We start from the raw sequence: 54284 nt of genomic DNA on the forward strand, positions 1-54284 counted from the left end.
AATGAACTTGCTTGAGTATTCGAAGATTCTGTAAGAGTTCGGACTGCTTCTTCTAAATCTTTTGATTTAGATTCTAAGTCTTTAGCGAAGTTTGCTGAAACTCTTATCATATTACAAATAGAATCTCCTAATGAATTGACTCCTTTTTCTAATCCTTGTGGATTCTCTAATCTTTGTGTGAAGTCATTCTTCTCAAATGCTTGAAAAATGGCTGCTGCTTTTCCAAGATCTGGTCCTACAAGTCCTCTTAGTGTTGTTGACATTTCATTTAATGAAGTTTTTAGTTTCTCAACTTGAGGATTAGGACTTGTTTGTGTAACACTACCACCAAATCGTCCTTGTTTGGCTTCTTCAACAATATAGACAACTTCTTTTACAACATGAGAATCTTGTTCTAAGCCTTTTCGAGTTTTTTCAATATTTTCATTAATTGCCATAGCCATAGCACCAATTTCATCTTGTGCCGTAGGTTTAAGAGGTGGTGGGGGTGTTTGTGTTTCATGATTGAGGTATTTGAAAAAGCCAAAGAGTTCCTGGGAAATATTATTCACTCGAGAAATGACTTTTTGTCGTATATAGAGTGAAATCATGAGTGCTGTAACAATTATAGAAATAAGAACGCCCATTATGATTAAATTGCGTAGTGTAGAAACTGGAGCAAGAATGGATTCCTCTGGAGCAGAAACTACTACTGACCAATATGAACCTAAATTTTTGCCAACTTCAAATACCGATACACCTGCATATCCAAAATTACCTGAATTATTAATATAATCATAAACACCATCTTGATGGTTTTTAATAGCATTTAGAATATCGTTTGTGGTTTTGTTACTATTTGCTTCAGTAATATGTTTTGCTATATATTGATCGTTTGGATGGATTCCTAGTGTACCTTGTTCAGTTACTAAAAATTGATAACTTCCTTTAAAAATACTATTATTTTGAGGAGATAATACAAAAGGCTTCATATATTTCATATCAACAAACATGCCTAAGACACCTTGCACATTTCCTGCTTTATCAAAAATAGGGAAATTCATACCAACACCGACAACTTCTCGTCCAGCAAATTGAGTTTTAACGGGGTCTCCAATACTTGGTTTCTTTGTTGCTAGTACTTTTTTGACGCTGTTCAGATTTAGAATAACAGGATCTGCTTGTAAGACTTCTACTCCTCCATCAACATTTGGATTTTGATCATGAACAAGAATTAAAAATTCACCATTAGGAAGTTTATGTTTGGGATTTGCGATATTGTGTTGTGTATAACTTGGATCTTTAATATATAAATAAGCATAATTTCCCCATTGACTACTATCTACAAGATTCACTAAGGATTTTTCCATAATTGGTTGGTCGTCATTATAACCACTTTGTAATAACTCCTCAAATGTTTGCTTTGATGCTTTCAATCCAATAAAAACTTCGTTGAAAAAACCCTCAAGCAAATTAGTTGAACTTGTAGATGTTGCAAAAAGGAGTTTTTTGGTCTCATTGATTTGCATCTCAGAAGACTTACTAATTACTATCGTTGTCATAATGGTCATACATACCACGATAATTGACGTAATCCATAAGATTAACTTTGTTCCTAAATTCATTTTACCCATTAAAAACCTTTCTCTTGAGTTTGTGCCGAAAAAAGTTCTTATTATCTCATAAGTTTATTAACTATGTCTAGTCAATATGTTTTTGATAAATTCTTGTATAGAGTGATTTTTTGCATATATTAGTTACATATTTATGTATTTTTACATTAAAATATTAATAATAATCATAATATTTTATGCAATATATTTTATAAAAAAATATCTCTTAACTACTCAACAAAATTTTTTATTATGTTACATTTTGTATCAATATATGGCTTAAAATCATATTTAAGGACTTGTATATGATTTTATTCGGAGTTTGCAAATATAGGATAAGTAATGGCTTTTATATTACTAATGTAAGCATTAAAACACATGATTTTCATTGAGTTTCCTATCAAGTAAGCTTCAATATTTTAAAATGATTTTACAGAACTTTTGAGAACCATGAAGATGATTTTAGACTCTATAAACGCACAAAAGTGCAAGAAACATCGCAGTTAAATAGAGAATCTCGCAAACTTAATTTTCAAGATTGCTTTAAGATACAAATTTACAATATTATATGTGGATATATGTATCAATATTATACAAAAATTTATTTTTTAGGTCTTGCTCACATCGGCACTTCGATAAGCAAAATCTTAGAATCTTTGCTTATATTAAAAGCAAGACTTTCCACCTCATAGATTCCCGCTCCATCGCGTCGCTCTAAGCTCAAATCGCCTTTAGAATCACTCACTTTGCCTTCGATAACAAACATATAGACGCCATTTTGCTTACTATGAAGCGTATAATTGAGCTTTGCCTCATGCTCAAATTCACCAAGAAAAAACCAAGTATCTTGCCCCAAAGCCGTTTCCAAATCTGGTGCGATAATCTCGCAAAGCTCATTTGGACGAAGTTTGGAGCGAATATCAAAGCTATTATATCGCGGTGTCCCGCCATTAGTTTTTGGTAGAATCCAAATTTGCAAAAGCCCCACAGGCTCACTCTCACTCGCATTATATTCGCTATGGACGATACCGCTACCCGCACTCATCACTTGAATATCGCCATAAGTGATAGTCTCTGCATTTTGCAGACTATCGCCGTGTCGGAGCTTTCCATATAGCGGAATAGTAACGATTTCCATATTGCGATGAGGGTGCATATCAAAGCCCATTTTTGGTGCGATAATATCATCATTCAGCACACGCAACGCCCCAAAGCCCATTCGCTCTGGATTGTGATAGTTTGCAAAACTAAAAGTACGGTAAGTTTCTAGCCAATCATATCGTGCAAATCCTCTAGAATCTGCCTTGTCAATTATTGTTTTCATTCTAAAACTCCTTAAGACACTCAATTATTTTTGTATTGCTACTTCTTAATTATAGCTTAAGAAAAATATATAATCATAAATCAAGATGTTGATTTTAGTCATCATTGTGGTTTGAAACTACCATATAATCATTTGTATTGTTCGCACTCAAGCATTTCAACTACTCGAAGATTACTTTCAATTCTCTCTTTTTATCATTTATTCTAAAATCTTATTTGAAAACAAAATCGGATTGAAAACCTTTAGTATAGTTTAGATTTCATATTAAGATTCTGTAATATTTTTGTTTTTAAAATGTAATAATCAAATTCATACTCTACATTTAACAAAAACCTTATCATAAAAGTCTGCATTGTTTGATTTTTAGCTATAATTTACACTTCAATTTATTGTTTATTAAGGATTCTTAATTGTTAATTTTGTATGAAATTTTTAGGTTAAGAATTTAGAGGTCATTATGAAAAATATTGCAATTACAGGAGCAAATAGCGGGATTGGGAAGCAATTAGCATTAGATTTTGCTAAGCACTCTTGTGAGAATACCACATTATTTCTTGCAGGACGAAATGTAGAGAGACTAGAAAATGTTGCTAAAGAGGTAGAATCTTATAACGCAGTAGCACAAATAAGTGCATTTGATGTAACCAATCTCGCTTCTTGCAAGGAATGGTGTGAGGAGATTTTTGCCTCACGGCTTGACTTGCTTATCATTAATGCGGGGATTTCCATAGGTAATGATGAAAGTGCCTTGCATCACATTAAAGTAGCACAAACGAATACGATGGGTGTAGCAAATCTCGTATTTTTTGCCCTTGAGATGATGAAAAAACAAGATTTTAAAGGGCGATTCCGTGGGCATATTGTGCTTGTTGCTTCTGTCGCTTCACTCCTTGCTATGCCAAATGCACCAAGTTATAGTGCGTCTAAGAATTTTGTGAGAATCTTAGGTGAGGCACTTAGCCTCTCAAATAGTGATATTTGTATCACGACAATTTGTCCGGGATTTATAGAGACGCCTTTGGTGCAGCATTTGCAAGGAAAAGTGCCAATGATGAATGTAAAAGTCGCAAGTAATAAAATAATCAAGGCTATACAAAAACAAAAAAATCTCTCTATATTTCCATCGTATTTTGGGTGGTTGGTGAGATTTTATAATATTTTACCATTTGTGATAAAGCGATATTTTTTATGGATATTTAAGTATTTTGGGAAATTATGAGACTTGAGTGAAAATTATGATATATGCCCTAGCTTTTCTTTGAACTCACTCATAAACTCCTTCTTTCTCTCCTCTGTAAAAAATCTCATTCCATTTACATTGACTTTTGATTCTATAATTTTATTTTTTAGACTTAGTAAAAAATCTTGTTTCCACTTTTCATATTCTATCAAATGCTTTCCCTTTGCTTCGATGAAAATTTGCTCCACTACCTCTTTATCATTCACAAAGCCAATAAATACAAAATCAGGGGCGAAGCCTTTAGCGTAATTTGGGTTACTTTTAAGCATATTAGATTCTATTATTTGTTCCCTATCATCATAAATCATAAATTCACTAAATTGCTCATTTCGCACGATAAACCATTTATCAAAAAGAGTATCAATTTCATCTTTTATTTTATCAATCTCATCTAAAAAATCCACTTCTAAGTTAGAATCTTTAAAGATTTTATCATATACAAGCCATTCATACTTTTCACAATTTTTTATATCTTTGACACTCACAATCTCTCTATCATGGAGGTAAAATTCTTTGAGTTTAAAATTTTCCACTTTGTATAAACTCTCTTCTTTTAGCTTGACCTTATCTTTGTAATGTTTCAAAACAAATAGAGCAATTTCAAGCTGTGCATATCTATCAAAGCTTTGGTTTTTAGAAAACTCACAGGAGAGTTGATAGAGAAAAGATTCTATAAATTTATCTCTTGAATCTACATAATGGATTTGTGCGATTTTCTTAAAGCTTATATCAAGCTTATTCATTGCTTTTAAGAAAACTTCTTTGCTTGTATGAAGTTTATGAGATTGTGTTGTTTGTATCTCATTATTTTGCATATCAAATGCTTCTTTTTGTATGATTGTATTATTGCCCAAAAGTGGTATTTTTAAATATGAGATATGCTTGATAATATCTTTTTCTATTGCTTGCTGATATTGTTCATTATCAAGCAAGCGACTTAATTTTACGCGTCTGTTGCTTGAAATAGTGATTTTATCTATTTTGGATTCTATAATTTTCTTTTGAGGCTTTAGGATATGCTTCTTAAGTGCTATATTTTCAAAGCCCAAGCCTATATTTTGAAGCGATTTATTGAGAGATTCTATAAACTCTACTTCATTTATCGTATGGTATCCCATAAATTCTAATGCTCTAAGTTCATTATTTTCATTATTATCAAACTTTCTTTTACATTCATTTTCTCTAGAATCTTTTGTGCAAAATGGATAATATCTAGCCCCTCGCCCAATAAGTTGTGCTTCTTTTGTCGTAATCGTAAGGCTACTTTTGCCACTACTTTTGCAACGCACAATATCAAAGAGATTGAGCACATCCCAACCTTCATTGAGTTTATCCACAGCAAAAATTGCCCGAATCTCATTATCTTTGTCCTCTAAGTTATTAAGTAATATTTGGTGGTTTTGTGCTTCCTCATTATCATTGACATTCATTACATTTTGCTTTGTAAAATTTATCTTTATCATCTCCAAAATCTTTGCAAAATTATATTCAAAGTGCTTCAAACTCATGAGTAAAAAATCGTTTTTACTTTTATCTATATTATTGTAAAATTGCTCAATATCACCAACGCAAAGATTCTCTATAAAAGAGAAAAATTCCTCTTCATTCACTTTAGATTCTGCAATTTTCTCGCTTTTAAATAGAATGACAGGTTTTAAAAATATTCCATTCTTGTATGCGAGTGATTCTCTATATATATTCAACAGGATTGCACCTAAAAAGCGATTATGGAGTTCTAAATTTTCGTGTTTAAATAAAAAGATTTTTTTAGAATATTTATCTTCATAAAATTTTTCAAGATGATATTCAAAGACAATCTTATCAGTATATTTTTCTTTGACATTGCTATCATTTGGGATTGTTGCACTAAATTCAAACATAAGATTCTTATCATTTTTCTTAAAAGCCTCGTTTATTATCCCCTCCCAGCTCTCTCTATGTTCTTCTTCACTTTTGCTTACACCCCTTTTTGTTTCACTATTGAGATGATGAGCTTCATCGGCAAGATAGACGATTTGCTGCTCTCTTAAATCATTAAAGGTAAGACTATTTTCTCTCTCATTGGTAAAAAGTGAGTAGATACCCTGAATCGTATTGAAACATATATTTATCGCATTTTCCCTCCTTTCTACAAAGTTTTGGACAATATGTATCTCTACATTTTTCCCATCGATGATAATTCTCTTATTAAAAAGATATTTGCTTGAAGTTTTATCGCTAAAATTGGCAATAGTTTTTTCTAAAATATTTCTGCTATTGACAAAAAATACAAAATTCCTATATCCTCTTTCATAACAATCAAGCATTAAGGCAGCCATTATAAGTGTCTTGCCACTCCCTGTCGCCATATTAAACATCAAATGATTTGTGTTTGGTTTGTTAGCGTGTAAAAGATAATGTTTCAAAGCCCTTTCTTGATATTCACGCAAGTTTCTGCTTAGATTATCTCTTATGTGGCTTGGAATCTCTATATCGCTATATTCTAATGCACTAGCGATTTTATCGCTTAGTTTGAGTGTCTTACTCATCATTTTCCTCCATATCATAAAACGCCTTGTTTAGCTCTATGATTTCACTATCAATCTCATAAGTAGAATCTTCCATATCACTCAAAGGCACATAATCCATATTAGAATCTAATATAGAGTGCAAAATCTTTTTCTTATCCTCCAAGCTAAGACTTGAAAAATCGCTATCTTTTAATACTTCCTTAATATCTGTGCGATAGTCTATAAAGGCTTTTGTCGCTAAATCTTGATAGAGAGATTCTAACTCCACTTCACTTGGAGCATGCAAGATTCTTTCTTTATAGATTCTATTCAACGGCATAAGCTCTGTATAGACAAAGCTACCGCCACCATTCCAACCCACTGCCTTAGAGATACCGCCTTGCTCACCTGCTATGACTTTCTCCAATCTCACTTTTGTGATAGATTCTATATAATCCATTTGCTCTATGCCTACCCAGCGTCTATTCATCTTGTGAGCGACTGCGAGTGTTGTCCCACTCCCTGCGAAAAAGTCCATAACCAAATCACCCTCATTTGTAGAGATTTCAATAATGCGTTTGAGGAGGGCTTCGGGTTTGGGTGTGGCAAAAAGTTCTATGGGTTTTTGTGCTACATTTTTATCATTTTCTAGTGAAATCGAAGAAACCACTTCGTCATTGCGAGACTTCGTAAGAAGTCGTGGCAATCCACTAGAATCTTTTGAGCCACTCTTTGATTTATGTTGAATTGCTTCGTTCGTTTCACTCTCTCGCAATGACGATAAAAATAAGGCTTTGATTTCTTGTTTCGCAATTTGATTATGCCCGACTTCATCATATTTCCAAAATGTCTTTGAAACAACGCCTTGTTGAACTTCACTTAAAAATTGTTTGATTTGAGGTTTAGAATCTTTATTTTTGCCAAACCAGATTCTATTATCTTGTAGCATTTTTTCATAATTGTCCATTGAAGTTTGCCAACAGCTTCCACTAGGTGGATAAACAATTTTACCACTAGGCGTTGTAATAGGATAGTCATATTTTGCAGTATATGATTTTACAGAAAATCCTCCAGCTTTCCAATCTCCTCTAGGGTCATTGTCGGGATTTGTGTATCTTGTATTCATTTCTTTTGTGCGTGGCAATAAATTTGGTCTCCATATTTCTTTGTCTCTAGCATAAATTAAAATAAAATCGTGATTATCACTTAGCCATTTTGAATCATTTGCGGGAGAGTATTTTTTCTCCCAACAAATTGTAGCTACAAAATTCTCCCGCCCAAATACCTCATCACACAGCACTTTGAGATACGCTTGTTCGTTATCATCACATTGGATAAATATCACGCCATCATCACGCAGGAATTCTTTTGCGATAGTAAGGCGGTTTTTCATAAAAGTAAGCCAAGTGGAGTGATTGAATCTATCATTATATTGAAAGCTATCATTGCCTGTGTTGTAAGGTGGGTCGATGTAGATGAGCTTCACTTTGCCATAGATACGAGGGTTATTTTTAAGAGAGTGGAGAGCTAAGAGATTATTCCCTTTGATAAGGAGATTAGGAGAATGATTTATGCTGTTTTGAATCTTACTTCTACTCTCTGACACACTATTGGGGGGGGGGGGGGAGTGAAACTAGATTCTATGAATTGAAAATTACACAAAACTTTTGCTTCAAAAAGTCTATCAATGTCATCGTGTGCGATAACTTCATTAAAAAATATTTCTTTACCTTTTTGCTTATCGCTACTTTGTGTCCCTTTGAATACACAATCTTTATAGGGAAAATGAAGCACGACTTTAGAATTTTGCAAGAGATACGAGCCTACCTCATCGCTAAGCCCGATTTTATTTGCATATCTCGTATATGAGCTATCAAGTAAGCGGGAGTTGAGGAGACTAAGGAACTTCTCTTTTTCAAAAATTAAGCTTCCCTCAATCTGTGTGAAATACTCTTCTTTTGCGTGGCGGAGTAAAAAGGCTATGATTTGCTCTGGATTCTGTAAGCAAGTCATTCTTGCTTCATTAATACTCCCAAATTGTGCTTTTATTGTGTCAAAGAGTTTGTGTGGCATTGTGCTTCCCATTATTTATAGATATGAAATGATAAAAAATACCTAATATTATAATAGATAAATTCTTAGATTCCATAAATATTCTGGGTATAATTTCACTTTTAGTTTCATATCAAGGAATATAGCAATGATAAGCAAAAAGATTTTAGTTACCGGTGGGGCGGGATTCTTAGGCTCTCATCTCTGCGAGAGGCTTTTAAATCGTGGTGATGAAGTGCTGTGCGTGGATAATCTCTTCACCGGCACGAAGCAAAATATCCTCCACCTCCTCTCCAATCCACGATTTGAGTTTATGCGACACGATGTAACCTTCCCGCTGTATGTGGAAGTCGATGAGATTTATAACCTCGCTTGTCCCGCAAGTCCTGTGCATTATCAGTTCGACCCGGTGCAAACGACAAAAACTTCAGTGATGGGAGCGATAAATATGCTAGGACTTGCCAAACGTGTGAAAGCGAAGATTCTCCAAGCTTCCACGAGCGAAGTCTATGGCGACCCGGAGATTCACCCACAGATAGAATCTTATAAAGGCAGTGTCAATCCTATCGGCATTCGTGCGTGTTATGATGAGGGCAAGCGGTGTGCAGAGACACTCTTTTTTGACTATGAGCGTCAGCACAAAGTGCAGATAAAAGTGATGCGGATTTTTAACACTTATGGACCGCGAATGCACCCAAATGACGGGCGTGTGGTGAGTAACTTCATCTTACAAGCATTACGCGGGGAAGATATTACGATTTATGGTGAGGGGCGACAGACGCGGAGCTTTTGCTATGTCGATGACTTGATAAGCGGAATGATTGCCTTAATGGATAGTCGCGAGGGCTTCAGCGGACCTGTCAATATCGGGAATCCAAATGAATTTAGTATGCTTGAACTTGCCCAAAATATCATCGAGCTTACAGAATCTCGCTCAAAGCTTATCTTTATGCCATTGCCACAAGATGACCCCAAGCAGCGTCAGCCCGATATTAGCCTTGCAAAAAAGGAGCTAGGCTGGAGTCCGACTATCGAGCTAAGAGAGGGCTTAGAGAAAACAATAGCGTATTTTAGGGAACTTGTATAAACATGATAATTTTTGAAAGAGAGAATTCGAAATCAAGCAGATTAGATATTTACAGGATCAATATCAATATCAATACACTGCACGATTTCTATGGGTGTTTGTTCAAGTGCTTTGGTAATAATTTTTTGTAATAAAAAATTTTGTCTTGAACGCAATAAAATATGATAATAGAATCTATTTTTTAATTTTGGTATTGAACTTTCTGATAAACCAACAATTTCAAATTCTTGACATGAGTTATCGTTATTGGATTGAGTTTGTGTTATATGTTTGAGGGGTATTTTTTGTTGTATTGCATGTAAAATTGTTGCAAAATATTGTGTAAATCGCTGTGCTTTATATTGATTCTTGTGTGAAAAACTTATTAAGGCAAGTCTACAAAATGGCGGATAAAGTCCATCTCGCGAGAGAATCTCATATTCCAAAACTTTTCTATAATCACCCCATAGTGCATAGATTTCATCTGGTTTTCTTGTTTGTAAAATTGTCTTACCATTCTTTTTTCTACCGCTTCTTCCTGCCACTTGATAAAGCAAAGACAATGTATTTTCATGTGTAGAATAATCTGGAATGTGAAGCATATAATCAATTCCAATTACTATACTTAGAGAAACTTCGTGATAATCATGCCCTTTAGCAATCATTTGTGTGCCAATAAGAATATCAATCTTTTTTGCATTAAATGCATTAAGAGTCTCATTGAGTTTCTTTGTTGTTGTTATATAATCCTTGTCAAATATTGCAATATTTGGTTTATAACCCTGCATTATAAGCATCCCTTCAAGCTGTTTTTTAACCTCTTCTGTGCCAAATCTCATACCACTTAAATCATTACTACCGCATTTATCACAACACGCTGGAATTACCATTGTGTAATTACAATAATGACAAATCATCGAGTTTTTCTTCTGATGCAAACTCAATGAAATCGCACAAAATGGGCAGATAAATTTCTCAAGACAATTTCTGCAAAATAAAATCTTAAAATTCGCACGTGTTGGCACAAAAATAATAACTTGTTTTTTTGTATCTAATATTTTTCTGATTTCTGAAAGGATAAGAGTGCTGATACCACCATTCGCATTAGAATCAAACAATATTTCCTCTTTTGTGTTATAAAATTTTTGTGGTAAATAAGCTAGATATTGATTTTTTGTCGCTAAATAATAACTCTTCACGCTCGGTGTTGCACTACCTAAAATCACCTGAATCCCCTTTGTGCTAAGCAACATAGCCAAGTCTCTTGCATGGTATTTTGGTTGGCTATTTGATTTATAAGAACTATCATGTTCTTCATCAACAATTACTAAACCCAAATTGTGATATGGTAGAAATAATGCACTTCTTGCTCCTGCAATGATTTTTGTTTCCCCATTTTGTAGTTTTGTGAGAATCTTATCCTTTTGAACTTTTGTCCTCTTGCTATGCCAAATATCTGAAAGATTTGGAAACGCGTTTTGAAGACGTCTTTCTATTTGTGGAGTAAGTGAAATTTCTGGCATGAGCAAAAGGACTTGTTTGCCACATTTTAAATGTTCATAAATAATATGAAAATAAATTTCTGTCTTACCACTGCCTGTTGCACCAAAAATAAGACTTGTTGGTTGTTGCATACAACAATTGAAAATTTCTTGTTGATTTATTGAAAGAGAATGCAAAGAAACTTGTTGTAACAATGACTGATAAGAATCATCAGAAGTTGGTGATGGTAAAATAGAATCATGATTTTTTAAATGTCGTAACTCTTGATGGTTAGGTAGCCGATAATCTTTATGTGCGAGAGTGAAAATTTGTGCTGTTATGCCAATCTGTTTTATATAGTATTTACTTATAAAATGTAATAATTCTTTTTGCAATGAGGTAAAATAATAAGGTGAAATTTTTGCCTCAAGTAGCTTAAAATCATATTCTTGTATGGGTAAAATTGCCACAATAATACCCTGCGTTTTGCGTCCTGATACTTCTACTTCAACAACATCATCAATCTGGATAAAATCATGTATAAAATAAGTTAAGGGAAAGAGACGCGTGCCAATAATTTCCACAAGGATATGTTGAATCATTGAGACTGCAATTCCACGAGTAAATCCAATAGTTGCATTTCCGCAAGAGTTTGATCGCGTAAATTTGTTACAAACATAATGAGAATTTCTTCAAGTGTATAGTTGCTTTTTTGATCAAACACTTGAAAAATTTTATTACGACATTGAATATTTAAATGCGTAAGATTAAGACTAAAAAGTCTTCCCTCAACATGAATTTTAAGATGTGCAAGCACATTATTTTGCACTTGAGTATGTTGCGTTAGTTTATCTTCTAATACATTTTGTGATATATTAGAATCTTGGTATTCATTAATATGTTGTTGAGAATCTATTTTTGAGAATACAGATACACTCGAATCTTTAACTGGCATATTTTGGCTTTGTTGAATATCTTTTGTTCCATTTTCTAACATATAATTTTTATTAATTCTCTAATTTTTCTAAAAGTTGTGTTAATAATTGTTTGCCAGCGTTGATTTCTTCATGCAATTTAAAAAGTTCTATATCCTTTTCTTCATTTTGAGCTTTAATTGTGCTTATCTCTAGTTCTAATTCAGCTATGGTTTCTTCTTTTTCAAGAAGTTTAAATTCTAATTCTTCAATTTTTTTATTATGTCGAGAATCGAGAGTGTATCGCACATTATTTATGAGTGATAATAAGCCAACACCATTTGAATTTGCTTGCTTATTTGTGGAATTGTTCTCTATATTGCTTGTATTTGCATGTGTGTGGATAGAAGTATTTTCTGTGTTATAATGATTTTCTGTCATAGTTTCTCCTTAGATTCTATAAGTTTGAGTATAATTGTAGCTAAAAAAAGGTTCAATCGTGAAAAAAATCTTTAATTTATCCGCAAATTATTTTCCAGCAGGAGACCAACCAAAAGCCATAGAATCGCTTTGCAAACAAATCAAAGATAATCAAAAATACAATACACTCATCGGTGTTACAGGAAGCGGAAAAACTTTTACAATGGCAAATGTCATACAAAACCTTAATATGCCAACGCTTATTATGAGTCACAACAAAACACTTTGTGCACAACTTTATAGTGAATTTAAAAGCTTTTTTCCTCATAATCATGTCGAATATTTCATTAGTCATTTTGATTATTATCAACCAGAAGCTTATATTCCTCGTCGCGATTTGTTTATTGAAAAAGATAGTTCAATCAATGAAGAATTAGAGAGATTGCGTTTAAGTGCGACCACATCATTATTGGCATATAACGATGTGATTGTGATAGCAAGTGTTTCAGCAAACTATGGTTTGGGAAATCCAGAAGAATATCTTACGATGATTGAAAAACTTGAAATTGGAAAAACCTATAATCAAAAGAAATTATTAACAAAACTTGTGGATATGGGTTATACGCGTAATGAAACTTCTTTTGAACGCAGTAACTTTCGTGTAAAAGGAGAAATTGTTGATATATTTCCTGCATATAACGAAGTAGAATTTATACGCATTGAGTTTTTTGGAGATGAAATTGAATCCATTTGTATATTTGAAAGCCTTGATAACAAACGGGTAAAAAATTTAGAATCTTATGTTCTGTATGCGGCAAATCAATTTATTGTTGGACACAATCGATTAAAAACTGCCATAAAGAACATACAAGATGAGCTAGAATCTCGCTTGAGATTCTATGAAGCAGAAAATAGATTGGTTGAATATGAGAGATTAAAATCACGTACAGAATTTGATTTAGAAATGATAAAAGAAAATGGAATTTGTAAAGGAATTGAAAATTATGCTCGTCATCTTACAGGAAAAAATCCAGGCGAAACACCTTTTTCACTCATAGATTATTTTGAGTGTAAAAAGATACCATATCTTTTAATTGTTGATGAAAGTCATGTGAGTCTACCACAATTTGGAGGTATGTATGCAGGTGATAGAAGTCGCAAGGAAGTCCTCGTGGAATATGGTTTTAGATTGCCTAGTGCCCTTGATAATCGTCCTTTACAGTTTGAAGAATTTATCAATAAAAAAGCAAATTTTTTATTTGTATCAGCAACTCCAGCAAAACTAGAATTGGATTTAAGCAAAGATAATGTATGTGAGCAAATTGTCCGCCCTACGGGACTTTTAGATCCAATTATTGAAATCAGAGATTCTAAGACACAAGTCAAAAACCTCCTAGAAGATATTAAAATTTGTGTTGAGAGAAAAGAACGTGTGTTAATTACAACATTAACAAAGAAAATGAGTGAAGAACTTACAAAATATTATGCTAAAGAAGGAATCAAAATTGAATACCTTCATAGCGAAATCGACGCGATTGAACGCAACCATATTATACGAAATCTTCGTTTGGGACTCTTTGATGTGCTTGTTGGTATTAATCTCTTACGTGAAGGGCTTGATTTGCCAGAAGTGAGCCTTGTGGCGATTATGGATGCTGATAAGGAGGGATTTTTACGAAGTGAAACAAGTCTTATACAAACAATGGGAAGGGCTGCTAGAAATATTAATGGAAAAGTTATTCTCTACGCAGAAAAAACTACAAAGTCCATGAAAGTAGCTATTGATACAACAGAATATAGGCGTAAAAAACAACAAGAGTTTAACAAAATACACAATATTACACCAAAAAGCGTAAATCGTATTGTAGAATCTGAGCTAGGGTTAGAAGAAAGTGCGAATACATATAATAGATTAGGAAAAACAAAAGGTGCAAAGATACCAGCAAAAGAGCGAGAAGGAATCTTAAAAGATCTCAAAGCAAAAATGCTTGAGGCAAGTAAAAGGCTAGATTTTGAGGAGGCAATTAAATTGAGGGATGAAATAACAAGGATTAAAAGTCTATAACATTTTTTTATATTTTTAAAGACTAATTTTCATATTATTTGTATTTTGCAGAATCGCTATTTTCTAAAAACTTATCTTAATTTTATCAAGAAAAATTATAACCAAAAACTAATATTTTTTAATTGCAGAACATATAAAAGTATATCTTAATACTTTTATTACATAACAAAATCTACAAAAATCTCAGTAATTAAAATTTTGGTTATGGTGCAAAAATTTAATTTTCCTCTTTAATATAGAAAATATAATACTTTCTCGTAAAAAACTATAAGATTCTCTTTAATTTCCATAAGTTATTTTTGAAGTATCGCGAAGCTTTTTGAGTTTCTCTTGCACAATTCCTTCCATTTTTTGTTGTTTTAGGAGGTCGATAAGCTGCGTTTTCACTTGTTCAAAAGTCTGCGTTACAGGTGCATCTAATTTTTTCAAATAAATAATGTAATAACCATATCTTGTTTTCACAGGTGCTTTTGTATAAGTTCCTGCAGTCATTTTTTTCACTTCTTGTGCAAATTCTGGTGGTATTGCTGGATTATTGATTGGTAACTGCACTAACCCACCTTGATCTTTTGAGGCTGTATCCATAGAGAATTTTTTAGCAAGCTCTGTTATTTTTTCTTCCGTTTTTGTTTTTGGGACCTTTCCTATTTCTACAATAAGATTCTTGGCTTGATCTTCTTTTTGGACTAAGATATGTCGAACTTCTGCATTTTGTGTAATAAACATAGATTTATTATTATTATAAAATGTTTGTGCTTCAGCTTGCGTAACACTCACTGTTTTTGAGAGACTATCAACTTGTTTTTTTAACCATAATTGAGAAAGTAACTGCAAACTTGCCATTTTGAACTCTTCTGTTTTATCTAACCCCTCTTTTTTTGCTGCATTTGCCATAATTACACCACCAATTATTTCGTCTAATAATTGTGTTTTTTGTGCATCAGGCAAAGTATCATAATTAAAATTAGGATTTTGTTGTTTCAATGGAGCAAAAATAGAATCAGAAATATCTACTCCATCTACATTTACAAGAGTCTTTGCATTTACAAAAGGTGAGAGAGACAAACTTGCTATAACTGCAATTTGCACCATTTTCTTAAAAGTAAAATTTGTCATTATTACTCCTTAATAGTTTTTCATAAAATTTAAACATAGTGATTATTATATCTTTTAATGGTTAATTATTTCTGAATCATTCTAAAAACTTTTTTAGGAAAATGATCATATTTCTTCAAAAATTATTAACATCAAATAATATAAAGCAGTATCTTGTAATAATTTTTATAGAAAATTTAACGATATTTTTATATTTTCCATAGTTGATGTCTCAAACTTGTATATGAAACATAGTAAATGTAACAAGCTTATTTGCATTGATGAATTACTCAAGTTTATTGCGAACAAAAAACTAAATATCTTAAAACTTAAATATTACTTCATTTAGTGCATTTAAATGACTTATGTTAATAAAGTATCTTGCTAAACTTATAAATCACACTGTAATATTTTTCTCTCGGCTCAAGATGTATCAGAATTGGAGGTAAGCCTACAAACTATGATGTTGGATTGAAGTTAAAATAAGGCTTGTAGAATAAGAAGGAAATAGAGTTTAGAAAAAATACAAATCTTACATCTGCTTCATTAATGTTTAACAATGTATTGATATTTATCTATTCATTAAGTGTTTTTTTGGAATCTATATGATTTGAAAATTCAATTGTTTTCGAGGAATCTATTTGTTGATTTGTCTATTATTGTATTTCTTTACTAGTGTATGAACACAATAAGCAAATTTTAAAAAATAATTCATATGTTTTATTGTAAGTGGCAATATCAACTCAAATAACTTTTTCTTACCTCATTTTAAGGTTTATTTTATTTTTGTCTTACCTTTATAGGTCGCAACAACCTTGCTTGTGCCATCATTCATTAGCATCATCACATCATAAGTATCATCTGGAAAGCCCTGCTCCATACCCGGACTACCCTGTGGCATACCTGCAACTGCAATACCAATCACATCCTTTGGTTTTTCACTCAAAAGTTTTTTCACCTCATTATAAGGCACATGCCCTTCGATAGCATATCCATTAATCACAGCTGTGTGGCAACTTCTATATGGTTCTTTAATATTATATTGAGTTTTAATTTTCATAAAGTCATTTGTCTTGATTTCCTCAATTTTGAATCCATTTTCACTCATATATTTCGCCCAATGTCCACAGCACCCACAAGTAGGGCTTTCATAGATTTTTAGCACCTGTATAGCAGGATTTGATTTCGCATAGTTGTTCAGATTCTCATCGGCGATAACAAAACCTGATACAGAGAATATCAAAAATGTAGCGATGATGATTGTTTTATTCATTTTTAATCCTTTTGAGAAATTATTTTACTATTATAACAACAATCTTATTAATCTTTCAAATGTCTTTATAAATTTCTTATTAAAAAAGTGTGCGTTCATTAGTTTTTAAATGCCATTCACCTGTCTTATCGTCCTCATAATACGCAATATCTTGCAATATCTCTTTTATCATTTTGTTATTGGCTTGGACTCCATTTTTAGAGAGAGGTATGATAGATAAAACTAATTCATCAAAACTCACTCCCTTTTTAGCTTCTTTAGCTCTGCCTAGTGCGGCTTTGACAAGGTATTCTATGCGTTTTTCAAGCGGAATCGCATAGTTTGTAAAGCTCGCATTCACTCGCAAATGATATTTTTGATGTATATCAAGTTCAAATCTTTCATTAATTGCTGGGATAAAGGTTTCAAATTTCCCCGCTATCAAGTCAAGGTAATTGTGATTCATTGATTTAATCACAAGACTATTCCATATTTCTTCCAAACTTGCCCCATTGTTTTCAACAATAATTTCTTCTATATCTTGAAACATACGTTCCATAATATCCATACCTACTGCAAGTTTAGCGCGAACTTTTGCATTATCGACTTTTTTGAAATAAATAATAATCTGTCCTTTTAAAACGCGTGTAGGATTCTGCACTTTTTTAAAACTCGCTTGTCCATTATCCTGCTGGACACTTCCTACATATTCAAACCCCACATTTTCAGCACTATCTACCAAAGTCTGCCATAATTTTGGGTCTTGATGTTGGAATACAAAGGCAAGCCATCGGTTAAATTTCAGCACACGGTGCATTTCTTGTAAAGATTTTTTCATCAAGTCATAATAATCATAGCGAGACTTTTCAAGACTTCCTTTCTCGATACATTCTTTTTCTCTAAGGCTAGAATCCACAGGTAAATCAAGCCACACATTCCACATCGTGCTTAAGTCTAAATATGGAATCTTCGCTCCATAAGGTGGGTCAGTGTAGATAAAATCAATACTTTCAGATTCTATCTCTGCCAAATGTGTTGCATCAGCTTGGAATATCTTATCGCCATTAGTTTTATTCTCTCTTGCATCAAGCTTCTTTAAATCCCCTCTTTGAGCTATCATCGCACCCTTAAAGTCTTTAATAACATTTTGTGTCGGGTGAAAATAAGCTGAATAAAAATAATCGCCTACGCAGTCTCTTAGCTCCTTTTTGCCCTTAATAATGCGTTTTATTTTGCCTTGAAAAATTTCTGCTATTTTGTGTTTGGCTGGGTCTGGGGCTATTCTATAACGATAATAGGCATAAATTCCGCTTACCCCACCCCCTCGTGGTGTCTCATGGAATGTCAAATTACACATTGTTAAGGTATTATAAAATGCTAAAAGGAGGGAATATCGAAGGTTTTTATTGCGGATTCTATGTTCTTTGCTCCCGCTTGGTGTCGTGTATTTGAAAATGAGCGTTCGTAAAATCGCAAGTTCAGCAAGTTGTCTTTTACTAAAAAGCCCTAGCACACTCTCTACATCACTTCCTTTTGGCAAAATCTCATCTTTGGGAAGCCATAATATTTTTTCTTGCTCACTTGCATTTGCGATTTCCCCAAATTCCTTATCTATGGCATTGGGATAGTAGGCTGCATTTTTTAGAATCTGCCTTGCTTCTTTCTCATTGTGAGGTTTTAGATTCTCAAATTCTGCGATAATTTTTTCACCCAAACTATCTAACTCACCTAAATCACATTCTGCACATAATGCCTTTGTCATAAAAATGCTTAGCGGATTTAAATCTGTGTGGATTCCAATGCGATTATTCATCATCGCCTCAATAGCAGTAACGCCACTCCCACCAAACGAATCAAGGACAATATCGCCCTCATCGGTGAAGTTAAGAATATTTTTGGTAACGATGTCCCAACTCTGTCTCGTAAAATATGCAGTGCAACCAAAATATCGTGCTTTGGCTTGTTTTTGTGGATTAGAAATCGCTTGAGGCAGGGGGCGATTGAGATACCATTCTTCGCTTTTTTTAGGCTTTGTGTGCTTCGTGCCAAGTATTTGTTTGAGAGATTCTAGCGGTGTTGTGAGATATTGTCTAAGGAGGGCAAGTGTAGAATCTTGTATATTTACATCTTTAGAATCTTCCTTGTTAGAATCTCGTTTTTTAGAATCTAGCTCATAAGGCAAATCAAGCTCACACAAAGGATTTTGCTCATCGGTTTTAAAAAGTATAAATTTCAAGCCATTACACAGGGCATAATAGGGAGTTTTTATCTGCACAGCGTAGCTTAAGGCTTGTTTTTCACTATCAGAATCTTTGTCTATATTGATATTTGGAGCTTTTGCATCAAGCACACAATGGGGCTTAGAATCCACATAGAGCGTATAATCAGGTATAAGATTTGCCTCAATTTTTTTGTTGCTTCCTATGATGATTTTTGCTTTTGTTGTTTTGGAAAGCTCCATTTCTAGCTTGTGTGCGTGAGATTGTGTATCGGTGTATTTTGTATTCGATGTGTTTGCTTTAAAATCCTCTTTAGAATGTTGAGTTTTTATATCTTGAGATTCTGTATTCTTTTGAATTATAGAATCTTCTATATTTGTTTCTTTGGATTTCTCTATCGCTGCACCTTTACTTTGAAACCCCATATTTTGAAGCAAGGGTGCAATGATAAATTCCCGCACAGAATCTTCTTTGAAGTTCTCATTTTTGAGGGCATTAAAATCGAAATCTAGATTCATACCAATCCTTAACTATGTTATGCAAATATCTCAAGACTTTTATTTCACTCGTGAGGAATATAAAATAAAATTGCATTATAGCTTAAGCTATTTTGTTCTAAGTAAATATTCCTCATATTAAATCTAGTCATTAATTAAAAAAAATATTGTATAATCTTAATTACACTTGATTCAAAAAATTACAAAGCACTTTCTAAAATTCTAAAGGAATCTAAAATGCCAACATCTAATAAGAATACACATGCCCAACATGACCAAAATTGTGTGGCAATTACACCAAAACGCACAGATATTAAAACCATTTTATTGATTGGCTCAGGACCTATTGTCATTGGACAGGCATGTGAATTTGATTATAGTGGCACACAGGCGGCAAAGACGCTTAAAAGCTTAGGTTACAAAGTCGTGCTTATCAATTCAAATCCCGCTACGATAATGACAGACCCAGATTTTGCCCACCGCACTTACATCGAACCTATCACAGAGGAAATCATAGCTGATATTATCAAAAAAGAAAATGTCGATGCGATTTTGCCCACAATGGGCGGACAGACAGCATTGAATGTCGCTATGAGTATGTATGAACGAGGTATGTTAGAGGGTATTGAGTTTTTAGGGGCGAAGCCAGAAGCGATAAAAAAAGGCGAGGATAGACAAGCATTCAAAGAAGCAATGCTCAAAATCGGTATGGATTTGCCTAAGTCGCGTTATGCCTACACGGAGGAGGAGGCACTCGAGGCGGCAAAGGAGATAGGCTTCCCGCTCATTATCCGTGCAAGTTACACGCTTGCAGGTGGTGGCAGTGGCGTGGCTTATAATATTGATGAGTTTAAAGTAGTCGCTAGGACGGGCTTAGAGACAAGTCCTATCAATGAGATTCTTATTGAAGAATCTTTGCTTGGGTGGAAAGAGTTTGAAATGGAGGTTATTCGCGACAAAAACGATAATTGTATCATCGTGTGCAGTATTGAGAATCTCGACCCTATGGGCGTGCATACGGGAGATTCTATCACCATCGCTCCAGCTCTCACACTTACAGATAAAGAATATCAGCGAATGCGTGATGCGAGTTTTAAAATCCTGCGAGAAATCGGCGTAGATACCGGCGGGAGCAATGTGCAATTTGCCATTAATCCGCAAAATGGGCGAATGACCGTGATTGAGATGAATCCACGCGTTTCGCGTTCTTCCGCACTTGCCTCAAAAGCAACAGGCTATCCTATCGCAAAAGTCGCCACAATGCTTGCAGTGGGGTATAGCCTCGATGAAATCACCAACGACATTACAGGCACACCGGCGAGTTTTGAGCCAAGTATTGATTATATTGTTACAAAGATTCCGCGATTTACTTTTGAGAAATTCCCACAAGCTGATTCTACACTGACCACTTCGATGAAGTCTATCGGCGAGGTTATGGCGATTGGCGGGACATTCAAAGAGTCGTTGCAAAAGGCGTTATGTAGCCTAGAGACAGGGCTTTTTGGCTTTAATAGAATCTCTACGGATTTAGAGCTTATCAAAAAAGAAATTCGTCGTCCAAACGCAAATCGCCTCCTTTATATCGCAGAGGGCTTCGGGCAGGGAATGAGTATTGATGAGGTGCATCAGCTTTGTAATATTGATAAGTGGTTTTTGAATGAGATACGCGAGATTATTGAGGCAGAAAATCTCATCACAAGCGAGATTTTGCACCACGCAAAACTAATGAGAAAAATAAAAAGCTATGGATTTAGCGATAAAATGATAGCGTATTGGCTCAAAGAAAATGAGAATCTTGAGATTTCAGAATCTGAAGTCTATCAAGCTAGACTTACATTAGGGATAAAGGCACGATACAATGAAGTCGATACTTGTGCGGCGGAATTCCCTAGTCTCACAAGCTATCTTTACTCAAGCATTGGGGATTTTGAGGAGGTAGATTCTCAATCTTGTGAGAATGCGATAAAGCAAACAAGCGATAACCTCTCTCATTCATCACAGGAAAGCAATAAATCCAAAGTGCTTATTATCGGCGGAGGACCAAATCGCATAGGGCAGGGCATTGAGTTTGATTATTGTTGCGTGCATGCGAGTTTTGCCTTGCGTGATTTGGGGGTGCAAAGCATTATGTATAATTGCAATCCCGAGACTGTGAGCACAGATTATGACACGAGCGATACGCTTTATTTTGAGCCTATTGATTTTGAGCATGTGCAATCTGTGATTGAACGCGAGAATCCACAAGGCATTATCGTGCATTTTGGCGGACAAACTCCGCTTAAACTTGCAAACTCTCTTACGAAAACTAACGCACAGATTATCGGCACGAGTGCGAGAGTTATTGATATTGCAGAGGATAGGGAGAAATTTGCGAAGTTTGTAGGTGATTTGGAGTTGCGACAACCCGAAAATGGCATTGCTTTTGAAAAAGAAAGTGCGTATAGTATCGCAAACAAAATTGGCTTCCCGGTGCTTGTGCGTCCGAGCTATGTGCTTGGCGGACGCGCGATGAGAATCGTCTATGATAATGAGGAGCTAAAGCTCTATATGGACGAGGTTTTAGCCGTGAGCGAAAGCTCTCCGGTGCTGATTGATAAATTCCTTGATAGTGCGATAGAGCTTGATGTGGATTGTGTATGCGATGGGGAGCGGGTGTATATCGGTGGGATTATGGAGCATATCGAGGAAGCGGGGATACATAGTGGCGATAGTGCGAGTAGTCTGCCGACCTATAATATTGCTGAAAGTATGCTTGATGAAATTGCGCAAACAACGGCAAAAATCGCATTGAAGCTTGGTGTAATAGGGCTTATGAATGTGCAGTATGCGATATATAAGGGGAGCTTGTATCTTATTGAAGTTAATCCTCGTGCGAGTCGCACCGTGCCATTTGTGAGTAAGGCGACAGGAGTTCCACTTGCAAAAGTCGCTACGAGAGTGATGTGGAATCACAAGACAAGGGCAATGAGTGATGTGGCTTTGAGCGAGAATAGAGAATCTATCCTTGAAGAAGCTTTGAGATTCTATGATGTTTTCAAGAAAGTGGATTTTGCTCAAACAATATGGCAACCTAAGCGATTACACTATGTGAGCGTGAAGGAATCTGCTTTTCCATTTAATAAACTACCCGGCGCGGATTTGCTACTAGGACCAGAGATGAAAAGCACGGGCGAGGTAATGGGTATAGGGGAGAGTTTTGCCCTTGCTTTTGCCAAAAGCCAACTTGCGTGCAAGAATCCACTTCCACTCAAAGGAAAAATCTTTATTTCACTTCGTAATAGCGATAAAACTTCAGCGATTACTTTAGCAAAAGACTTTGTCGAGCTAGGTTTTGAGATTGTCGCTACGCTTGGCACACATAAAGTGATGAGTGATGCGGGGATAGAGGTTAAGTCTGTGCTGAAGGTAAGTGAGGGACGCCCGAATGTTAATGATATGATTACAAATCGTGAAATTGCAATGGTAATTAATACAACAACCACAAAGGATAAACCAGATGCAAGACTTATTCGTGAGTCGGTTTTAAGGGCAAATATTCCATATTTTACAACAATTTCTGGTGCAAAAAGTGCACTCACAGCATTACAAGAGATTCTCATTAATCGAAATACTGTGCAAGATTCTCAAGATACAAAAAGCCCTAATAACGCACAATCACATGGAGCTATAAGAGGAGAAAAAGGATATTCCCATACCATCGAATGTGCGAAAGCCTTACAAGATTATTTAGATAAATTTTAAGAGTAACAATTTTTATTTTAGGTTCTATTTATAAATCCTTTTTATATGATGAAAAAATAGATTGAGTAGGTGGCGACAATAAAAAGGACTCTTAATATGATAAAATATTTATATCTTTATTTCATAGGCTTTTCATATTTATTTTTTAGTGCATGTTCAATTAATCATGAAATACTTTCGCTGATTGAAAGTAAAAAAGTTGGTTTTATAAGTGATGGGAGCTATGTTTTACAAGATCCACCAAAGGATAAAGCACGCATTTATGTTTTTCGTGATAATAGTCCTGTTGGTTCTTATTTGGGGTATACATTACGCATTCAATATGATCCGGAACTTGATTCCAAAGGTCGTCCAGATTACCATAATTATCAAGATTCGCTAGGCTATATGGCTACTGCAAGAACATTTTATGCTGATATTTGGGTAGGACATAGAGTAGCTATTATGGCACGCACAGAGGCAACTTCTTATCTTGTTTTTACGCCTATGGAAGGACAAATTTATTGTATCAAGGGGAATATGAAAAATGGTTGGAGTATGCCTCGTCCAAATATTGTTTTTGTAGGAAAAAGAGCTTGTGAGGAAGCTTGGATTGATTATTTTAAAAGTGAAAATATTGACTTTCAGAATCAATGGAGAAAAGTATATAATGAACGAGGAGATAGGATTTTAAGCGAATCCCCATTTCCAACACAACAAGAAGATTCTGGCAATTAATATGGCTACAAATGATGATTTATTAATAATTTTTACTCATTAGAAATTATTATATAAGATTTAAAGAATTTATTTTGAATATTTACAAAGAGTGAGTTGGATTAATTATTGTAATGTATAATAATATAGAATCTTTAGACTTACATCATATAAAAATACTATTTGGTTCTTATGTATTTTTAATTCCAATAATTATGCTAAATCAAATATGCTTGAGGTGTTGATGATTAGTTTTTATAAATTCAATATTTTTTATTCTCTTGATAGAATTTTAATGAATACCGCTCAACGCAAAAGCCTTAAAGGTTCTAAACGTTTTTGTATGGAATTTTTATATTTTGGTATAAAGCAAGCTAGAGCATGTTTGTTTGCAGGATTATTTTTCATAGCTATATTTTGTGTGCCTCATGAAGGACTTTTTGGTTTTTATCGCTATGATTTACTTTTAATTATAGCTCTTTTAATACAAGTTTTTATGGTATTTTCAAAACTTGAAAGCACTGATGAACTTAAAGCGATTTGTTTGTTTCATTTTCTGGGTTTTCTCCTTGAAACATTTAAAACTTCTGTGGTGCAATCTTGGGCTTATCCCGACTTTGCCTATAGTAAAATTTTTGGTGTGCCTTTATTTTCTGGTTTTATGTATGCAGCTGTGGGAAGTTATATTATTCAATCATGGAGACTTCTTGATATAAAAGTGCGTCATCATCCACCTTATCAACTTGCTATTTTTGTATCGATGTTAATTTATTTAAACTTTTTTACTCATCATTATATAGGTGATTTTCGATATTATATTGCAAGTTTCTTGCTTGGGCTTTATGCAAGAAGTATGGTTCATTTTACACCCTTAGATAAAGAGAGGAAAATGCCTTTGCTTCTGTCATTTGCATTCGTGGGGTTTTTTATATGGTTAGCAGAAAATCTTGGTACATTCTTTGGTATTTGGAAATACCCCCATCAGCTTGGTGCATGGGCTATTGTAAGTGTTGGAAAATGGGGTGCGTGGAGTTTAGTCATTGTGATGACTTTTACAATAACCACTTTTTTAAAAGATATAAAAGCAAAAATTCACATTGCAAAATAAAATAGAAATCTAAGAAAATATTTAACATTTTGTATGGTATTTATTATTAAATTGTGAATTTTTACTTTTATTTATATAAATGTTGTTAATTCTATGTGTTGTAATTTTAGGGTTTTTATGAAACAGATATATTTAATGTTTGTAAATTCAATATTTTTTACTCTTTCTGATAGAATCCCAATGTCTCAAAAATATAATCAATATCTTAAGTCATTGCAATAAAAGCTCCTACATTTATGTTAAATATTTTTTTATTTTATATCATTTATGGGATTCCTCGATAGGTTACAACAAGGTTAAGATATATAAAATTATTTTATAACTTGCAAACTAAAATAAAAAACTTTAAAAAATACAATTTTAATTCATTTTTTCTTTTAAAATTTGCTTAAATATGGTATCATACACAACACATTTTATTTTTCCTTTGAGGAGTTTTGATTATGAAAAAGTTTTTAATATTTGCATTTGTAGCAGGTTTAGCAGGTTTCTTTGTGGCTTGTGATGATAAAAAAGAGGCAAACAAACCTTCTGCTACTTCTACCGAGAAACCCGTAGCTACTGAAGCACCAGCGACTACTGAGCAACCAGTAGCAGAACCAGCTACTGACACATCTGCAGAACCGGCAGAACATAATCACGAAGGCACTGAAGCACCAGCGACTACTGAGCAACCAGTAGCAGAACCAGCTACTGACACAACGACAGATAAAGCAGATAGCAAGTAGTTGTCATTAATTTCTAGTTAAAATATTACTTACCTCCATCTTTTTAGCTGAAAAGATGGATTTTCTCCATGATACCCTTTTTAATTCTCTTGAATAATTTTTATCATAATTCATATTTTTAAGGATATTATTTGCAAATAATGCAATTTGATACTCAAGCATATATACAACAGAAAGGTATTCTAAAATCTCTAGAAATGTTTGTTGACCTCTTATTACATTGGGGGAAAGTTCATAACCTTAGTGGTGCAAAAGAAAAAGATTCTATTTGGAAACAAATCAAAGATAGTCTCTTGCCAATAAGCTTTTTACAAGATTTTCGCACTTGTATTGATATTGGTAGTGGGGCTGGTTTCCCGCTCTTATTTTAGCACTATGCTATCCAGAAAAGCATTTTTATTTACTTGAACCAAAAGCCAAAAAAGTAGCTTTTTTAGAAAGTGTGCGCCTTGCCCTTAGAATGGATAATATTGAAATTATAAAGGGGTTTTCTTATAATATTTGCAATATTAAAGCAGATTTAATTACTTCACGAGCAGTTTGTGAGAGTTTAGTTTTAATACAAGGAAGCAAACATTTGCTCTTAAATGGCGGTTATTACCTCTTTTTTAAAGGTGCAAACACATATACAGAATCTACATTGCTAAAAAATTTCCAATGTCAAACTTTTTCTTTTCCGCAACGTACCTTTATTTACGCAAGAGATAAGAGCTGAAATTCTGATTTGTCTCATATATTACTAAAATATATGGAATTAGATTTTGATAATATTTTTAAGAGTGAAATCTTAGATTTCGTTCTTTATAAAACTATTCTTGAAAATTAAAAATTCATTATAAAAACTATGATATTTTTATTATATTGCTTTATCAAAATTAATACGTGGATCAATGACCATATACAACATATCACTAATGATTCCAGCGATTAAACCAATTAATGTAAAAATAAATAGTGTCCCAAAAACGATAGGATAATCTCTTGTAATAATGCTATTATAGCCAAGCAACCCTAATCCATCAAGGCTAAAAATAATTTCTATTAAAAGATTTGCACCAAAAAACATGCCCACAAAAGTAATTGGAAAAAGTGAAACAATTAGTAGCATCGCATTGCGAAATATATGTCCATATAAGATTCTTATGTTACTTGCACCCTTACTTCTTGCTAATAGCACATAGGATTTTCCCATTTCATCGAGAAACGAGTTTTTAACAAGTAAAGTAAGACTTGCAAAGCCCCCAGCACAAATGCAAGTGATTGGCAGGACTAAATGCCAAAGATAATCTTTAACTCTATCAAATGTTGTAAGTGAATCAAAGTTATCACTTACTAATCCTTTTAATGGAAAAATATCAAAAAAATTCCCCCCAGTAAATAATATAATGAGTAAAATTGCGAGTAAAAAAGAGGGGATAGAATATAAAAAAGTGATAAGAAGACTCGTAAAAGAATCAAATTTTTCTCCATTCCAACAAGCTTTTATAATCCCCAGAGGAATGCTTACAAAATAAATAATCAATGTGCTAAAAATACCAAGTGAAATAGAAACACTAAGCTTTTCTTGAATAATATCAATCACACGTTCTTGTCGATAGAAACTTTCACCAAAATCGAATTGAATATAATGTTTCAACATAAGAAAAAATCTTTCTCCAATAGGTTTATCAAATCCATACATTTTTTTTAGTTGTTCAAGTAGCTCAGAATCTAATCCTTTTGCACCTTGATATGCCCCAAGATGAATACTCCCAACATTGCTTTCACCATGAATGGAATTTGCAATCTTCGCACTCATTTGCTCCACAGGACCGCCTGGTGCTAGTTGAATAATGAAGAAATTAATCGTAATAATACCAAGCAAAGTTGGAATCATCAACAAAAATCGTTTGCAAAAATATGCGAACATAATGCCCTCTATGTATATGAATACAGAATCCTTAATTGCAGTATTTTATCGGAACTTTTCTATTTTATTCTTAAAATAGAAACAATTAAGGTAGTTTCTCCCTAAATTCAATGATACAATATTGCAATTTTAAACATAAGTAGTAAATTTTAAGAGATTGAAGCTATTGTGTAATTTTTATTAAAAAAAAGTCAAATTACCTCTGAAAAAAGTTATTTTTTTGTTATTTTTGTCAAAAATATGAGGAAAAATGCTAAATTTTATCATGAATTAAGTTGAATTTGAATACAATATAGAACTATTCTTTAAATTCTGCTAAAAAAGGAAAAATATGTTGAATATTACAAATATGATGTACATTTCATATAAGAAATTAGAATCTATAATATATTCCAAGCAAATCAATGATTCTATAGTGTATAAAGATAGGAACATAAAACAACATAAAACAACGCGATTGATACCATTGTTTAAAACTTTTTTGTTGGGTGGCATTCTTACGACATGTGTGTATGGACAAGGCAAAGCTGATGATTATATGCGTGCATCTCTTGAAAATCTTTTTGACAATACGAGTGCATTTGAATGCGATGGAAATAATCGTTCTGCAATCTGCACTACACCACGATATGATACCAATGTAATAGGATTTAGTCTTAAAGATTTTCGTTATACTGTTGATTATCTTGATACAAGAGTAATTGAACGTGTAAGTGGTAGTTTGGAAACAACTGGATTTGAGAGTGAAAAAAGTCAGTTTTTACCAAAAGCATTTGAATGTTCAGATTTTACACAAGTAAATGATGAAAAAAAGCAAGTCAATGAACAATTGCTTTGCACAATCACAAGTGATTATTATAGTGTATGGTTTCGCGTGAAAGCAAAATCCACTTCACCTCTTTTGCAAACCAATAATATTATGGATTTTATGCAACAAACTACGGCATTTTTGAATAAAATTTCAAAACGTCTCTCAAATATAGATGATAAAGATAAATTTCAAGATGAAGTGAATAAAATTTCAAAAACTCTTAGCAAGATTGATACAAATATTTATAGCATAGAAGCCATCATCACAAAACCAGAACTACCACAAAAAATCTATGAATATCTCTTTGCTGATATGTTAGATAATGAGCAATACATGTCTGAAATGCGTTCAGAACGTTATAATCAGCTTTCAAGAACACTTTATAATTCAGGTGTTGGATATATATATGGACATGCAATGGGATATGTTTGGGGGAATGATAAAATTGATGAAAGAACTAAAGAAAGCCTAAATCGTTTGCTTACAGCATTTAGAGATTCCGCAATGCTTGATTCCAATGTAAGAAAAGTTTATATCAAACTTACTAACCGCACAAAGCTTGGCTTTAACCTTGGCAATGCTTTCAATAGAGCTATGCAGAAAGTCCAGTCTTTACATAATTCTAGAATCAAGAAAGAATATGCTGGGAGGAGTATTAATGTATTCGATGGGGATTTTCTTAATCGTTACAGAATTGAATCGGGCGTGATGAGGGCAAAAAATAATATTCGTTAAGCCTCTCATTACATTATGAAGTAATATTTTGTAATTATAACAACATAATAATGCTACTAAAGTAATCTCAAATTTGCAGAAACAAGATTATCATGAAAGTCGTATCTTGATAATCTTAAGCTACTTTTATATTGTTTAGTCTAAATATCCATTGACCCACAATTGCTTTAATAATACATTATCTTATAGTATCAAACTCTCATTTCACATTGCGGTACGGCACATTCTTCTCGCAATGAAGCAATAATACAATTCAATAATGAAAACATAGTTGATGGGGATAGGGTAATTTGGTCAGGAAGAGAAAACCATGGAAGTGGTTCGGATACCTTAACAATTGAAAAATATAAAAATGGAAAGAAAATTTCTGTTGTATCTGTTGTAATAAAAGATTCTGGATTTTCCCTCACTTGCGTAATGCTTGATTATAATGGAATGAACATGATGTCCAAAATATCAGAAAAATATAAACACTATCATCTCAACAACATAGACAACTTCTCATCTAGATTTATTATACACTATGGTAATGAGGACCAAATCACTTTGCCCTCTGAAGTATCTGGCTATACAAGCGGAGAATTTGATAGTGCAGAGCAAAAAACAGGCAAATGAATAGTAAAAAGTTGCCAACAAGATTCTGATAAAATTGATGAATATAAAGGACTAGAGAGCTTTATACAAAAAATAGAATCCCACTATAAAAAAGCAAACTTCATGGCACACAAAAGGAATGGAAAAATAATAAATTGATAAAAGAGGAGCATTATGAAAATGATGTATTACATGGCACATTACAAAGAATGGGATATGAAAGGTAATCTCATCAAAGCAGAAATCTATGAGAATGGCAATCGAGTGCAGATTATACGATAACCTAGAATCACATAAAAAGATACTTGTGTATATTTTACACTTATGTCGAAAGAGGATGAATTAAAATGTTATCATCGTAAAAAATGCTTAGAATAGGTCAGAATGTGAAAATATTGAGAGTTATATAATGCTGGTTTTCTTAATTTTAGCTTCCACAAAACTATTTTTCACATTCTATTATCAAGAGATTGAGTCATATTTAAGAAATTGTATTATAATCCTAAGAGTTACCAAAATTTAAGGAGATTGTATGAAAATAGCAAAAGTTTTTATGTTAGGTGTTTTGTTATTAGGTGTAAATATGAATGCAGGTAAACTAAAAAGTAAGTATGATTTTGAGACGACACTAGGGAATGTCAAAAGCGAGATTGAGAAACTACAAATTAACATTTTTGCAGAATATAAGCATTCTGATAATGCAGAGAAAGCGGGTGTAAAGCTCAATCCAACAAGTGTAATAGTCTTTGGGAATCCAAAAGTTGGCACAACGCTTATGCAAGAAAATCAAAAAATTGCTATTGAGTTGCCATTGCGAATGAATATTTATCAAAATGATAAGAATGAAGTATTTGTAAATTTTATCGAGTTGGGTGAAATCGCAAAAAAATATAAGATTAAAAATACGCAAACTATTACAAAAATGTCTAATATGCTTGAATCTATTGCCAAAAAAGCAAGCGGGAATTAAGCGAAAATTCGAGAATCTAATTTAAGATTCTCAAAATTCCTTGCTTTAGGGTTATTGTATTGAACACAATAAGAGGGTGAATATCAAAATTTCACTTTACCAAGATTAGAATATCCTTTGAATACAATACAAAAGTCAATCAAGAGGGTTTCTACTTAAAAAATCAAATTAATAAGAGAAATACCATACAGAGTATCTAGTTGCCTGATTTTACATGTCAATTATCTCATTCTTAGATTTTTTCAATTCATTTATATTTTATTCTTTAGAATCTTATGTTTGATATTATACATTCACATTATTTTCTTCTTATAGATTTCCTCTTTATTTCTTTAAACTCTCTTATGTATAGAATCTTGTTGTTTATTTAACATTTAATACTACAATTATTTTATAACATCTATAATAAAGATAGGATATGTATGATATTGTTTTAATTAGTGTTGATTCTCCTATAATGCTTGGAATCTATAAGCACTCTCAAATAAATCAAGATTCTGAACTTTTATTTTCTCTTGCAATAGAGGGGCAAACGAGTCATATTTTACCTCTCTTAATGAGCATGATATTCTCCAGAGATACCCCGATGCAACATATATGTGAAAATCTTGGAATCTTGCAAAATAAAAACCTCAATGGTAAAATATTGGAAAATATAGCACTTAAATGCAAATTGAAGGAATATGCGATGTCGTATGATCTCCTTAAAAGTTCTGGTAATTTTTCTTTGCAATACATGGATTTTATTCTTCAAAATAAAAATACTGATAAAACACAATTATTTACACCTATGATTTTATTACCACAACAAGATTCTGAAGGACATCAAAAACAATATGTAACAGCAGACATTCTTGAATCTTTATCGCTTTCTTTTATTCAAATTCTCCATTTATTAAGCTACTTTCATGAAATCAGCGGAATTTATTATGCTCGGGGTGTTGGTAGTCTTAGTGCGATAAAACTCACGCATATATTTTTACAAACTTTATATATCGTAAAAAAAATCCCTCTTTATGCGATAAATAGCTTCTATTTTAGTAATTATAATGAAATTAAAGCATTTGGAAATCTATCATTTTTTTATGAGAATTCACATAATGACAGATATATAAAAAATCTGGAAAATAAATTGACAAATTATCATTATGAAGTCAAGGAGCAGAAAACAGATAGTCTAGATTCTCACTTGTATAATTGCATATCGTTAAAAAGAAGTTCTGGACGTGATTTACAGTTGTTGTTGCCAATGACACTGAACAAGTCTGATTTTAAAGAATCTTGCACACCGCTTTATATTACACCCCCACTTTAAATTTATATAGCAACATGTGTATAAGTTTAAAGTAAATTTATTTTTGTGTGATATTAAGATTCTAGAAGCTTTTTTTGTAAAATATTTGCGTAAAATTTTATGCCACAATTTTATAAAGTTATTGTAAGCGAACAGAAGAGTGCGAGAGATTTGCCAACCTAATCTTGCTCCACTTCGGTAAACGCCTTTGTTAAACCAAAATATTGTAAAGCAGCCATAATATCAACAAATTGTTGCACATTAGCATCTTTATCTGCTTTGATAATAATATTTGTATCGCTATCAACACTACGCAAATATCCATAAAGTTCAGCTTTCTCGACAGGACGAGAATCAACATAGACTTTTCCATCTTTATCAAGGGCGATATTGATTTGTTTAGAATCTATGATTGTTTGCATTTCTTCATCAACTTGGGGGATTTGTATTGGGAGCTGTGAGGATACGCTAAATGAAGCAGAAACAAGTACAATAACGAGTAAAACAAGCATAATATCAATAAATGGAACAAGATTCAAAGAGTCAATTTTTTTCATGAGTGGCCCCTTGATTTTTATGCTCACTTTTATATTGTGCAATGAGATCTTTGATTTGAGAATCAAGTTCCTTTGGAAGATTGTTTATCTCTAAAGAATCGTGTATATCATCTTGATTATAAGAGTTTGCAGTATTGTTTTGAGAATTGAGACTTGATGAATCTTGTTTATTTTCTTTATGTATCATTTTTGGCATTTTATGTATCTTTGACCCTAAATCTGCATAATCTTGAAATTGATAGGGCATATCACGATTATCTTTTGTGAGTTGATTAATTGTTGTATCCTCTCTAGAATCTAATCGTGGATTTTGTTTATTTTTTATTATCGGAGTGTTAAATATATCCCAATTTGTAAGGATAACTTCAGCTTTACGCAATAAAAGGTTATAAAAAACAATGCTTGGTATTGCCACAATAAGACCAAGAGCTGTTGCCCGCAATGCCATTGCCAATCCAGCCATAATACTCTTTGTATCAAGAATGGTATGCACCCCAATACTTGCAAAAGTTAGCATAATTCCAATAACAGTCCCCAAAAGCCCAACATAAGGAGCGTTCGATCCGATTGTTGCAACAAGTGTAAGCCGTTTATGCAAGTCTAACTCTAGTTCACGTCTATCTTCATAATCATCAAGTCGAATGATGGAGTAAAACCATAATCTCTCAATACCAATAGCGATTACTAATAAACTAAGAAAGATAAGAAAACCAAAGATTCCATAATCAAAATAACTTGCATAAGTTGCAATTTTTTCCATTATTTATTACTCCTTTTAGGATATTCATAGTTTTTCATACTTGCTTGTGCTTCTCTCGCTAGTTCTTTGCGTTTAATAGTTTCCCTCTTATCATATTCTTTTTTTCCTTTTGCAAGTGCAATGATTATTTTTGCATAACCCTTTTTATTAAAGTAGATTTGTAATGGAATAATCGAAAGCCCTTTTTGACTTACTTGCCCAAATAGTTTATCAATTTGCTTTCTATGGAGTAATAACTTACGCACTCGTTTTTCGTCAGGCTTAAAATAAGGATTGGTTGTGTGGTGGTAAGTGAGATGCACACCAAATACAAATGCCTCATTATTGATAATACGCACAAAACTGTCCTTAAGGTTTGCGCGTCCATTGCGTAAGGATTTTACTTCGCTTCCCGCAAGCACTAAACCTGCCTCTATTTGTTCAATAATAAAATAATCGTGCAATGCTTTTTTATTGCGAATAATAATACTCATAGCTTCTCCAAAGTCTATTCATTTTATTCTTTACGCAGATTAATTTTTTTGATAATATCAAGATATATATGTTAATACTAATAAAGATTATGAAAAATAGAATAGAATAACATTTCATTTCGCTAACTACATATTTACATGTTTTTTCTATCTAAGATTCTATAATAAAATAATAAATAAGAAAATAAAAATAATATTCTAGCTTAACTTAAAGAAAAAGTGTATGATTATTTTTTGCTAATATAATTTTCGTGTCATAACAAAATTATTTAAAATATTTTAGAAAAGGGAATAGCGAGATTTTGTGTAAAAATTTTTATTGCTTCATTTATTTTTTATAGAACTAAAATTTTCCAATGCTTTCAATTATAAAAATATAAATATTTGTAAATTACCCTAAAATAATATTATGTTTAGAATCAAAAATCTTTGTTGTGATGATTAATTTTTTATTGGGTTAGTTCATTAAATATTGCATTGTTATTACATTTCTTATAAATTTTAAATTTTTTTTTAGTTATAATTCAATCTTTATATCTTTAGAATATAAATCATTTTATTTTTTAAAGATTATTAAGAACTATGAAATAGGGGAAAATATGGAAAATCAGATAACAAATGAGCATAGCAACGTTCCAAATGAGACTTCCCAACAACCTCAAAAATCTATGGAATCTTTTCATGCTAAACATACAGACAATTTAGAACAAGATTGCCAAAAAAAAGATTCTGTAAATCAATCAACAATAATGCAACAAGATAGTAAAGTTTTAAAGACTGTGCTTGGGATTGGATTGGCGGTTGTTTTGGGTTTTATAGCTTTGCTTTTAGCACGATTCTATCTCAATGCATCTCTCAAGGTTTCAGCATTGCTTGGTATCATAGCACTTTTGGTTACGCTTTGGACGAATAAGGCTCTCCCTATGGGGGTTGTGTCGCTTTTACCAATTATTCTATTTCCATGTTTCGGAATCTTAGACACAAAAAGTGCCACTTCAAATTATGCTAATCCAATTATTTATTTATTCTTGGGTGGTTTTATGATTGCTACTGCAACTGAAAAAATTGGTTTACATCGTGTCATCGCAAAATTTTTTCTCGATAAGTTTCCTAAAAATGTAAAAGGAGTAATTTCTGCACTTGGTATTGCATCTGTTGTGTTGGGTACAGCATTATCAAATTCGACGGTTGCTCTTTTGCTTTTGCCTGTGGCAATGTCTATTACGAAAGATAAAGTTCTGCAAACGCGTTTTCTTCTAGCGGTTGCATTTGGAGCAAGTATAAGCGGAATTACAACACCTATTGGTAGCCCTCCAAATCTTATTTATTTAGGATTCTTAGAAACAAAAGGCTTGTCTGGAATAAGTTTTACAACATGGATTTTTATGATGGCTCCACTTACGCTACTCATGCTCTTTACGATGATTAAAATTCTCTCTTATGGATTAAAAGGACATGAATTAAATCTAAGTGAGTTTGATTCTATAAAAATTACACATGAACAAAAAAGACTTTTATTTTTTATTATTGCTCTGCTTGTTATTTTATTAATAAACTCGCCAATACGACCACTTTATAATGGTTTAGGTTGGAATGAAAATATTATTTTACTTGCTTTTGGATTATTGATGTTTATTCCTAAAATTGGTTTTTTGGATTGGAGCGATTCAAAATCCATTCCGTATGAGATTATTTTCTTATTTGGTGCCGGATTTTGTATTGCAATGGCATTTTCACAAGCAGAATTAGGCGGTGCTTTTACTAAATTTTTTGCAATGTTTCAGGATACCCCTTTTGCTATTGTAATTCTTCTTGCGTGTTGTTTTGCAATTATAGCAACTGGTTTTCTCTCAACAACTGCACTTATTGCCATTCTTTTACCAGTTATTGATGTTGCAACACAATCATTTTTAGGAGATCATCAAAGAATTTTACTTATGCTTGTCATAACAATTTGTGCGAGTTTTTCATTCATGATTCCAATTAGCACACCACCAAATGCTATTGTTTTTGCACAAGGGGGGATAAAAGTTTGGGATATGGTTCGTTTCGGTTTTTTACTTAGTGTTGTCGGAATTGTTTGTATAACATTATTCTCATCGTGGTATTGGTGGAGTTTCTTAGATTAGTTTTTACTGTATAATGTAAAATAAGAAAAATTTTTATAGAAAGGAATTTAATTAAATTCCCTTTATTTACCAATAACATAATTAAGAAGCCATTAAAACACCGGCATGAACATAATTAATATTATAAAGTTTATTCACAAGTTGATTGATTAAACCCCTCATCTCCATACTTAAGTTTTCATTGCGCAAAATCTGATTAAATGAATCAAAATTAATATCTTCACTTGTTCTGGCAACATAGCTTGCTGCAATTAAATCCTGATTATTTAATATGTCTTGACCGCGTAAGGCATTTGCCATCTCCATAAATGTATTTGCATCACGAAAAGCACCCTGCAAAGAATCTCCCAAACTCTCGATTTTTTGTAGATATTCTGATTTAACAAAAATATCTTGGGGAAGATAGTTATCACTCTCATAGGTGGGAATATACCGGTTTCTTGAACCATGTTCTATATCTATACCTTGCTGATTATGCACACTATCAGTATATCTTTTTTGTAAAATATTTTGTGAAACTTGCATTTTAAATCCTTTTCAAATCAAAGTTTAACTATCCTTAAAGCAAAAAAGATTCCATAATCAAGAAATAGGAAATCTTAATATCATATAAAAAAAGATTTCTAAAATATTTTACTTGCCATCAATAATTCTAAAATATTTTCTTTTTGTAGAAGTAAGAAACAAGGTAAATTAGAAAATGTATAAAAATACATTTATATATTCTGATTTTTGACTTTTAAGTTATAATTAGTTTAAATCTATAATATCAGGAGCTAAACATGTCAAATGAAACATTAAATGAAAGTGAACTTTATCAATTCTTGGGTAAATATGGAATCAAAACCCCAGAATCTATTAGTGTTGGTCTAAACGACTCAATTAATTTCAATAAATTTCCTGCAGTAATCAAAATACAATCTCCTAAAGTTGTGCATAAAAGTGATGTTGGAGGTGTTGTTTTACATCTCAATAATAATGAAGAACTAGAAAAAGCACGTCAAACTATTATTGAGAATCTTAAAAAGCATAATATTTCTCTAGATTCTAACGATGGTTTTATTATTACCCAGATGGTTTTTGGTGAAGAGCTTTATATTGGTAGTGTGGAAGATTCGACTTTTGGAAATGTGATTTTATTTGGTAAAGGCGGGATATATCTTGAGCTTTATAAAGATGTGTGTTATATAGAATCAAATGCTTGTGAAGATGAAATTAAACGTGCAATTGATATTACAAAAATTGGTAAACTTTTTCACGGTTTCAGAGGAGGTAACTATCAGCTCAAATGGGTTATAGATCTTGTAAAAAGTGTCCAAAAACTTCTTAAAGAAAATAGTATTAAAGAACTTGATATAAATCCCCTTAAACTTACAAGTGATGGTTTAATTGCAGTTGATGCAAGAATTATGAAGGGTAAAAGTAGTTATAAAGAAGATCGACGTGATAAACCTCGCCCGGACTTTTTACACAATGAGCGTGTAGTAATTATTGGTGCTAGCACAGAACCACAAAAAACAGGTTATACTATTGCTAAAAATGCACAGAGTTTCAAGGGTGAATTGCTCTATGTGAATGCAAAAGGTGGTGAATTATTTGGTAGAAAACTCTATAAAAGTGTGAATGAGATTGATGGGAATATTGATACCGCTGTGATTGTAGTTGGAGCACAATTTGTTATTCCCACTATTAAAGATTTGGTTAAAAAAGATTTAAAGAATCTTATTATTATCACTGCAGGTTTTAAAGAAAGTGGTCATGATGCAGAGGAAGAAGAGATAGGCAGATTAGCAAAAGAATATAATTTTAATGTTATAGGTCCAAATTGTTTGGGATTCTATGAGATTTCTAAAAAGCTCAATATCACTTTTGGAACAGGTGTAGTACATGAAGGAACACATGCCTTTATCTCTCAAAGCGGTGCAGTTCTAGCTTCTCTTATGGATAGAGCTGCAGAACTTAATCTTGGTTTTTCACACCTTGTGAGTGTTGGAAATGCTGTTGATTTACGAACAGCAGAACTCTTACCAATGCTTAATGAAGCAAAAGAATGCAAAAGTATCGCCCTTTACTTAGAGGGTGTTGCACGTGGAAAGACATTGTGTGAAAATATTAGAAAATGCAAAAAACCAATTTACCTTTTTAAGGCTGCGAAATCAGAGGCTGCGAAAAAGGCTGCTTTTTCACACACAGGTAATTTAAGTGGAAACTATGCTATGTTTAATGGAATTATGCAAAGTCTTGGTGTTAATGTCGTTGAAACACTTGATTCTCTTATTTTTGCTTCATTGTTCAGAAATGTGCAAAGTATTGCTGTTATTACAAATGCTGGAGGTCCAGGCGCTGTGCTAACCGATGCCATAGCGAATGCAAATAAGAATCTTTACGAACTTACAGAATCGCAAATCAAAGAGTTAGATTCTGTATTGCCGCCGATGTGGTCGCATAATAACCCTATTGATGTTATTGGCGATGCTCTTCCCGATAGATATGAGAATGCATTGAAAATTGTAGATAAATTTGAGAATCTTGATTTGATTTATATACTTATTACACCACAAGATATGACAGATGCCTTAGGCACAGTAAAGATTCTAAAGAAACATAGCTTTGCACATAAAGTCGTGCCAATCATACTTGGTGGCTCAAATGTAAAAGATGCACGAGAATATTGTTTACAAAATGATATTTTATTCTTTACAAGTATTGCTCAGGCATGTGAGTTCTTACACTAGAGATTGATTATATGTTGAGTTCTATGTAGCAAGAATAGAGAATGATTTACTTTTTTATTTATCTTGAAGCATAGAAAAAGGGAACTGAATCATCAAATCAAATATTGCATATTCTTCAATAATCTCGTTTTTAATGTATAAAAAATGTAAAGATACATATCTTTACATAATACAATATCCATAAAACTATCTAAAATATAATTATTTTAATACTTACAATAGGTAATATAGCAGTAGATTTCTTAAAAGTATTAAGCTCTAATCAACATTGATACCTTGGAAGGCATAAAGAATACTTTTCTCTTTCATAATTGTAAGTTGAAGCAGAAATACAGGTTGTTGTAACATTCTAATTGTTTCTAATTTTCATACTATACCATAAATTTAATTTTAATTTGTTTCAAAAAGTTTCATTTTTAGCATAATTGATATTCTTATAAGGCATATTTCTTCGATTTGATTATAAATATTTAACTTTTAGAGATATACTAAAACACTTCAATTGATGAAAGGAATAAGTGATGAGACAACGAGATTTGCAAATATATCAGGTTGTAAAAACAAAATTTAAATTTATGTTTTTTATGCTTTTTTGTTTAACCTGTTTTTTGGTAATTAATAAATCTCTATATGCAGCAAGTTATCCACCTATTCGCGATATGAATGGCACAGGTCTTGCTATGACAAGTAGCGAATATGCAACAAAAATAGGGAAGTCTGTATTAGACAATGGAGGGAATGCTATTGATGCCGCAGTTGCTGTTGGTTATGCATTAGCGGTTGTGCATCCGGCCGCAGGAAATATTGGTGGCGGTGGATTTGCTGTTATTCATTTGGCGAATGGTGAGGATATAGCCCTTGATTTTAGAGAAAGTGCACCTCTTGCTTCGACAAAAGATATGTTCCTTGATACAAAGGGGAATATAATCCCAGAAGCCTCAACAATAGGTTATTTAAGTGCAGGAATACCTGGAACTGTGAAAGGTATGAGTGCTATGCTTGATAAATATGGGACGAAAAAATTATCAGAGCTCATTCAGCCCGCAATAGATTTAGCTGAAAATGGATTTGTCATTACAGATAGACAAGCAGAAACTATGCTAGAGGCGAAAAAATATTTTGAAAAGTTTGCGAGTTCTAAACATTATTTTTTAAAACAAGATGGAACAACCTATCGTGGCGGTGAAACTTTAGTGCAAAAAGATCTTGCAAAAACACTTCGATTGATTCAGAAAGAAGGGGAAAGTGCATTTTATCAAGGTAAAATTGCTGATTTAATAGCAATAGATATGAAAAATAACGGAGGCATTATTACTAAAGAAGACTTGGCAAATTACAAAGTTATTTGGCGCACACCAGTTAAAGGCAAATATCGTGGTTATGACATTGTCTCTATGTCTCCGCCAAGTAGTGGTGGTACTCATATTATAGAAATTCTCAATACAATAGAAAATGCGAATGTAAAAGAATTGGGATTTAATTCCGCACAAAATATTCATATTCTTGCTGAAGCAATGCGACAAGCATATGCGGATCGTGCTGTGTTTATGGGAGATCCAGATTTTTGGGAAGTTCCACTCTCTTCACTTCTAAGTAAAGAATACGCAAAAAAGATTTATGCAAATATACAAAAGGCACAAGGCAAGGCAATCTCGAGTAAAAATATCAAGGCAGGTCTTGACACAATCAAACAAGGTGTTCCCAAAAGTATGAAAGAGGGTAATCATACAACACACTATTCAGTTGCAGATAAATGGGGAAATGCTGTAAGCGTTACCTATACTATCAATGGGAGTTATGGTGCGATGGCTGCTGTTCAGGGTGCTGGATTTTTACTCAATAATGAAATGGATGATTTTTCCATTAAGCCAGGTGCAGCAAATCTTTATGGTTTAGTTGGAGGAGATGCAAATGCTATTGAACCAAATAAGCGACCATTAAGCTCTATGAGTCCTACGATTATTCTAAAAGATAATAAGCTTTTTATGGTAGTAGGTAGTCCTGGTGGTGCTCGTATTATTACCACAGTCCTGCAAGTGATTTCAAATATAATCGATCATCAAATGGATTTGGGAAAAGCAGTAGAATCTCCTAGAATCCATATGCAATGGCAGCCTGATGAGATTAGAATAGAATCTTTTGGTCTAAGCAAAGATACACAAAACATCTTAAAGAAAATGGGATACTCACTCACAGAACTTCCCGATATGGGCGATGTAAATGCAATCCTTAGGGATAGTAAAACAGGAATTTTTTATGGAGTAACAGATCCAAGAAAAGAATTTTAAGCTATATAAAATTATATAAAATATGTGTGTAATGACAACAATTTACAAAAAAAGTTTGTTGTTTCTACAAAATTGGGAGAATTTTTCTCAAATTATAGATTCTAACGGAATCTAGTTTCTTGAGAGATATAACTTTTGAATTCTTGTGTATATTTAATCATGCGTATTGTATATGAATCATTCAAATGTGATGTAAGAGATTATCTTTAATAATTTTATATACCTTGATATATGTGATTTCGTAAGATTTTATTTACCAAAAGTTCTTTCTCGTTTTTTAAAATTTTTAATAATTTTTTTGCATTCCCTTTTTGTTAATCCTGGAAAGAGTGTATCACTAAAGAAAATCTCCGCGTATGCACATTGCCAAAGTAGAAAATTTGAGATTCTTTGTGCATTACCAACACGCAAGAGTAAATCTACGTCCACGTTTAAATCAAGATTATTTTGAATATTTTGTTCTGTGATGGGCAACCCTTTTTCAAGTGTGCGATTAACTGCTCGTATAATCTCATCTTTTGCACCATACGAAATTGCGACATTCACACATAATTTATTACACAACTTTGTTTGCTCTTCGAAAGACCGAATCTTAGTTAAAAGATTTCTGTCTAATCGTGAAAGGTCTCCGATAGCACGGAATTTTACATCATTGCTTAAAAAGCTTTCAAGGCTTGTATCTAGATACTTTTCAAGGAGATTAAAAAGATATGTAATTTCTTCTTGTGGTCTTTGCCAATTCTCTGTGCTAAAGGCAAAAAGTGTGAGATTGGTAATACCCTCATCAATACAAACTTCAATGATTTTTTGTATTGTCTTGGCACCATGTAGGTAACCTATTTTTTCAAGAATCCCATTTTTCCTAGCCCATCGTCTATTACCATCCATAACAACTGCTAGGTGCTTTAATTCACCTAGTTTTTTTTGATTGTCTTGTTCTAAATTGCCCATTTTTTTTCCTTAAGACTTGATTTGGTAGGTTTAGATTCTACTTATTATGAAAATACAAGGATACGATATTGTATTATAACTAAATCTTTATCTCCATTATATTAAGTTATCTTAAACAATGAACAAAAATAGAAATGTTATAATTCTTGATTGATGATGTTGTATTGTTCTAAGATTCGAAAGAAATCTTTTAATTTTTGTATATCCTTTTTTCCACGCTCTACTTCAAATCCTGAACAAATATCAATTAGCATTGGTTTCTGCATTAAAACTTTCTTGAGATTAGTACAATCAATTCCACCAGCTAACCATAAATTACCATGAAATAATGGATATGAATCTAAAAATGCTTGAAGAGCATTATAATTTATTGTATTTGCATGTCCGCAAGAATTGTCCCATAACACAAAATGTGCACGAAAAGTGTTAGAGCTATCCGTATGAAAGTATTTTTGATTAGAATCTGCAATATTTTGAGCGAGATTTGAGGTAATGCTTAACCCAAAATCATAACGCAATGAGGGGAAAAAGGGGAAAAAATCGTGTATATATCCTAACTCCATGGCATTAAAATGTGTAAGGTTTAAATCTCCATAAAAAATTGATATGACATTATTTTTATAATTTTTATTTGTTGATGTATGTATGATGTGAGATTTTATAGGAGTTTTAGAATCATTTTGTTGAGTTTTTTTCTTAGTCTCTAGCATAAATTGGATTGGGGTATCATGCAATTGTAAGCAATCAAAATAGCCTTTATTCAAATATGTTAAACCAATCTCTAAGGACTCCTTCGTAACAACACCAACTCTGATTGGTGTAGAATTGTTTTCTAAAGATTCTCCATCGAGATTCCTATTTGCAATATCTATACAATTTTTAGAACAAAAATGTTCTTGCATTATTTGTGTTGCTTTTTGTAAAAATTCCTCATCAACATAGCGAGGGCTTTGTGCGACAACAATAAAACCCAATAAATCAGCATATTTCATTGCTTCGTATAAAAAGGATAAATCATTAATGCCACAAACTTTTACAAGAGGTCGTATTGTGTTATTACCCAGTATTGTATTTTGATTTTTGTATGCAAATCTCTTTGTCAGGGTGTAAAAAACCTTTTTGGAAGCTTTACCTTGTAAAAAAGCTTCTTTTATGTTAGTAAGAATATTCATAGTGATATTTGTATTTTTTTGTTTCTCTTGTTTATTGTTTTTTATTTCCTCTGGTTGTGGTAAGTGAATGGAGGTAAAACAAGAAACATCCCCCTGACTATTATGAGATAATGGGAAATGGATGTCGCATCCTTCATTGGTTTGTGATTCTAAAGATTTTAAATCTAAAGTGCGAACCAAAAAAGTGCCACATAATATCCCTTGAAAACCAGCATTACCAGCGATAAATGCATCAAAGCTCGATTGAATCCCAGATTCAAATATAACAGGAATGTCTGAAGGGATATACGCCCTTAACTTCATAGTTTCCATCATATTAATCTCAAAAGTTTTTAGATTGCGTGAATTAATCCCAACAATTGCATTTTTTAAATTAACGCAAGAAATGAATTTATATTCTTCAAGTGTATGCACCTCGATAAGCGGTGTAAGATTCCATGCAAGAATCTCATTGTAAATTTCTTTAAATGTATCAGAATTTTGCATAAAAATAGCTACAATTAATAATACCATATCCGCACCAAAAATATAACTTACTTCAATTTCTTCTTTCATAAGTATAAAATCTTTGCGTAAGATACATGTATTTGGAAATTTTTGTTTAATTTTTTGTAAATCAAGCAAACTACCCTTAAAATAATCCTCTTCGCAAAGCACAGAAATCACATCTGCACCACTCTCAAGATAAATTTGTGCGAGAGACAAAGGATTAAAAATCTCGCTGATATTACCTTCTGTTGGACTTGCTCTTTTTATCTCTGCAATAATTAATTCAGAATCTTTCTCTTCCAAAATTTTTGGTTTGATTATCGGAACATTTCTATTTGATGGTTTTGTATATCCTAGAAACACACCTTTTTCTTGAATCTTCTTATATTTTACTTGGCATATTTTCTCAAGGATTTCAATATTGCTAAATTGTTTCATAATTTCCTCACAAATTTTATTTGAAATTTTGTTATTTACATGATTGTTTGATTTGGTTTGATGTATTTTGTAGAAATATAATTGTCCTATCTATGCAATAAGGTTTCACCGAAAAGTTTAACGATGATTTGTTTTTTGCTTATATGGAATCTAAAATTATTTCTTCGCCATTCTTTAAAGCTCTGTGTTCTTTTGAGATATTCTTCAACATTATCTGATTGCAAGATGATTCGCAGAACATGATTTCTTTTTAATACACTTGGTTGAATATGTAGGGATTTGATAAACTCTTGGAGCTGTGGAAAATAATCAGGGAATTTCTGTGTATATGCAAGGCTTGGACGCAAAATATGTGTTGGTAAAGTATAGGTATAAAGTAAATCATTTGTTGTAAAAAAAGAGTATATTGCTTCAAATGCCCTAAAAACTTCCTGTGGTTTATGGGATTGTTCTTTTGTAAGAGAACCGCTTCGTAAGCGGTAAAAATAACGGGCAGTTTTTGTTAATGCAATATTTTTTGCAAGAATATTAACACTCACGCCAAATGGTACATCTTCCGCAAATCTGACAGGTGGAAAACGAAGATTTTGGAGTAAAGAAGCTCTAAACACGCTTCGCCATGGATCAACCTTACTCACTAAGGTTTTATTGCTCACACGACGCATAATACCTTTTGTTTTATATTGTGTTACCATAAAAATATTAGAATCATAGTTATCATCTTTAAAAACAAAAATATCACGACTCTTTGCTACTGATGCATCATGATATTCTAGACAATAGATAAGATTTTCATAATAATCTTTTGCTATAACATCATCAGAATCAACTAAACCAATATATTCAGTTTGTTTAGGATTCTTAGAGGAAAATATAAAATCCAAACCCCTATTTCTTGCACTTCCCAAACCCCTATTTTCTTGCTCTATCAAGATAAAACGCGAATCTTTTGCAACATATTCTTTTGCTATTTCCGCACTTTTATCTGTGCTTCCATCATTTACTAAAATTGCTTGCAGATTTGAATGTGTTTGCCCAACAATAGAATCAAGACACTCACGTAAATATTTCTCCACATTATATATCGGAACAATAATCGAGAGGCATTTCATTTTCTCTTCTTTCTTTCATATGTAAAACTATTATAATTTATTGACCATAGAAAAAGTATTTCTTATTACTATAAAACATGTGTATTATATCAAAACTCGTTTTGAAAGGCAAATGAGTTCATGGATTATCTAAATGTATTTTACAGAAATGATAATATTGTAAGTAAATCTTTTAGAAAAAATAAGGGGATATAATGTAAAAATCATAAATTTTGTAAAATATGTGATTTGATTCTATATAAATTCTATAAATATTATTGCTTTTAACGATTAACTTATATTATCAAGCTTTCAATCAATGTAATAAAATCCTCACTATCATTTAAGCAAGGACATACAATATATTCTTTGACATCTAAAGATGTAGCAAGATTTCGATAAAAGATATCGAGTTCATAACGTGTTTCGGAATTATCAATCGAAAAACTTAAGGGAAAAATAATAATATTATTATTTTTCGCATATTGTTTAATAATTTCATCTGTATATGGTCCTATCCATTTTACAGGTCCAACTTTTGATTGATAACTTAAAATAATATCTTTAAAAAATAAGTTTCTTGATTCTAAACCTTTTTTGATAAGATGATAACATTCTTCACATTCATTTTGATACGGATCACCTTTCTTTACGCGACTAAGAGGGATAGAGTGTGCAGAAAGAATAAGGATAAAGTCTTTTGAATCTTTTCCCATTATGTGTGTTTGCACAGAATTTAAAATAGAATCAATAAATAAGTGATGATTATAATATCTGTCGATTGTGTGAATTTCTGGAGTAAATTCGAGCTTTTTGAGTGATTGTGCAACATCTTGGAATGATGAAAAAGTAGTTGTAGAACTATATTGGGGATACATGCTAAAAAGATAAATCTCTTGAATTCCTTTTTGCATGATTTCTTCTAAGACATGATATGAAAATGGCGGAACATATCGCATCGCATAGGTATAAAAAGTATCCTGATTGCGTGCTTGTAATTTTTGTATAAGAGAAAAAGTAATTGATGTTATTGGGCTTAATCCACCTATTTGTTTATAAATTTTTTTACTTTTTTCAACTCGAGAATTTACAATCATACTGCCTATCATTGAACGAAAAACACCATTTTGTACGCTAAGAATGCAAGGATCAGCAAACATGTTTTTTAAAAAGCTAGAAACCTCATCAAGACTATTTGGTCCTCCCATATTGAGTAATATCACAGCTTTCTTATATTCTTGCATTGATTATCCTCATAAAGTTAATACACCTATTATTATAGCAATAACGATAATGCAAAAAGTTAATATACTAAGATTCTACATTATAAAATATACCATAAACAATAACAAACTCTAATTTATATAGAAAATCATATTATTATAAAGCTTTATAGAGTCTTCAGAAACCCCGAAGACTAAAAATTTTAAATAAAACAAAGGAGTAAAATGAAAAATTAAGCTCCAACATGGAGCTTATAAAAAGGAGTGGAGAGTAACAAAATCTTCACTTGTGGGATGAGCAAGGATTCTGAAAGTTATGATGTAGGGAAATTGGAGGGGGTAACCTCATCATAACTTGTGCCTAAACTTCCTTAGGACACAATAGAATTATGACATACTTTTTAGATGTTTGTCAAGTAAAATGTAAAATTTTTTTAACATTTTTTAGGTTGTTTTATCTATAAAAAATAAAAACTATAACTATGTTTTGTTATGTAAAATTTACAATATTCCCCCATATAACGCATATATAATGGATTGATTAATAAAATAAATAGATTTAATTACTCTTTTAGAGCTTTTTATATAAAAGATAATATATTTTATATAGTATTTTTTATTATTGAGTTTGATATGCAATTTTTTATAAAAATATTTTTTTATATTTATGGGAGTTTATATGAGTAAATCTATATCATTATTAATAAAAATATAGATTTATAAACTACTCTAAATAAAATATTTTAAGGAATTTTAAGCAAATGAGGTAAGATAAATTTTAAAAACTGTTAGTATTTTTAAAGCACTCTCAATAAAGGTTTACGCACTTATCTTAATTATATCAAAATTATCTCATGTGAGTTGCTCAATTCGTATCATAAATGGTTTTTCTAACACTTCTTGTAAATTATAAAGCTCTTTTAATGCACCTTGTATTTGTGTTTCACAACATATATGTGTAGAAAGTAACAAGAAAACACTCTCGAGATTCTGATTTTGTTGTGATTTTTTATGCTGTATTTCATGCTGATTGGCATAGGAATTTTCATTTGCATTGCGTTGTATAAGAGACTGGATTGAAATACCCCATATTGCTAAGATATTGGCTATAATAGAGAGAACACCGGGTTTATCATTTACTTTTAATCGTACATAATAGCGACTCGAAATTTTTTCCTTTGGAGCAAGCATTACAACTTGTTCTAGGCTTTGTGAATTTGAAACATATCCTAGCATAGGTGCAGTCTTATTTCGTGCAATTTCCATAATATCGCTGATTACAGAGCTTGCTGTCTCGCTACCTCCAGCTCCAGCACCATAATACAAGCCCTCACCAACCTTGTCGCCAATAACACTAATCGCGTTCATTGCACCATCAACTTTTGCAAGCATAGAATCTTTTGGTATCATACATAGGTGAACACGCAAATCAAGCTCATTGTCTTGTTTTTTTGCTATGCCAAGTAATTTGATTGCATAATCATGTTCTTTTGCAAATTGTATATCCTCAGGAATTAAACCTTCTATCCCTTCAATAATAATATCTTCGACTTTTGCATGGATTCCATAAGCAAGAGATGAGAGAATTAAGAGTTTGTGGGCACTATCACTACCATTAATATCAAGTGTCGGATCAGCTTCTGCATAACCTAGATTCTGCGCTTGTTTGAGTGCCACTTCAAAATCAGCATTTGTATGACTCATCTGTGTTAGAATATAATTGCTCGTGCCATTCATAATACCACGAATACTAAGAATATGATTTGCACAAAGTCCATCGCGTAAGATTTTGATAATAGGAATCCCACCACACACACTTGCTTCAAAGCCAATAGGAGTGCCTTGTCGTTGTGTTTCTAATTCATAACGATGATAAGCAAGCATTGCTTTATTTGCAGTAACAAAAGATTTCTTATTAGTTAGTGCTTTAAGTGCAATTTGGAAAGGTAAATCAACACCACCAACAAGTTCTACAATCATATCAATTTCTGGATTTTCTAGTGCATCATCAAGATTTGTGCTTAATGGAATATTAACATATTTATTTTTGATATTTCTGGCAATACCAAGCTTTGGGATAATTTTTACTCCTGTCCTTGCAGAGATAATATCTTGATTATCTTGTAAGGTTTTAATTACACTTGTACCTACTACACCAACACCTATAATAGCAACATTTATTGTCTTCATCACTTCCCTTCTTAATCAAAACATTCATTTATAGAATCTCTCTATGTATTTTTTAAATTTTTATTTTAATATTATTTTATATAGTTTCTAGAATCTTATTTCATTTTATATAAATTCTCATGCGTCCGTTATTTAGAACATATCCTCTACGATTTGTAAGTTTCGTAACAGCATAGATTCCATCAAGGTTACGAACAAAAGTATTTTGAAAATCAGATATTTCTTTTGGTGCACAGAGTTTTCTTGTGCTAGCAGTGCCGGATACAACAATTTTTGTTGCATCTTGCCAAAAAAATTTCGCCGTATAGTCATTGCAACCTGCCTTACCATAAATCATATCTTGTGTTCTATCGAGGTTTAAAGTTGATTGCAAGGTGATTCTTGCTAACTCTGTCAACTGTGTGCCTTTATCTGCAGTTTCATGTCCTTGATTGCGATTTTTTAATTGCTCAAACGCAGAATTAATATCATCAATACGACTTGCTTGCCTTGTTGTATAGCTTTCATAGGCAACATTTCTGTTGTTTCCTGCAACATTACCAATTTGTTCTTTTGCTTGACTGGCTATTTCTTGTGGACTCAAAATTACTCTGTTGTCAATTTCAAGCTTTACGATTTGATAGTTACTTTTATCAAAAATGCCTTTTACACCAAAGAGAAAGCAACCACCTAAACCAATTAGGATTAGAGAGAAGCTCAATAAACAACCAAAATGCCAAAAATGCTTCATTATCTTTTACCTTTAATATCATTAATTTTAATAGAGAAATCCCATTTTTTTTATACTTCCAAACTCTCCATTTTGTTCTCTAGACACTTCTTGTGTAAAGTCATCATAACTAAAAATTGCCTCTTTGCGTGTTGCAACTTTGTAGCAAGTATTTTCTACAATTAGCTTAATTTGTCCGCCACTTAATTCAAATTTTGCGAGTTTTGTAGCAATATCATTCTTTGAGGTAGCAAATACAGCATTTTTGGGTAAATGAAGCTTCCAAATTTTTACACGTAAATCAAAATTTGGCTTTTCAAAGCGAATTTTATAATGGAATCTTCGTGAAAATGCTGAATCAAGACTATCAACTAAATTTGTTGTAGCAATTAAGATTCCATTAAATTTTTCTATTTGTTCTAAAAAAATATTTTGCATTTGATGATACATACGACTAGCACTACTTGCAACATCATTACGGGTGCTTAGAAGCTGGTCGGCTTCATCAAGCAATAGGATTGGGTATTGCTTTGCTCTTTTAACAATTGCGTGGTATTCATCAAAAATTTTTCGCACATTTTTTTCACTTTCACCTACATACATGGAGAGGATTTTGGAACAATCAAGGCTTAGAATCTTTTGTTTTAAATCTTTTGCTAAAGCATATGCACTTGTAGTTTTACCTGTTCCACTATCTCCATAGAGTAAAATTTTAGAATCTATCCCTGCATTTTCTTTAATTCCCCAAAGTTTTAATTTTTTATGCACATTTGGGTCAAGGTGTTGTAATAAAATGGTAAATCTTTCTCTTAAAGATTCTGGTAGAATAACGCTTTCTAATCCTTTTTTGGGAGAAATAAGTTCAAAGATTTCACTGCTTTCAACTTCATTTTGCAATTTTGTTTTTTGCATCTTCTTTTCAAAGATGAGAGCATGAAAAATATTTTGTGGAATATAAAATTCTTGTTCCATAAACGAAAAATCTGCATATTCTTCAGAGTGTGCAATAAAACCTTCTTGTAAAAGTTTTGCTTTTGTATTCAAAAGATTCTGAATAATAATTTTTTCCTCTTCGTTATTCCCAAGTAAAATCAAATCTTTCATAGATAAACCAAACGCACCATTATATTGTGCCTGTGCAAGAAGTAAAAATATTAATCGTTCATAGCGATTGAAACTATTTTTACTAAAATATTCCAATATCTTAAATCTTTTTTTATTATGAGTAAGATTTTTATGAATAATCTCTTTAAGTGTATTAATATAGTAATTACATGAATTTGATAATTGTATATTATGTGCCAACATTGGTGTTTTATTGCATTGCAACAACAGATTTAAGCAATTCCACTCATCTTGCAGATATTCAAGAGAATTACTATATACTTTCTCTTTAATGGAGCTATTTAGGATTCTACCCTCTTCAAAAAGCTTTAAAAGATTTGGACTAAGTGTGATAATGCTATTTCGTAACTCTAGTGAACTCTCAATTCTTTCTAAACAACGTATCCAACCTAATTCAATCAATCGTTTAATTTCTTTAAGATATGGTAGGACTTCAAAACCTCGAGCACAATAAAGATTTTCAAGAAAAGATGATACTTCAATCTCATTTTCACGCTCTAAATACCAATAAGCTATTTCACGCAATAATATAGCTTCGTGTTTAGAACAATTTAATAATGGAAATAGCTTAGTTTTTTCTATTTCGTCGTCATTAAAAAAATCAATCAAAAAATGCACTAATAATCCCTTAAACTCTATTTGATTGTTCAAACATATTAAGACTAATGTGTATCCAACAAACAACAATTTATTATTACAAAATGCTGATAAATTGTATTTATCGCAGAGAAATTTACTATATAATTCTATCGTTTTTATTGTGTGAAATTGTTAATAAAATCAAAATTCTTAATTTTTAATAATAATTGAACTTGACTATAAAATATTGTTACATTCTTTCATTAAGATAAAAAGTGAAAATAATTAAAATATTCTGTAAAGAAAAATAAAATTTTTATATTTATTTTTTATAATACAAAACTTTAATCATTGAAGAACTTCATTGCTGATTCTAATATTTTTTTGAGAATCCACAATGATAAAATTTAAATGTATGTTTAGTGTTTTTTAGTATGACCATGCGGCATTGTATGTGGCATACCACCTTTTCCTCCGCCAATGTGAGAAACTTTGCCATGTTTATCAATTTGATATGCACTTCCAAAGCCTTTTACAAATCTTCCTTCTTGGAAATCAATTTCTACCAAATGAAAATCAGTCATACCGCGAATTGTTGATACACCTCCCGATTTATTGATATTTTCTACTCGTTTTTCAAAATTATCATATACTTTATCAAAGAAATCATCACGAGGTAAGAACTTCACATGTGCATCATAAGTAAGCCTTTTTCGTGCGATAATAGTTTTTGTTTTACTCTCATCTTCAATAAATATAATTTGGACTTTATCAGGATTTGCTTTGAGATTCCCACAATGCTGTGCGACTTCGCTTATATATAGAAAATATCTATCTGCATATCTGAGTAGTGGGGAGTAACTAATATGGGGTTTATTGTCTCTAGAAAGTGAAGCGAGTAAAACAGATTCAAATTCATTTTTAAACATTTCAATTTCTTCGACAATCTTTTCATTCTTCTTGTCATCATTGTGTTGCGTAGCAGATTGGCAAAGTGCGATGATAGCATTTTTATAATCCTTTTCTTCTGTTACTTGTGGAAATGGTGCAAAAACTTCTTTCCCATCGGCTTTAATAAACAAACCATCTTTTGTTACATTCTCCAGCATAACTTCTTTTGGTTCAAACTTAGCATATTTTAACACAAGGTCTTTAAGATTATTTGCATGGTGTTCATTCATGTGAGTTTTAATTGTTTCTAGGCTCATAATATTCTCCTTAGATGTTATGTTTTTAAAGTAAATGATTTTACCATAATTTTATAAATATTTAGAAAAATTTTTATTCTTATTATATTTTAAATTTTATAGTTATAGTATTAATATTAAAAATATAATAACATTGTTACTTTATTTAATAAAAAATATTAAATAATTACTATTTTTGTAGATTTATATGATTTTTCTCTATCATTATATTATAATGAGAAATCGAGTTCTATACAATTAAAATTATTAAGGTTTATCATGTTTTCAACTATGAAATTAGGCACTAGGATCACTCTATTTGTTATTGGTATTGTTTTGATATGTATGACCACAGTAGCCCTTATCATTATAGATAGGTCTTCTAAGATTCAAATTGATGAAGCACATAAACTAGCCATCAATGCCTCTAAACGTTATGCAAACCTTGTTCAAGGTTTTTTCAACGAAGTTTTTATTGGATTGAAAGCATCAAAGCAAACATTTGAGGAGTTATTACAAAGTGGTTATAATGACGACCAACCAATTATGGAAAAATCCTTAGTGAATCTTGTAGATAGTAGTCAATGGGGAAATTATGCTTATTTATATATTAAAGATCCAAGTTATACACAACACAATATCGCAAATCCCAAACATAAACTTCCTAATGGTGAATTTTTAATTCTTGTTCATGATCAAAATCCAAATGTTGATGGAGGAGTAGAAGTCTTACAAGCAGATCCCTCTATTCTCAATTTTGGTAGTGTGCAAAAAGCATTAACGACAAAAAAGCCAACCGTTGGTATCCCAACAAAGCAAAATATCGGGAATCTCGGAGAGAGAATGGGTGTTGGTATGAATTTCCCTATTTTTGATAAAGCAGGAAATGTGCAAGGTGTCTTAGGTATATTTGTTGATTTAGATGCTATTGCCCCAAGATTAATCGATGCGAGTTTAAGTGTTTTTGAAGGTGATTACAGAGTTCTTATGAATCAATCTGGTGTAATTGGTATTCACTATAATAAAGAAGTTCTTGGAAAAAGTATTTTTAATGTAAATACAGACCCAACTGTTAAAAAAATTATGGAAAAGATTCAGAATCACGAAGATGGTATATTTGATTTTACTAATATGCGTGGGGAACATGGATATGCTGGAGTAGCTAACTTTGAAGTTGGTCAAGGTCTAAATGAATATTGGAGTGTTATGATACCTATTCGAACAAGTGCTATTTTGGCATCTGTTGATGCACTGCGTTTAATGTTTTATGTTGGAAATCTCATTTCTTATGTTATTCTTGGGATTATATTATCCTATTATATACGTTTCCGTGTCGTAGGTAGAGTAAGGAGTATTTCTGAGCAACTCTTTGGCTTTTTCAAATACCTCAATCATGAAACACAAACACCCCCACCACCTCTTAAACCTACGGCACAAGATGAAATTGGTGCTATGGCTATGGCAATTAATGAAAATATTGAAAAAACTCGAAAAGGCTTAGAACAAGATTCTCATGTTGTAAAAGAAGTTGTCTATATTGTTGAAGAAGCCAAACAAGGACGATTTGGTGGTAGTGTTACACAAACAAGTCCTAATCCTCAAGTTGAGAAACTAAAAACTTCATTAAATGAAATGTCAACAACACTAAGAGGACTTGTAGGACCAGATCTTGGAAAAGCAGCAGCCATTTTTCAAGCATTTGAGAAGAATGACTTCACACAAAGATTAGAGAATCCACAAGGATTAGAAAAAGGAGTCAATTCATTAGGAGATTCTATTTGTAATATGATAAGAGTTTCAGCAAACTTCGCTAAAGACTTAGAATCTAAATCAAAAGATTTAGAAGAAGCAGTCCGAACTCTTACAGAATCTTCGAATACTCAAGCAAGTTCATT

39 protein-coding genes and 2 pseudogenes are annotated in these 54284 nt (G+C 32.2%); 16 read left to right on the forward strand and 25 right to left on the reverse strand.

From position 1 onward, the window contains the following. Positions 1-1613: PDC sensor domain-containing protein (locus CQA53_RS06920; protein ID WP_147290006.1), on the reverse strand; the 1613-nt coding region annotated here is incomplete at its 3' end. 598 nt (positions 1614-2211) lie between these two features. Beyond that, complete coding sequence (locus CQA53_RS06925) at positions 2212-2916, reverse strand: pirin family protein (protein WP_115543289.1); 705 nt, start codon at positions 2914-2916, stop codon at positions 2212-2214. Between the two features lie 457 nt (positions 2917-3373). On the opposite strand from CQA53_RS06925, the gene CQA53_RS06930 reads away from it, so the two are divergent. Then, entirely contained in the window at positions 3374-4135 is a 762-nt protein-coding gene (locus CQA53_RS06930; RefSeq protein WP_115543290.1) for an SDR family NAD(P)-dependent oxidoreductase, read from the forward strand. Between the two features lie 14 nt (positions 4136-4149). On the opposite strand, the gene CQA53_RS06935 is transcribed toward CQA53_RS06930, so the two are convergent. Genes CQA53_RS06935 through CQA53_RS06945 form a run of 3 tightly spaced genes read right to left on the reverse strand, consistent with a single transcriptional unit; the run spans position 4150 to position 8718 of the window. Further along, a complete protein-coding gene (locus CQA53_RS06935; RefSeq protein WP_181882385.1) occupies positions 4150-6684 on the reverse strand; it encodes a DEAD/DEAH box helicase family protein in 2535 nt (844 codons plus the stop codon). Further along, positions 6677-8251 (reverse strand): site-specific DNA-methyltransferase, encoded by a 1575-nt coding sequence (locus tag CQA53_RS06940; protein WP_115543292.1) that lies wholly within the window; start codon positions 8249-8251, stop codon positions 6677-6679. Before CQA53_RS06940 ends, CQA53_RS06935 begins: the two co-directional genes overlap by 8 nt. After that, complete coding sequence (locus tag CQA53_RS06945; RefSeq protein WP_181882386.1) at positions 8215-8718, reverse strand: site-specific DNA-methyltransferase; 504 nt, start codon at positions 8716-8718, stop codon at positions 8215-8217. The genes CQA53_RS06940 and CQA53_RS06945 overlap by 37 nt, the downstream gene beginning before the upstream one ends. A 127-nt stretch (positions 8719-8845) precedes the next feature. Here CQA53_RS06945 and CQA53_RS06950 point away from each other — a divergent pair, with 127 nt between their 5' ends. Continuing rightward, positions 8846-9784 carry a UDP-glucuronic acid decarboxylase family protein gene (locus tag CQA53_RS06950; protein ID WP_115543294.1) on the forward strand — a complete coding sequence of 313 codons (939 nt, stop codon included), beginning with the start codon at positions 8846-8848 and terminating at the stop codon, positions 9782-9784. A gap of 41 nt (positions 9785-9825) precedes the next feature. Here CQA53_RS06950 and priA read toward each other — a convergent pair whose 3' ends face one another. Genes priA through CQA53_RS06965 form a run of 3 tightly spaced genes read right to left on the reverse strand, consistent with a single transcriptional unit; the run spans position 9826 to position 12600 of the window. Further along, complete coding sequence (gene priA / locus CQA53_RS06955; protein ID WP_245945759.1) at positions 9826-11847, reverse strand: replication restart helicase PriA; 2022 nt, start codon at positions 11845-11847, stop codon at positions 9826-9828. Next, positions 11844-12242, reverse strand: a complete 399-nt coding sequence (locus CQA53_RS06960; RefSeq protein WP_115543295.1) for a hypothetical protein — start codon at positions 12240-12242, stop codon at positions 11844-11846. The genes priA and CQA53_RS06960 overlap by 4 nt, the downstream gene beginning before the upstream one ends. Before the next feature lie 10 nt (positions 12243-12252). Then, positions 12253-12600 carry a hypothetical protein gene (locus CQA53_RS06965; RefSeq protein ID WP_115543296.1) on the reverse strand — a complete coding sequence of 116 codons (348 nt, stop codon included), beginning with the start codon at positions 12598-12600 and terminating at the stop codon, positions 12253-12255. 67 nt (positions 12601-12667) lie between these two features. Here CQA53_RS06965 and uvrB point away from each other — a divergent pair, with 67 nt between their 5' ends. After that, positions 12668-14644, forward strand: a complete 1977-nt coding sequence (uvrB, locus tag CQA53_RS06970; protein ID WP_407918847.1) for an excinuclease ABC subunit UvrB — start codon at positions 12668-12670, stop codon at positions 14642-14644. A gap of 279 nt (positions 14645-14923) precedes the next feature. Here the strand turns inward: uvrB and CQA53_RS06975 are convergent, their stop codons facing one another. The 3 genes from CQA53_RS06975 to CQA53_RS06985 form a co-directional block, all read right to left on the reverse strand. After that, positions 14924-15760, reverse strand: a complete 837-nt coding sequence (locus CQA53_RS06975; protein WP_115543298.1) for a peptidylprolyl isomerase — start codon at positions 15758-15760, stop codon at positions 14924-14926. A 754-nt stretch (positions 15761-16514) separates the two neighbouring features. After that, positions 16515-17012: a DUF411 domain-containing protein gene (locus tag CQA53_RS06980; protein WP_115543299.1), complete on the reverse strand. Its 498-nt coding sequence runs from the start codon at positions 17010-17012 to the stop codon at positions 16515-16517. A 79-nt stretch (positions 17013-17091) separates the two neighbouring features. Beyond that, the gene (locus CQA53_RS06985; RefSeq protein ID WP_115543300.1) at positions 17092-19728 is read right to left on the reverse strand and encodes a DNA methyltransferase; all 2637 of its coding nucleotides are present in this window, start codon (positions 19726-19728) and stop codon (positions 17092-17094) included. 216 nt (positions 19729-19944) lie between these two features. Here CQA53_RS06985 and carB point away from each other — a divergent pair, with 216 nt between their 5' ends. From carB to rsmG, 5 genes and pseudogenes are all read left to right on the forward strand, one after another. After that, positions 19945-23448, forward strand: coding sequence for a carbamoyl-phosphate synthase large subunit (gene carB / locus CQA53_RS06990; RefSeq protein ID WP_115543301.1), 3504 nt, complete (start codon positions 19945-19947; stop codon positions 23446-23448). 96 nt (positions 23449-23544) lie between these two features. Then, positions 23545-24165 carry a hypothetical protein gene (locus tag CQA53_RS06995; protein WP_115543302.1) on the forward strand — a complete coding sequence of 207 codons (621 nt, stop codon included), beginning with the start codon at positions 23545-23547 and terminating at the stop codon, positions 24163-24165. 223 nt (positions 24166-24388) lie between these two features. Next, entirely contained in the window at positions 24389-25252 is an 864-nt protein-coding gene (locus CQA53_RS07000) for a DUF817 domain-containing protein (RefSeq protein ID WP_115543303.1), read from the forward strand. A 443-nt stretch (positions 25253-25695) separates the two neighbouring features. Then, entirely contained in the window at positions 25696-25980 is a 285-nt protein-coding gene (locus tag CQA53_RS07005; RefSeq protein WP_115543304.1) for a hypothetical protein, read from the forward strand. 197 nt (positions 25981-26177) lie between these two features. Continuing rightward, a pseudogene (gene rsmG, locus CQA53_RS07015) lies at positions 26178-26695 on the forward strand (16S rRNA (guanine(527)-N(7))-methyltransferase RsmG). 141 nt (positions 26696-26836) lie between these two features. Here rsmG and yejB read toward each other — a convergent pair. Further along, positions 26837-27889, reverse strand: coding sequence for a microcin C ABC transporter permease YejB (gene yejB, locus CQA53_RS07020; protein ID WP_115543307.1), 1053 nt, complete (start codon positions 27887-27889; stop codon positions 26837-26839). A 331-nt stretch (positions 27890-28220) separates the two neighbouring features. Between yejB and CQA53_RS07025 the strand changes: the two genes are divergently transcribed. Then, the gene (locus CQA53_RS07025; protein ID WP_115543308.1) at positions 28221-29435 is read left to right on the forward strand and encodes a hypothetical protein; all 1215 of its coding nucleotides are present in this window, start codon (positions 28221-28223) and stop codon (positions 29433-29435) included. Positions 29436-29626: 191 nt separating this feature from the next. Here CQA53_RS07025 and CQA53_RS12175 read toward each other — a convergent pair whose 3' ends face one another. Then, positions 29627-29845, reverse strand: coding sequence for a hypothetical protein (locus tag CQA53_RS12175; protein WP_147290007.1), 219 nt, complete (start codon positions 29843-29845; stop codon positions 29627-29629). A gap of 31 nt (positions 29846-29876) precedes the next feature. Here CQA53_RS12175 and CQA53_RS12345 point away from each other — a divergent pair, with 31 nt between their 5' ends. The 3 genes from CQA53_RS12345 (at position 29877) to CQA53_RS07035 (ending at position 32314) form a co-directional block, all read left to right on the forward strand. Further along, positions 29877-30050, forward strand: coding sequence for a hypothetical protein (locus tag CQA53_RS12345; RefSeq protein WP_181882388.1), 174 nt, complete (start codon positions 29877-29879; stop codon positions 30048-30050). 511 nt (positions 30051-30561) lie between these two features. After that, a complete protein-coding gene (locus CQA53_RS07030; RefSeq protein ID WP_115543309.1) occupies positions 30562-30999 on the forward strand; it encodes a DUF302 domain-containing protein in 438 nt (145 codons plus the stop codon). Positions 31000-31417: 418 nt separating this feature from the next. Then, positions 31418-32314: a hypothetical protein gene (locus tag CQA53_RS07035; protein ID WP_115543310.1), complete on the forward strand. Its 897-nt coding sequence runs from the start codon at positions 31418-31420 to the stop codon at positions 32312-32314. Between the two features lie 158 nt (positions 32315-32472). Here the strand turns inward: CQA53_RS07035 and CQA53_RS07040 are convergent, their stop codons facing one another. From CQA53_RS07040 to smpB, 3 genes and pseudogenes are all read right to left on the reverse strand, one after another. Continuing rightward, the gene (locus CQA53_RS07040; protein WP_115543311.1) at positions 32473-32850 is read right to left on the reverse strand and encodes an ExbD/TolR family protein; all 378 of its coding nucleotides are present in this window, start codon (positions 32848-32850) and stop codon (positions 32473-32475) included. Positions 32851-33175: 325 nt separating this feature from the next. Continuing rightward, positions 33176-33610 (reverse strand): annotated as a pseudogene (gene exbB, locus CQA53_RS13310) (TonB-system energizer ExbB); the annotation flags it as partial. Then, positions 33610-34083 (reverse strand): SsrA-binding protein SmpB, encoded by a 474-nt coding sequence (gene smpB, locus CQA53_RS07050; protein WP_115543313.1) that lies wholly within the window; start codon positions 34081-34083, stop codon positions 33610-33612. The pseudogene exbB and the gene smpB, both read right to left, overlap by 1 nt. Positions 34084-34682: 599 nt before the next feature. Here smpB and CQA53_RS07055 point away from each other — a divergent pair. Beyond that, positions 34683-36212, forward strand: a complete 1530-nt coding sequence (locus CQA53_RS07055) for an SLC13 family permease (RefSeq protein WP_245945761.1) — start codon at positions 34683-34685, stop codon at positions 36210-36212. An 81-nt stretch (positions 36213-36293) separates the two neighbouring features. Here CQA53_RS07055 and CQA53_RS07060 read toward each other — a convergent pair whose 3' ends face one another. Continuing rightward, the gene (locus CQA53_RS07060; RefSeq protein WP_115543314.1) at positions 36294-36737 is read right to left on the reverse strand and encodes a hypothetical protein; all 444 of its coding nucleotides are present in this window, start codon (positions 36735-36737) and stop codon (positions 36294-36296) included. A 257-nt stretch (positions 36738-36994) separates the two neighbouring features. Between CQA53_RS07060 and CQA53_RS07065 the strand changes: the two genes are divergently transcribed. Both CQA53_RS07065 and ggt read left to right on the forward strand, forming a co-directional pair. Further along, positions 36995-38947 carry an acetate--CoA ligase family protein gene (locus CQA53_RS07065; RefSeq protein ID WP_115543315.1) on the forward strand — a complete coding sequence of 651 codons (1953 nt, stop codon included), beginning with the start codon at positions 36995-36997 and terminating at the stop codon, positions 38945-38947. 584 nt (positions 38948-39531) lie between these two features. Beyond that, positions 39532-41235: a gamma-glutamyltransferase gene (ggt, locus tag CQA53_RS07070; RefSeq protein WP_115543326.1), complete on the forward strand. Its 1704-nt coding sequence runs from the start codon at positions 39532-39534 to the stop codon at positions 41233-41235. Positions 41236-41484: 249 nt separating this feature from the next. On the opposite strand, the gene uppS is transcribed toward ggt, so the two are convergent. The 8 genes from uppS to CQA53_RS07110 form a co-directional block, all read right to left on the reverse strand. Then, positions 41485-42186, reverse strand: coding sequence for a polyprenyl diphosphate synthase (gene uppS, locus CQA53_RS07075; RefSeq protein ID WP_115543316.1), 702 nt, complete (start codon positions 42184-42186; stop codon positions 41485-41487). Between the two features lie 137 nt (positions 42187-42323). Next, the gene (gene trpF / locus CQA53_RS07080) at positions 42324-44285 is read right to left on the reverse strand and encodes a phosphoribosylanthranilate isomerase (protein WP_115543317.1); all 1962 of its coding nucleotides are present in this window, start codon (positions 44283-44285) and stop codon (positions 42324-42326) included. Positions 44286-44371: 86 nt separating this feature from the next. Beyond that, the gene (locus CQA53_RS07085; protein ID WP_115543318.1) at positions 44372-45397 is read right to left on the reverse strand and encodes a glycosyltransferase family 2 protein; all 1026 of its coding nucleotides are present in this window, start codon (positions 45395-45397) and stop codon (positions 44372-44374) included. Between the two features lie 275 nt (positions 45398-45672). Further along, positions 45673-46620 carry a ferrochelatase gene (gene hemH, locus CQA53_RS07090; RefSeq protein ID WP_115543319.1) on the reverse strand — a complete coding sequence of 316 codons (948 nt, stop codon included), beginning with the start codon at positions 46618-46620 and terminating at the stop codon, positions 45673-45675. An 831-nt stretch (positions 46621-47451) separates the two neighbouring features. Then, a complete protein-coding gene (locus CQA53_RS07095) occupies positions 47452-48789 on the reverse strand; it encodes a homoserine dehydrogenase (RefSeq protein WP_115543320.1) in 1338 nt (445 codons plus the stop codon). A 100-nt stretch (positions 48790-48889) separates the two neighbouring features. After that, positions 48890-49519, reverse strand: a complete 630-nt coding sequence (locus CQA53_RS07100; protein WP_115543321.1) for an META domain-containing protein — start codon at positions 49517-49519, stop codon at positions 48890-48892. A 27-nt stretch (positions 49520-49546) separates the two neighbouring features. Then, positions 49547-51241, reverse strand: coding sequence for an ATP-binding protein (locus tag CQA53_RS07105; protein WP_115543322.1), 1695 nt, complete (start codon positions 51239-51241; stop codon positions 49547-49549). A gap of 380 nt (positions 51242-51621) precedes the next feature. Then, on the reverse strand, positions 51622-52410 hold the full coding sequence (locus tag CQA53_RS07110) for a HugZ family heme oxygenase (RefSeq protein WP_115543323.1): 789 nt from the start codon (positions 52408-52410) through the stop codon (positions 51622-51624). 258 nt (positions 52411-52668) lie between these two features. Between CQA53_RS07110 and CQA53_RS07115 the strand changes: the two genes are divergently transcribed. Further along, positions 52669-54284: methyl-accepting chemotaxis protein (locus tag CQA53_RS07115; RefSeq protein ID WP_147290008.1), on the forward strand; the 1616-nt coding region annotated here is incomplete at its 3' end.

The organism is Helicobacter didelphidarum, from assembly GCF_003364195.1.
In the GTDB taxonomy this organism is placed as follows: domain Bacteria; phylum Campylobacterota; class Campylobacteria; order Campylobacterales; family Helicobacteraceae; genus Helicobacter_A; species Helicobacter_A didelphidarum.

Bases quoted from the DNA above. Each gene is read 5' to 3' on its own strand.
- CQA53_RS06925 (WP_115543289.1), bottom strand. From the start codon at position 2,916: ATGAAAACAATAATTGACAAGGCAGATTCTAGAGGATTTGCACGATAT.
- CQA53_RS06930 (WP_115543290.1), top strand. From the start codon at position 3,374: ATGAAAAATATTGCAATTACAGGAGCAAATAGCGGGATTGGGAAGCAA.
- CQA53_RS06935 (WP_181882385.1), bottom strand. From the start codon at position 6,684: ATGAGTAAGACACTCAAACTAAGCGATAAAATCGCTAGTGCATTAGAA.
- CQA53_RS06945 (WP_181882386.1), bottom strand. From the start codon at position 8,718: ATGCCACACAAACTCTTTGACACAATAAAAGCACAATTTGGGAGTATT.
- CQA53_RS06950 (WP_115543294.1), top strand. From the start codon at position 8,846: ATGATAAGCAAAAAGATTTTAGTTACCGGTGGGGCGGGATTCTTAGGC.
- priA (WP_245945759.1), bottom strand. From the start codon at position 11,847: ATGATTCAACATATCCTTGTGGAAATTATTGGCACGCGTCTCTTTCCC.
- CQA53_RS06960 (WP_115543295.1), bottom strand. From the start codon at position 12,242: ATGTTAGAAAATGGAACAAAAGATATTCAACAAAGCCAAAATATGCCA.
- CQA53_RS06965 (WP_115543296.1), bottom strand. From the start codon at position 12,600: ATGACAGAAAATCATTATAACACAGAAAATACTTCTATCCACACACAT.
- CQA53_RS06975 (WP_115543298.1), bottom strand. From the start codon at position 15,760: ATGACAAATTTTACTTTTAAGAAAATGGTGCAAATTGCAGTTATAGCA.
- CQA53_RS06980 (WP_115543299.1), bottom strand. From the start codon at position 17,012: ATGAATAAAACAATCATCATCGCTACATTTTTGATATTCTCTGTATCA.
- CQA53_RS06985 (WP_115543300.1), bottom strand. From the start codon at position 19,728: ATGAATCTAGATTTCGATTTTAATGCCCTCAAAAATGAGAACTTCAAA.
- carB (WP_115543301.1), top strand. From the start codon at position 19,945: ATGCCAACATCTAATAAGAATACACATGCCCAACATGACCAAAATTGT.
- CQA53_RS06995 (WP_115543302.1), top strand. From the start codon at position 23,545: ATGATAAAATATTTATATCTTTATTTCATAGGCTTTTCATATTTATTT.
- CQA53_RS07000 (WP_115543303.1), top strand. From the start codon at position 24,389: ATGATTAGTTTTTATAAATTCAATATTTTTTATTCTCTTGATAGAATT.
- CQA53_RS07005 (WP_115543304.1), top strand. From the start codon at position 25,696: ATGAAAAAGTTTTTAATATTTGCATTTGTAGCAGGTTTAGCAGGTTTC.
- yejB (WP_115543307.1), bottom strand. From the start codon at position 27,889: ATGTTCGCATATTTTTGCAAACGATTTTTGTTGATGATTCCAACTTTG.
- CQA53_RS07025 (WP_115543308.1), top strand. From the start codon at position 28,221: ATGTTGAATATTACAAATATGATGTACATTTCATATAAGAAATTAGAA.
- CQA53_RS12345 (WP_181882388.1), top strand. From the start codon at position 29,877: ATGATGTCCAAAATATCAGAAAAATATAAACACTATCATCTCAACAAC.
- CQA53_RS07030 (WP_115543309.1), top strand. From the start codon at position 30,562: ATGAAAATAGCAAAAGTTTTTATGTTAGGTGTTTTGTTATTAGGTGTA.
- CQA53_RS07035 (WP_115543310.1), top strand. From the start codon at position 31,418: ATGTATGATATTGTTTTAATTAGTGTTGATTCTCCTATAATGCTTGGA.
- CQA53_RS07040 (WP_115543311.1), bottom strand. From the start codon at position 32,850: ATGAAAAAAATTGACTCTTTGAATCTTGTTCCATTTATTGATATTATG.
- smpB (WP_115543313.1), bottom strand. From the start codon at position 34,083: ATGAGTATTATTATTCGCAATAAAAAAGCATTGCACGATTATTTTATT.
- CQA53_RS07055 (WP_245945761.1), top strand. From the start codon at position 34,683: ATGGAAAATCAGATAACAAATGAGCATAGCAACGTTCCAAATGAGACT.
- CQA53_RS07060 (WP_115543314.1), bottom strand. From the start codon at position 36,737: ATGCAAGTTTCACAAAATATTTTACAAAAAAGATATACTGATAGTGTG.
- CQA53_RS07065 (WP_115543315.1), top strand. From the start codon at position 36,995: ATGTCAAATGAAACATTAAATGAAAGTGAACTTTATCAATTCTTGGGT.
- ggt (WP_115543326.1), top strand. From the start codon at position 39,532: ATGCTTTTTTGTTTAACCTGTTTTTTGGTAATTAATAAATCTCTATAT.
- uppS (WP_115543316.1), bottom strand. From the start codon at position 42,186: ATGGGCAATTTAGAACAAGACAATCAAAAAAAACTAGGTGAATTAAAG.
- trpF (WP_115543317.1), bottom strand. From the start codon at position 44,285: ATGAAACAATTTAGCAATATTGAAATCCTTGAGAAAATATGCCAAGTA.
- CQA53_RS07085 (WP_115543318.1), bottom strand. From the start codon at position 45,397: ATGAAATGCCTCTCGATTATTGTTCCGATATATAATGTGGAGAAATAT.
- hemH (WP_115543319.1), bottom strand. From the start codon at position 46,620: ATGCAAGAATATAAGAAAGCTGTGATATTACTCAATATGGGAGGACCA.
- CQA53_RS07095 (WP_115543320.1), bottom strand. From the start codon at position 48,789: ATGAAGACAATAAATGTTGCTATTATAGGTGTTGGTGTAGTAGGTACA.
- CQA53_RS07100 (WP_115543321.1), bottom strand. From the start codon at position 49,519: ATGAAGCATTTTTGGCATTTTGGTTGTTTATTGAGCTTCTCTCTAATC.
- CQA53_RS07110 (WP_115543323.1), bottom strand. From the start codon at position 52,410: ATGAGCCTAGAAACAATTAAAACTCACATGAATGAACACCATGCAAAT.